The following is a 55,947-nucleotide window of genomic DNA, read 5'->3' on the forward strand; positions in this document are numbered from 1 at the left end:
GTGGACGGCCGTCCACCGCGCGAGGCCGCTCCCGGTCGTCCGGCCCGTCCCGCCCCCCGGTCCCCCGATCGGCTCCACCTCAAGACGGTCCCGTGGACCGATCGTGACGGGCGGCGGGGGTTCCTAGCATGAGCGGCCGTCACGATCCGTACAGAGAGAAGAAGACCACCGTGCGTGCTGCCATCGCAGAGTCCTACGGGAACATCGAGGACGTCGTCAGGGTGTCCGTCGTCGACGAGCCGGTCATCGGGCCCACCGACCTGTACGTGGAGATGCGCGCCGCCAGCGTGAACCCCATCGACTGGCTGATCGTCACCGGGCGCGTGCGGATCCTGTCCGAGACCGCCTTCCCGCTCAGGCTGGGCAGCGACGGCGCCGGTGTGGTGCGCGCGGTCGGCTCCGAGGTCGCCGACTTCGAGGTCGGCGACGAGGTGTACTTCCGGGTGGCCCCCGACCGCCCCGGGACGTTCGCCGAGTTCGTGGCGGTCGACGCCGCACTGGCCGCGCGCAAGCCCGCCTCCGCGACCTTCGTCGACGCCGCCGGGATACCCCTGGTCGCGCTGACGGCCTGGCAGGGCCTGGTCGAGCAGGCAGGGGCGAGTGCCGGGCAGCGGCTGCTCGTCCACGGCGGGGCCGGCGCCGTGGGCGCCGCGGTGGTCCAACTGGCCCGGGACCTGGGCCTGCACGTCACCGCCACGGCCTCCGCACAGGACACGGCCTGGGTCGGCTCGCTGGGAGCGGACCGGGTCCTCGACTACCGCACGCAGGCCTTCGACGCCGGGCCCGACTCCTACGACATCGTGTTCGACACGGTGGGCGGCGAGACCCAGACCAGGTCGTACGCCGTGCTCGCGCACGGCGGGACGCTGGTCTCCACGGTCGCCGCGCCGGCCGCCGACGTGCACGCGCACCTGTACGGCGTACAGGTGAAGCCCTTCCTCATGCGCCCCGACGGCGACCAGCTGGCCCGGATCGCCGACCTCTTCGACGCCGGCGCCCTGCGGTCCCGGATCGACAGCGTCTTCTCCCTGGCGGACGTCGGCGAGGCCCTCGGCCGCAGCGCCTCGGGCCACGCCAAGGGCAAGGTCGTCGTCGTCGTCGCGACGTGAGCGCCGTGCCGGGACGGTGTCAGGCCGGGGTGCCGAAGGCCTGGGTCCACCAGGGGCCGCCGGCCGTGTTGAGGCCGACGCCGATCTCGGTGAAGGCGCAGTTGAGGATGTTCTCGCGGTGGCCGGGGCTCTTCATCCAGGAGTCCATCACCTGGGCCGCGTCCGGCTGGCCCATCGCGATGTTCTCGCCGGTGCGGGACCACTTGTAGCCGGCCGCACTGACGCGTTCCGAGGGCTGCGAGCCGTCCGTGCCCGTGTGGGAGAAGTTCCGGGTGGCGGCCATGCTGTCGCTGTAGGACTGGGCCGCCTTGGTCAGGGCGGGGTCGGTCTTCAGGGCCGGGCACCCGGCGGCCGCGCGCTCGGCGTTGACCAGGCGGACCACTTCCAGGGCCTGGCTGCTCGCGACCGTCCCGCCGGAGGTGGTCGCCGGCGCCTTCCGGGCGGCCGGGGGCCGGCTCGGGGCGGGCGCCGGTTTCTCGCTGCGCGGCGGCGCGGGGGTCTTCGACACCTTGGGGGTGCTGGGCGCCGGGGCCTTGGCGGGCGGCGGGGCCGGCGCGGGGGGCGGCGTCGCGGAGGCGGTGGGGCGGGGGGCCGGCGGCGGTGGGACCGCCACGGCCGGCGTCTCGGCGGCGCCGGCGGACGGCCCGCCCGGGCGGGCCGTGACCTCCCGCTCGCCGCCCGGGCGCAGCAGGTCGGTCCCCGCCACGCAGGCGGCCCCGAGCACCAGGGTGCCCAGACCGGCCACCGCCGCCTTGACGCGCAGCGGCACGGGCGCGCGGGATCCGCGGCGGCGGCCGGTGGCGCGGGGACTCATCGGGGCGGTACCTCAGGACGGGGGACGGTGCGGGGCGGCGGTCGGCGACCGCCGCCTGCTGCGGATCGTAGGCGGCGCGGCAGCGGGGAGACAGGGAATCGGCGGCACGCACAGGAGCCCTTAGGGCGCCCTTCGGGCTCCGGAAACCTCCCTGCGGCCGCCGCCGGGCGCGGGCCCGGTCAGCCCCGCTCCCACCGGACGACGTCGGCCCACCGGGGGCCCTGCCGGCGGCGCATCGGCGGCGGCTGCACGGCGGCGGGGCGGCCGAGGCAGACGATCAGCTCGGGGCTGACCGGCTCGGGGAGGCCGAGCAGCGTGGCGACCGCCGCTCTGCTGAAGGAGGTGACCGGTCCGGCGCCCAGGCCGAGGGCGTGTGCGGCCAGCAGCATGGTCGCGGCGGCGGTGCCCACGTCCACGTACGGCCCCCGGTTGGTCGCCGGGAAGCCGTGGTCGTCCACCCGGGCCCGGTCGATGCAGATCACGATCGCCGCGGTGGGACGCTGCAGCATCCCGGGCGAGACGGCGCGCAGCGCGCGCAGGAGCGGGGGCCGGGTCACCGCGACGTACCGGTGCAGACGGCGGTTGCCGGCGTGCGGGGCGTAGCGGGCGCTGTCGAGGACCTTGTCCAGGTCCTCCGGCGCGACGGGTTGTGCGGTCAGGGCGCGGACCACCCGGCGGGTCCGGATCGCCCGCAGGACCTCGTCGCCGGGGCGGTCGTTCACGTCGCGGCGCCCGTCTCCCAGCGCGTCGCCAGGTGGGTGGCCAGCAGCCGGCACAGCGCGTCGATCCCCGCGACGTAGCCGTCCGGGTCGCCGGCGCGTACGGACGTCACGCCGATCCCCGCCCGGATCCCGTCGAGCAGGGGCCGCAGCCCGGTACCGGCCTGCGGCCCCATCGCCTCCGCCAGCCGGTCGGCCGCAGTGAGCAGCCGCAGCGGGGCGTACTCCGCCGCCTCGTCCAATTGGGTGCGGGCGGACGTGACCAGGTAGGCCAGGAGCTCGACCGCGTCGTCCTCGGAGAGCAGGAGGGGCGTCGGCGTACCGGAGCCGCGGGGCGCCGCCGAAGCGGCGGGGATCGGGTCCACGCCCACCAGCATCCCAGCCGGCCGGCACCCCCGGCATCCGGATCATCCGCGGGCGGGGGCCCGGCCGGCGCGGTTCAGGCGAGCTCGAAGCCGGCGTAGACCGTCTTGCCGCACGCCCCGTCGGCACCGGTCCCGGCCTCGTGCCGGGGGCGGACGCCCCAGTGGTCGGCGAGCGCGGTCACCAGCTGGCAGCCGTAGCCGCCGGTCTCGCCCTTGGCCTCGTCCGCCGGTTCCCGGGGCACCACGTCGGATGCGTCCTCGACCTCCACGAACAGTTCTCCGCCCTGCCACCGCACCCGCACCTCGTCGGCCCCGCCGGCGTGCCGGCAGGCGTTGGTGACCAGTTCGGAGACCACCAGCAGGACGTCGTCGGCCCTGTTGCCGGCCGCCTCGCACCCCGCGCGGCGGCAGTCGTCGAGCACGTCGGCGACCATCCTGCGCGCCGTGCGGACCGCCTGTTCACCGGTCTCCGGGAGAAGGGCGACCGGTGCTTCCTGAGGGGTGAGCTCGCTCATGGTGGTTCGTCCCGACCTGTCCGAGTGGAGGTTATGTGAGAAATGCCTGTTTTGCCGGCTCCTCCATGGCACCCGGGAAGGACCACCCCGGGCATCGGCCATCAGGCCCCACGGGAGGGCGACGCCACTCCTGCCATCGGTGGGCCGGCGCTCCCCCGAACGACCCCCTCCACCGGCTGCGGCGGCGCCCGCACCGCAGGGCCTCCCCCGAGGCCGCCGCCGCGTCCCGCGCGCCCGCACGTGCACCGGACCTGCCCCGACGGCTACCCCGGCGCCGGCTCCGCCGGGCCCGCCGGTGGCGCATCGTGCTGCGTACCCGCCCGGGACCGTCCGGGCCGGGCCGACCCCGACCGCACCAGGAACCGACATGCCGCACCCGCCGTCCTCCAGGGCCCGCCGCCCGGCCCGCCCCACCGGCCGCCGCGCGGCGCCCCGCCGGCAGCGGCCGGAGCCGGAGGTCCTCGGTCCGCGCCGGCAGGCCCGTCGGGCCGCCGCGAACCGTCCCCACCAGGCCGGCCGCCGCGGCGCCCGCCGAAACGGCCCCGGTGGCGGCCGCCGCACCCGCCCCCGCCGGGGCGCCTCGCCGGCGGGGAAGATCGGCATCCTCCTGTGCGTCCTGGGCCTGCTCCTCGGCCTCTACACCGCGTACTCGGTCTGGGGGACGGACTACTTCGCGAACCGGGCCGCCCAGAGCGCGTCCGAAGGGGTGCGCAAGGACTGGCAGGAGCAGCGTTCGACCGGGACCGCCCGGCGCAAACCGCTCCCGGGGGAGTCCATCGGCTTCCTGTACGCCCCCCGCATGAGCACGTCGCCGATCCTGATCGAGCCCGGGACCGCCAAGAGCGTCCTGGACAAGGGCGTGGCGGGGGCGTACAAGAACGCCGCGATGCCCTGGGACAAGACCGGCAACTTCGCACTGGCCGCCCACCGCGACGGCCACGGGGCGAAGTTCCACAACATGGACAAGCTGCGGCGGGGCGACGTGGTGGCGGTCGAGACGCGCGACACCTGGTACGTCTACAAGCTCGACAAGACGCTGCCCAAGACGTCCATCAACAACACCGGCATCATCGAGCCGGTCCCCAAGGGCTCCGGGTACACCAAGCCCGGCCGCTACATCACCCTGACCACCTGCACCCCGAAGTACACCTCGGACTACCGCATGGCCGTGTGGGGCACGCTGGTGCGCACCGTGCCGGTGGACGCCGCCGGCACGCTCCCCGCGGAGCTGCGGTGACTTCCCCTGCGACCCGCCCGAGGAGCGAGCTGCGATGACGACGAACACGAGGATCGACCTGGCCGTGGGCCAGGCCCGGGCCGCCGAACTGGTCGGGCTGTACCGGGACCGGCTGACGGAGCAGGACCGGCTCCCGGCCGACCGGGCGCTGCGCCTGGCGTGCCAGGCGTACGCCGACGGCTACGTGTACGTCACCGCCGCGCCGGGTCAGGTCTGGGAGCGGAAGGAGAAGCAGGGCACAGGAGCGGACCTGCTGCTGCTCCTCTCCTTCGACCAGGCCTGGGAGGGGCGCGCGGCCCTGTGCGAGTTCGAGGACGGCGAGCACGAGGAGCTGCTCCTGGAAGAGCTGCGCGAGCGCTACGCCCTCCGCTGCTGGCCCGCCGCCGACGCGGACGGCGCGCCGTCCTGGCCCTGCTCCGGCGAGCACTGACGCACCCGGTGGGCGGGTTTCTCCCCCGGCCGGTCCCATGACCGGGGGATCGGCCCGTCGGCACCGGCCTCCCAGACTTGAGGGACCGGCCTCACGGGCCGGTCCCTACCCCGTGACCTGCCCCTTCGGGCAGAACGCGCGGGGCCAGGCGCCACTGCGGCCCCCAGGAGTCACGATGTCCTCCACCCTGACGCGCCCCCCGGCTGCGCCCTCGCCCCTGGGCTCGGGTTTCCGGGGGCACCCACGGGGCCTGGCCACCCTCTTCATGACGGAGATGTGGGAGCGGTTCAGCTACTACGGCATGCGGGCCCTGCTCGTCTTCTACCTGATCTCCGGCGGTCCCGACGGTCTCAAGGCACACCTGCCGGGCGGCGGCCTGGGCATGACCCTGGCCACCGCGACCGCCGTCTACTCGGTCTACCTCGCCGTCGTGTACCTGATGACGATGCCCGGCGGCTGGTTCGCCGACCGGATGTGGGGCGCGCGCAGGACCGTCGCGGTGGGCGGCCTCGTGGTCATCGCCGGGCACTTCGTCCTGGCCGCGCCCGGCATCACCCCCTTCCTGATCGGCCTGGCCCTGGTGGCCATCGGATCGGGTCTGATCAAGGCCAACATCTCCGCCATGGTCGGGCACCTCTACAACCCCGACGACCCCCGCCGCGACGGCGGCTTCACCCTCTTCTACGTCGGCATCAACGTCGGCGGACTGATCGCCCCCTTCGTCATCGGCACGGTGGGCGAGACGGTCAGCTGGTCGCTGGCCTTCGTCCTGTCCGGCGTGGGCATGGCCTTCGGCCTGGTCCAGTACCTGCGCGGCACCCGGCACCTCGCCGAGGCCAGCGACCACGTGCCGCACCCCCTGAGCACGTCCGAGCGGCGCACCCTGACGCGGCGCACCCTGGCCGTGCTCGCCGTCGTGGTGGCCTTCTACGGCGTGGTCGCCGCCACCGGCCACTACACGCTCACCTGGGCGCTGCTCCCGCTGACGCTGATCGGGCTGGCCGTGCCCGTGACGGTCCTGGTGCGGATCAGGCGGGACCGCAGCCTGACCGCCGACGAACAGCGCAAGATGCGTGGCTACACCTGGCTCTTCGCCGCCGCGGCCGTGTTCTGGATGATCTACGACCAGGCGGGCTCCACGCTGCTGGACTTCGCCAAGACCAGTGCGGCGGCGACCATCGGCTCCTTCACCGTCCCGGGGTCGTGGTACCAGTCCCTCAACCCGATCTTCATCGTCATCCTCGCGCCGCTGTTCGTGTGGCTGTGGCTGCACCTGGCGCGGCACCGCCGGGCCGCCTCCAACGCCGGCAAGTTCGGTGCCGGCCTGCTCCTGATCGGCGTCTCGTTCCTCGTCTTCCTGATCCCCATGGCGCTGTCCTCCGGTGGAGCGCGGGTCAGCCCCCTGTGGCTCGTGGTGATCTTCCTGGTGCAGACCCTCGGTGAACTGGCCCTGTCCCCCGTCGGGCTGTCGGCCACCACCCGGCTGGCACCGCGGAAGTACTGCAGCCAGATGCTCGGCGTGTGGTTCCTGGCCATCACCGCGGGCGACTCCGTCACCGCCCTGCTGTCCATGGCGCACGTGAACCTGGACGCCGCGCCCGCGGTGGCCATCGAGGGCGCCGTGGCCACCCTGGCCGGCCTGGCCGTCTACCTGTCCCGCCGCGCCATCAGCCGGCTGATGGGCTCGGCGGCGTGATCCGCCGCCCCGCCCCGCACCGCACCCCTGCTCCCCCGTGCACTCCGAAAGGCCTCGCAGGATGACCCCCGACCTCCGGCTCGCCCGCGCCCGCCACGCGACGATGACCACGTTCGGCCTGGTGGGAGCCATCAGCGCGGTGTGGGTGGTGCGGATCCCCGCGCTGCGGGACAAGTTCTCGCTGACCGAACTCCAGGTGGGGCTGGAAGTCCTCGCCTGGGGCCTGGGGGCACTCGTGGCGATGCAGGCCGCCGGCCGGCTCGTCACCCGTCAGGGCAGCCACCGCGTCCTGCGGTGGACCGTGCCCGCCGCCGTGGCCGGCCTGCTGCTGCTGGCCTTCGCCCCCGGTTACCCCTGGCTGCTCGCGGGCGGCCTCCTCTTCGGCGGCCTCTTCGGGCTGGTGGACGTCGCCGCCAACGCCCAGGCCTCCCGTCTGGAGCGGGTCGGCGGCAAGCCCCTGATGGGCCGGATGCACGCCGGCTGGAGCCTGGGGGCGGTGATCGGCGGGCTGCTGGGCGCCGGACTCGCCGCCGCCGGCCTGGGCTTCACCGCGTCGGTGGCGACGGCGGCCCTCGTGGCCCTCGCGCCGGCCGGATACACGATGTCCCGTTTCCTGCCCGACACCGCACCCGGTGCGGCCACGGGAACGGCCCGGCCCCCGAGGCTGCCGCGGATCGTCCTGCTGCTGGGTGCGGTGATGTTCTGCGCCTTCCTCGCCGAGGGGGCGGTCGCCGACTGGAGCGGCCTGCACCTGCACGACGGGCTGGGCGCCTCGGAAGCGGTCGCCGCCCTGGGCTACCCCGCCTTCGAACTGGCCATGCTCGCCGGCCGGCTGGTGTGCGACCGGGTCACCCAGCGCTGCGGGGCCCGCCTGCTGCTGACCGGGGCGGGCCTGGCCGGGGCGGCCGGCTTCGCCGTCTTCGTGATCACCCCGTCCGCCCCGGTGGCGATCGCGGGACTGGTCCTGGTCGGCGCGGCGGTGTGCGTCGTGGTGCCGCTGACCTTCTCACTGGCCGGTCTGGTGGGCGGGGAGCGGTCGGTGGCCGCGATCGCCCGGGCCGGCCTCTTCGGCTACTGCGGACTCCTGCTGGGGCCCGTCGCCATCGGCCTGGTCGCGGAGCACTCCTCCCTGCGGGCCGGCTTCCTCTGCCTCGTCCCCGTCTGCCTCCTGGTCACGGCAGGTGCCTGGGCCCTTCCGGACCTGCGGGTCACCGGTCACGCGGCGGCCACCGCCACCACGACCGCTACCGACCCGACCGACCGCCCGCTCCCCGCTGAAAGGTGACTCCGATGCCCGACCTGTACCTGATGGCCCACGGATCAGCCGCCTCCTCGGACACGAAGGCCCTCGTCCCCCCGGAGCGGGGCCTGCTGACGTACGCACCACCGGGCGACGCCCTGACGACCGCCGGGATCCGGCTGGTCGTCTCGGGTGCGGCCGACGCACCCGGACCGCGGCTCCACACGGGCGCCGTCGTACCGAACACCCAGCTGTTCCCGGTGACCGGTACCGAACTGGCGACCGTCCAGGCGGAGTTCGACCCGGAGCGGGGTGAGCTCGCCACCGTGCCGCAGCCGATGTGGCTGTGCGCGAGCCCGACGCTGTGCACCGCCGCCCGGCACGTGTGCGCCGGGGTGCTCGGCCCCGCCTTCGACGCCTACGACCGGATCCACGTCCTGGCCTGCCGCGGCGGCGCCGCGCCCGACGACGCCGTCACCGAGTCCCTGGCCGGCGAGACGGACGCCTTCCTCGCGGGCACCTATCCGCAGACCCGCGCGCAGTGGGGCCGCCTCGACCAGGTGCACCGGTCGCGCTACCTGGCGTTCGAGGGGGTCGCCCTCTGGTACCAGGTCCACAGCTGCCACCTGCGCGCGGCGGGGGACCCGGGCGAGTTCCACCAGCTGCACGAGTTCGAGACGGTCCTGCCCAGGGCGTCCCGCGCCGTGCTCGACGCCTGCGCCGACGGCGACGAGTGGCCCTGGGCCGCCGAGTTCATGGCGCAGGTACGGGCCGAGGAGGAGGCGCTGACCCTCCTCGAACGGGACTTCTCCCCGACCGCCTGGGCCGGCCTCAGCGAGGCCGGCCAACTGCGCGCCCTGGCGGTCTACCGGTCCTGGGGCACCCACTACCTCGACTCCGTCGAGGACTCCGTCGCCGCGGCCGGGCTCCTCGCACCGGGCCGTCTCACCCACCCCCGCTGACGCCTTTTGCCAGGACAGGACCATGGAGCACAATCCCTTCACCTACGAGAACCACCAGTTCCTCATGCGGATGGACCCTCCGTCGATCGTGGGGCTCGCGACCTACGCGTCCGCCGACCAGCGGTACTGGCCGCTCTTCCAGCTCTGTCTGGAATGGCACCTCAAGAACACCGGCACCCTCACCCCGGACAAGCAGCAGGAGTTCCTGCTGCTGCTCGGCGAACACACCACGTTCACGGTCCAGTACGAGACGTCGCTCAAGACGCTGACGGATTCCGTCCTGTGCAACAACAGCGACGGCTACCGGCAGTTCCTCGACGCCTTCTACTACGAGGCGAACACGTACGTGGACATGGGGAAGGAGCAGAAGCTGGCGGAAGAGCGCCGGCGGCATGCCGAGAAGGAAATGATCAGGCGGGTGGAGGACGCCGCCCGGAAGGACGCGCAGCGCAACCTGGCCGTGCGCCTGGCGGCGCAGGAGAAGCAGGACAAGGAGCGGTCCAAGAGCCTGGCCCCCGGCGAGCTGTCCGCCTACTGGCTCAAGAGGCTCAGGGAGCTGGGAGCCACCGACGACCAGCAGCGCGTCCTCGCCGACCTGCTCAAGGTCCCGACCCGCGCGCAGGTCGTGCTCCACATCATCAAGATGCAGCCGGCCATGACCGGGGCTGAGTTCTTCGCCATGCTCAAGCAGCCCTCCAGCGCACTCACCGGCTGGCAGGTCCAGTGCAAGAAGCTGGCGAAGGACCAGGGGGACTTCACAGCGATCAGCAAGGCGCTCGCCGAGCCCGAGGTCATGCTCCTGGTCCGTCACATGGCGGGGGCGGTCAAGCACCTCCCGGACATCTCCGCCGGCATTCCGCCCCGGGCACCCCGGGGGGAGGCCCCCGCACGGCCCGCCGCCCCCGGCAGGAGCCGCCCCGCGCTGTACACCAGCGAGCGGCACGACCTGTCGTCCTACCCGATGCAGAACGGCTTCGCCGGCTTCTGGAGGGCCTGGCAGGAAGGGCAGGGCGACTACCTGGCGAGCTTCCTGGACTACTGGCTGCGCGGCGCCACCGGGATGTTCGCGCAGGCGGGCTTCACCGGGGACGAACTTGGGATCGCGGCGTACCGGGCCGCCTCCGAGCGGCGGACCAGGCCGGCCGGTGAACGCATCCTGGCCCTCCTGCACGAGGACGGGACCCCGCTGGCCGCGCTCCCGGACGCCGCGACGGTGCAGGACTCGTTCGAAGCGACGTACGACACCTGGCGCGCCGTCCTCGTGGAGCGGAACCAGGAGCGGATGAAGAAGGAGGGGTACCGGCTCGGGGAGCATGCGGCCGAGGTGATCGCGAAGGGCCGCAACCGCCAGTACACGATGTACCAGAAGGCGATGTGGGAGGCGATCGACGGCGGCCTGCCCCGCGTCGTCGCCGGGCTCAAGAAGGGCTGGCCCGCCCTCAAGGACGTTCCGCTCAAGCCGTTCCTCCCGGTCGACCACTGCCCCGACGAGGAGTCCGGCCGCAAGTACAACGAGTTCGCCGTGAAGCACCAGCTGGAGTACCTGGACAAGGTGGACATGCGCCTGCGGTCGGCCCAGGAGGCGGTGCTGAGGTCGCCTTCGGGGAAGGGAGCGCTCGACCAGGTGACCGAACAGCTGCTCCAGGACAACCTGGACCTGCCCGGACGGACCACGTACGCCGTCAAGTCGGTTCCCTCGCTCCTGTCGAAGATGCTCGGGGACGCCGGCGAAGCCCGCTTCGCGAACCTGATCGCCCCGTACGGCAAGCTGGCCGGCAACGCCCGCGACTCCATGCGCTGCACCCTCACCGTCGAGACCCCCGCGATGCTCGCCACCGCCGTGAACGAGCTGGTCGACCACCTCCTCGACGTCGGCTGGAAGTGCGTGCAGTTCAAGAACTGCATCGTCGATCCCCTGAGCGGCGGGTACCGGGGCGTCAATTCGCAGTGGTCCAGGATCTTCGGGGAAGACGAGACAGACGCCCTGTTCACCCCCGCCGAGCAGACCGCGCTGGGCGGCAGGGAGGCGATCGTCAACCGGAAGATCTACTTCGAGCTGCAGTTCCACACCCCCGACTCCTTCTTCGCCAAGGACGCCGCGACCCACCACGCCTACGAGCAGCACCGCACCCTGACCCGCCAGCTCTCGGCCCTCACCCGCGAGCTCTCGGAGCTCGAGGAAGCCGGGGCTGCCGAGACCGAGCGTCTGACGGAACTGCAGCGGCGGGTCGAGGTGTCGACCACCGCCATCAAGGCGCTGAACGTCTCCCTGATGGAGCTGACCCTCCCCAGGGAGGTCGGAGAGAAGATCCGTTCGATTCCCGGGGCCGCAGTCGACACGTCCTTCTTCACCGGGATCGAGCGGTAGGGCCCTGTCCCGCACAGAGAAAGCAGATCGTCATGGCCGAACGACCGACCTCCCCCACCACCACCGAGGACGACACCCCCGAGGCGTTCTACGCCGTGGCCGCCGCACTCCGGGAGAAGCAGCACACCAAGGCCGCCGCCGCGCACGCCGCCACCGGCGCCCTCCTCGCGATCGCGGCCGCCCGGGACCCCGAGACCGGCGACGTGCGGTGCGAGGACGCCGGGGCGGTGGAGGCCACCAGGCAGCTGGACCTCCACGACGCCTGGCCGGTGTTCACCGAACTCCTGAAGAAGTTCACCGACGGGGCGCCCGTGGCCGACGACGAGAAGGTGGCGTGGATCGGGACGCTGGAGCAGGACCTCGTGGCAGGGGGCGCCGCCCAGACCGGCTGACCGAGGGAGCCCCGGGCGGGTCCGGTGCACTGCGCCGGACCGCCCCGAGCCCTACTCCGGACCCGCCAGCGCGGCGGCCGCGGCCGCCGGCCCGATGTACCGTACGACGCGTCGCTACGGCGCGCAGACCGCCAGCGCCGTGAAGGTCACGGGGGTCGGGCTCGCCGCGACGGTGACCGTCCAGCCGTTGGCGTCGTCCCGTTCCGAGGAACGCACCGTGCCCACTCCCGACTCGAACCGGTAGCCCCCGCCGGTGACCGTGCTGCCCGGCGGGCAGGTGGCGGTGGAGACGGAGTCGCCCTCCGTGTTCGTCGCCGTCGCACCGAGGAGGGGGCCGACCTCGTGGGTGGACACCGGCCCCGCGGGGCCGGGAACACCCTGCGGCCCCTGGGGGCCGACGGGCCCGGGCGCGCCCTGGGGTCCCGGGACACCGGGCAGGCCCTGCTGGCCGGGCGGACCGGGCAGCCCCTGCGGGCCGGACGGACCGGCCTGGCCGGCCGGCCCCTGGGGCCCGGCGGGACCCTGCGGGCCGGGCGGTCCCTGGGGTCCGGGAGGGCCGGCCTGGCCGCAGTGCTTGCCGCCCGGCTCGCCGGCCTGCCAGACGCCGCCGGAATCGCACCCGCCGCCCCCGGCCGTCACCGACGGCACCGACGGCACCGACGGCACCGGGTCGCCGGTACGGGCCAGGGCCGCCGCGGGACAGGCCGCGCCGAGCAGCAGGGCGGCCGAAGCCAACGCCCCCGCCACGCCCCAGGACGCCGGCCGCCTCCGCACGGCTGTGACGAGTTCGCGTGAAGCGGGCATGGGTGCGGCCTCCGTCGTTCGGTCCGGGCACGGATCAGGGGGGATCCATTGCCCGCCGCAGCGCCCGGCTCACGCCGGAACCGGGCACCCGCCCAGATGGACCACACACCTCACCCGCCGGCAGGCACGTCCGTCCGTCCGCAGGGGGCCGGAGGCCGGGTGGGCGGTCCCTCCCCAGGGCCCCGGGCGGTCGACGGGCCGGCGTGCCACCGCCTCGGACGGTTGGGGTCCCCGGCGGTGCGGACGGCAGGTCAGGAGCGGGGGGCCGGGCAGAGGTGGGCGAGGGCCCGGTCGAGGCCCTCGCGGTGGACGGCGTCCAGCCCGAGGTCGGCGGCCGTCTGCGTCTTCGCCCGGTCCAGGGCCGCACCGCACCCGGGGTCGCCCAGCAGGGGCTCCGCGCGCCGGATGGCCACCAGCAGGTCGCCGTCGATGCGGTCGAGCACCGGGCGCACCTGCGTGGTGAGGTCGGGCCGGCTGGTGGGCCGGAGGGCCGGGGCGCCCTTCCACTCGGCGTACAGGGCGCGCTGGACGGTCTTGTTCGCCGCGATCTGGTCCTCGAAGACCCGACGGACGGTGTCCGCCGGGATGCCCAGCTTCGCGCCCTGCGCGGTCGCGCCGTCGATGACGGTCTTCTCCCGGGCCGGGTCGTCGATGGGCTGGGAGGTCCCCCACTTCGCCGCGGCCACCGTGTCCGCGGTCATCATCCGCCGGCCGGCGAGCCCCACGAGCGTTCCCAGGGCGCTTTGGGCCCTCGCGGTCCCGGTCGGTGACGGGCCCCCGCCGGCCCCGTCCGAGGAGGCGCACGCCGTGAGGGCGACGGCTCCCACGGTCAGGAGGACGAGCAGGGCGATCATGTGCCTGACGGTGCTGGTCATGGTCCCCACGGTCCGCCCGGGACCCCTGCGGCGTGCTCCCCCGATCGGACCCTGCGGCGGGTGGTGGACCCGGACCCCGCTCCCGTGCCGGGGGTCCTCCCCCGGCTGGAGGGGTCCCCCGTCCTCCCCAAGCCGGGCTGATCGGCCCAGTCGGCGGCCGCATCACCGCCCGTACAGTCCCGATATGGACGACAGGTCTCCCCTCGACGCGGCCGACCAGGCCGAATTCTCCCTGCTCTGGCTCGACCACGCCCACGCCCACGAGGACTGCGTGGAGAAGGGCCGGGCCCTGCTGAGCATCGCCCAGTGCATGGCGGAGATGGGTGATCCCCAGACCGCGGCCGAGCTGCGGACCCTGGCGGCACGCCACTGCGGTCACGCCCCGGGAGCACGGGGCGGCCTGCACGTCCCGCGCCAGACGCGCGGTCCGCATCCGTGCTGACCTCGCCCGCCGACCGGCCCGACCGCGGCGCCGGATCCGCCGCGCCGACCCTCCAGGAGGAACCACGATGCGCATACGCGTCCCCACCCGCCCGTCGAAGGCCGTCCCCGGCCGGGGCGTCACCGTGACGTCGGAGCCGGGGGACACGGTGCACGCGCTCGAGCTCCGGACGGTGTTCTGCGAGTCCCTCTTCCGCTTCATGGACCTCGCCCACGGGTTCACCGCGGACAACCTCCGTCTCGAGGAGCTGGTCCTGCACTGCCGGACGGACGGCCAGGAGGCCCCCGCGCCCACCTTCAACACCCCCGAGAGCACGCTCGGACACGACGAGAGCCGGCGGGTGAAGTTCCTGCTCCTGGACATCGTGTACGGCGAACCGACCTCGGCCGTCATCCGCATCCCCGCCGACCTGACCGGGGACCGGGGGCGGCTGCGGGCGGCCTGGGAGCTCGCGCTCGGCATCCGCGACGGTGCGCCGACACCGGCCGGCGCCACCGACCTCGCACAGCGGGCGGTGGCGGAGTACGCGGTCGAGGTCTTCCGCCCCAATCTGGCCAGGTGCCGTGCCCTGTGGAACGGGCTGCCCGCCCCGGAGCGGGCCCTGCTCTCGTCGGACGTCACCGACGTCATGGCCGAGGTCACCGCGCGCCTCAACGCGCTGGAGTCGGCCTTCTCCGCCGTCGACCACGGCTGCTGGGCCCTGCAGACCGCGGACCACCGCGCCCGGGCCTGAGGCGGTCGGGCCCTGAGGTGGTCGGGCCCCAGACGGTCGGGCCCCGAGACGGTCGGCCCGCCTCACCCGCGTCTTCTGTGCAGGACCGGTCCGTCCCGGCCCCGGTCCGACGGGGCGGAGCCGCCGGGCACGCCCGGCTCGGCCGGGTCGGCGGGCGGCTGCCATTCCGTGTGCATCGCCTTCCAGAAGTCCGTCCAGGCGGCGCTCTCGGTCGGCCCGTGCCCCTCGATCCCGGCCGGTCCCTCGCACGAGACGACATAGCCGTCCGGTGTGAGGCGGACCGTGAAGGGAACGGCCATGTACACCTTCCAGGGCTGTGGTTCGAGTAGCCACAGTCTCCTCCGGGGCCCGCCGCCCCGCACCCCCGGCCGCTGACCGCAGTGGTACCCGGGCCCGGGCAGCGGGCCCGTCCCCGCGCGCGCGACGGGCCGTCCGCCGGTGCGGCGGACGGCCCGGTGCCGGGTGCTCCGGGCTCACACGGCCTCGGAGCGCTCCCCCAGCACCACCGTGGCGGTGTGCGGCCGACCGTCGCGGAGGTACCGGAGCTCCACCTTCTCGTGCGGGCGGTGCGACCAGACGGCGCTCATCAGTGCGGGGCCGTTGGTCACGACCTGCCCGTCGAGCCCCGTGACCACGTCACCGGGCTGCAGTCCCGCCTCGGCGGCGGGCCCGCCGGCGGTGAGGACCGGGGTGCCGTCCTTCGGCGGCTTCGGCCTGATCTGGACGCCCTTGCCGTCGAAGTCCTCGTTCACGAGGAAGCCGAGCTGGGCGTAGGGGGCCGTGCCGTGGGCGACGAGTTCGTCCGCGACCCACTTGGCCTGGTCGACCGGGATCGCGAAGCCGAGCCCCACGCTGCCGGTGGGGCCTCCACCCGGTTCGGCGGCGGCGCTGATGGCCGAGTTCATCCCGATGACCCGGCCCGACTCGTCCAGCAGCGGGCCGCCGGAGTTGCCCGGGTTGATCGGGGCGTCGGTCTGCAGGGCGTTGAGGTAGGTCACCGACGGGCCGTTCTGGGTGGTCACGGGCCGGTCGACGGCGCTGAGGATGCCGGAGGTGACCGTTCCCTCCAGGTCGAAGGGGGCGCCGGCGGCGATCACCGGCTGGCCGATCCGCACCCGGTTCGAGTCGCCCAGCGCCAGCGGCCGGGGCGTGCGGTGGTGGCCGTCGATCTTGATCACGGCGATGTCGTAGCCCTTGGCCACCCCGACCGTCGTGGCCGGCGCCGTGGTCCCGTCGGAGAAGGTCACCGTGAGCGTGGCCGGCTTGCCGTCGGGATCGACGACATGGGCGTTCGTCAGGATGCGGCCGGCCGAGTCGAAGAAGAAGCCGGTGCCCACCGAGTGGGTACCGGGGCGGGTCGCCTCGATCGTGACGGTGCTGCGCAGCGCCTCGGCCGCGACGCCGGGTACCGGGTCCGCCGCGTGCGGGGCCCCGAAGCTGAGGGAGCCCAGCGGCAGGCTCGCCTGCACGCCCTGGCTCCAGGAGCCGGCCAGGCCGCCCACGGCGCCGGCGCACAGGGCGATCCCGGCACCGGCGGCCGCCAGGTGACGGATGCGGAACTCCCGCTTGACCGCGGGCCGGTGCGGCGGCGCCGCAGGCACCGCCGCACCGGCAGCCGTCCCCTCCCGGTCGCCCCACCCGGGAGCGGTCTCCTGCGGCGCGGTCGGCCCGGAAGCGGTCTCCTCCGAGGCGGTCGACCCGACCGGGGCCGACTCGGAAGCGGTCTCCTCGGGAGCGCTCTCCTGCGGACCTGCCGGCCCGGAAGCGGGCTCCTCGGAAACGGTCGACCCGGCCGAGGCCGGCTCGGTGCCCTCGGAGTCCGGGCGGGGTGCGGCCGCGGGGGGCCGCACCCCCGTCGCGGGTTCCTCGGACGTTCCCGGGCTCTGCTTGTCTTCGGACGTGCTCACCGGGACCTGCCTTCCTCGGCCCGGGGGCGGGCGCGCGGTGTAGTGGTGGCCCCAGCATGGGCCGGCGGCAGGACCCGCCCGCTCCCCCGACCGGAGGACCCGTACGGCGGAACTTCCCCTCCCCCCACGGGCGTCGGGCACCGCGCCCCTCACACCGGCCCGGCCGCTCCGGAGGCGCAGAACACGGTGACGGTCGCCATGAGCGTGCCCGCCCGGTCGCGGCGGAGCAGGCGCCGGCGCCACGGCTCCAGACCTGCCCGGCCGCTGCCCGGCGCACCGCTGCGGCCGATCCGCTCCAGGGTCGCGGACAGGTCGAAGACCCGGTCGATCTCGGCCCGGCCGCGGGCGACCAGCAGGTGGCCGGTCAAGACGGTGTCCCGCACCCCGGCCGCGGCGAGCAGGGCGGGCAGCTCGCGGCCGATCCAGCCGTTGCGGAACCCGGCGCACCAGGCGTGCGCGACCGCGCGCGTGGTGGCACGGTCCTCGTCGGTGATCGTGAAGGTCTCCCAGTCCGGTTCTGCGCACCCGATCCGGCCGCCGGGCCGCAGCACCCGCGCCATCTCGCGCACCACCCGCTCCGGGTCGCGCACGTGCTGCAGCGCCCGGTCGACCCGGACGGCGTCCAGCGAACCGGAGGCCAGCGGCAGCCGGTGGGCGTCGCCGACGGCGTACCGGACCTGGGGCAGCCCGGCGGGTGCCGTCCCCCGGGCCAGGGCCAGCAGTTCGGTGCTCGCGTCGACGCCGAGGGCCAGTCCGCGCGGGCCGACCCGCTCCGCCAGCCGTACGACGTCGTAGCCCAGACCGCACCCGACGTCCAGGACCCGGTCCCCGGCCACCGGCGCGAGCCGCCGCTCGAGTTCCGTCTTGTAGGCCGCGAAACAGTCCATCTCCTCCAGCGCACGCAGGCACGAGGAGAGCGATGACACGTCCGCGGCGTCGACTTCGCGAAAGGCGCTCGCCAGCGAGTCGCCGTCCCGCGACCGGTGGGCGCCGGTGTCCGCGGCAGGCCCTTCATGGCTGGTCGGCATGGGTCCCACTGTGCCCGGGCGGCGGGCCCGGCGCCGCCCGGGAGCGCCCTGCGGACCCGGACCGCGGCAGCGCCGGGCGCGGCCGGGGCGCACCGCGGGCCGGCCGGACTCCGGACGGGGCGCCCTAGCCTGGCGTCGCAGGGAGCCGGCCCCGTGGCCGGACCCTTGCCCCGCCCCCGTAGCTCAGCGGACAGAGCAGGCGCCTTCTAAGCGCTTGGCCGCAGGTTCGAGTCCTGCCGGGGGCACGGTGGCGGGCGGGGATGGGGGCCGCCGGGCCGGCCGTGCCACGACGCCGCGGTCCGGGACGTCCCGGTCCGGGACGGCCGCCGCTTCCGCGGCTCAGCGCCGGGCGCCTCGGGTGTCCACCGTGATCAGGTGTTCCAGGTACCGGTCCAGGTCCTGGTCGCGCCGGGCCGCGGCCTTCACCGCCGTGCGCAGCACGGCGCGTTCCAGCCGTACCTGGATCCGCAGCCGGTCCACGCCTTCGGGTGTGGCGAGCAGGACGCCCGCACGGCCGGCCGGACCGGGCGGCTCGCCCGCCCGTACCCGCCGCTGGTACCCGGTCGCGCAGGCGTGCGAGCACAGCACCCGCAGCAGCAGCGGATCGTCGTTGCGGACGACCGGCTGCCCGCACAGTCCGCAGGGCGCGGCGGGCAGCCGCCGGCCCCGGCCGCTGACCGCGATCCACGTGAACGGCAGCCGTTGGTGGTCCTGGTTGCCGCGCCCCCTGCGCGCGACGAAGCACGCGGCGCACAGCAGCAGGCGGCGCGACATCCACCGATGATCGCGCCAGACCGCTCCGGTGACCAGGTAGCCGGCCCTCCCCCCGAAGGGGGCCCCGCAGAGGTCGCAAGATCGTGCAGACATGATCGCAAACTAGGCAGGGCCCCGGCGGCGGCGAATCCCCCAACGGCCTCCGCTTGGGGCCAGACCGTGCACGGTGACCGGAGTCACCCGGTGGTCCGCCGGTCAACCGCCGCGGGGGCCGATCGGCCGAGGCCGCGCGGCCCCTTGCGAGGCCAGGCTCGGAGACGACGTCCCGTCCGAATCCCGAGCAGGGAGTGCGCATGCCCCCGAAGAACCGAATGCGGTACCTCGCCCCGGCCGCCGCGGCGACGGCCGTACTCGCCCTGAGCGCGACGGCCTGCAGCGCCAGTGCCTCAGCGGCCCCGGCGAAGCCGTCGGCCCCGGAGCACGCCGCGATGGTGCAGGACGTCGCCCGCCCGGGCACCCCGCAGGTACCGGCGGAACCCGGCAGCCCCGCGGCACCGGGCACCCCCGCGGCGCCGGGCACGGTCCCCGACGGCTTCGCCACGACCTCCGAAGGCGGCCCGCACACGGTCGACATCACGATCGACGACGGCCCCAGCCCCCTCTGGACGCCGAAGGTCCTCAAGGTTCTCGCCCAGAACGACGTCCACGCCACCTTCTGCATGATCGGCAAGAACGCGGCCCGCTACCCGGCGCTGGTGAAGCAGGTGGCCGCCGCCGGCAACCGGCTGTGCGACCACTCCGTGGACCACGACATGACGATGGACAAGAAGTCCGCCGCCTATCAGAAGGCGGAGATCCTCGGCGGCCAGGCCATGATCGACCGGGCGGCCGGCGGGCCGGCGGCCGAGTACTACCGCGCACCCGGCGGTGCGTTCACCCCCACCAGCCGGGCCATCGCCGCCGCGCACGGCCTGCGCCCGCTCGGCTGGCAGGTCGACCCCAAGGACTGGAGCCGCCCGGGCACGGCGAGCATCGTCGGGACGGTCGAGAAGCAGGTGGCGGAGAAGAACGGGCCGGTCATCCTCTTCCACGACGGCGGCGGGGACCGTTCCCAGACCGTCGCGGCCCTCACGCAGCTGCTGCCGTGGCTCAAGGCACAGGGCTACGGGTTCTCCTTCCCCGCCCGGTCGAGCTGACCGGCCGCCCGCGGGCCCGGAGGACTACTCCTCCGGGCCCGCGGGCATCCGTCCTTTCACGGTCCGCTCGGCTGCTCCGGCGCCCGGTCGGCGCGCCCTACGGTGCGGGGGTCGGCCGTTACCCCACGGTCGGCTGCTCCCGGTACCGGACACCTGCCGGGGGCGTGACGGCCGGCGGATCCTTGCCCCGACCACGCCGGCCGTCCACGGGTGCCCGGCGCCGGGCACGGCGCCGGGCCGGAGGCCCGCCCCGACCGGGGGCGGCACCTCGGGCCCGCAGGACGGAGCAGGGCACAGGCATGCTCCTGCCGGTGCGCCGTACCGGACCATCCGTCCGGTACCGGTCCCCGGGCCGACCCGCCGCTGCGCCTCCGCCGATCCGGGCGGAGGCGCAGCCGCGAACGGGGCCGCGGGGCGGCCACCCCCTCCCTGTCCGCCGGCCGCCCCGTGGCTCCTCCCCCCGTCGAAGGACCCCCGCACCCACCGTCGCAGGGGCCGACCGGACGACTCGTACGAACGCACGATGCGGACACGATGGGCAGCGCAGTGCGCCCCGTCCCCCCAGAGAGAACGCCGGAGTCCGCAGATGAAGAAGCCCTCGGCCAGGACGCTCGGCTGCACGGCGGTGGCGGTGTGCGCCGTGGCGGCGGCCGTGCCCTTCTTCCTCCCCGACGCCACCGGCACCCTCGCCGACGCCCCCGGCCATGCCCACGTGCCGCCGGCACGGATATCGTTCAGCCTCCCCGACGGGAGCAGCGGCATCCGCCCCTCGCAGACACCCGTGGTGTCGGTGACCGGCGGGCACCTGGTCTCGGTGACGATGGAGCCGCGGTCCGGCGCCGGCGCCGCGGGCACGCTGTCCCCCGACCGCGCCGAGTGGACCGCCTCCGGTCCGCTGGCCCTGGGCACCGACTACACGCTGCACGCGGTGGCGGAGGGCGCCGGGGGCGCGCCGGTCAGCCGGGACGCGTCGTTCGCCACGCTCCCGGCCTCGCAGGCCCTGCGCGCCACCGTCACCCCCGCGGCCTCGGCCACCGTCGGGGTCGGCATGCCGGTGTCGGTGCAGTTCGACAAGCCCGTCCGCAACGAGCGGGCCGTCGAGGAGGCGGTCGAGGTGACCGCCTCCTCCGGGCAGCAGGTGACCGGCCACTGGTTCGGTCCGCGCCGCCTGGACTTCCGCCCGCAGACGTTCTGGAAGCCCCGGACGACCGTCCGGGTGCGCCTGGCCCTCGACGGCGTCACCGCCGCCCCCGGCGCGGTGGGCGTGCAGGACCGGTCCGTCGGCTTCACCGTGGGCCGCTCCCAGATCTCCACCGTCGACGCCGCCACCTCGACGATGACCGTGGTCCGGTCCGGCAGGACGCTCAAGGAACTTCCGGTGACCACGGGTGACGCGGAGCACGCCACCTACAACGGCACGATGGTCATCTCCTCGAAGAGCCTGCGGGCCCGCATGAACGGGGCCACCGTCGGCCTCCTCGGCCCCGACGGCGAGCCCGCCTACGACATCCCCGACGTGCCGCACGCGATGCGCCTGACCACCTCGGGCACCTTCGTCCACGGCAACTACTGGGCCGCCCCTTCGGTCTTCGGCACGTCGAACACCAGCCACGGCTGCATCGGGCTCCGGGACGTCAAGGGCGGCGCGGACCCGAAGACCCCCGCCGCCTGGTTCTACGACAACTCCCTGGTGGGCGACGTCCTGGTGGTGAAGAACTCGGCAGGGGGCGGCACCGTCAAGGCGTCCAACGGGCTGAGCGACTGGAACCTGTCCTGGTCGCAGTGGAAGGCCGGCTCGGCCCTGGTCTGACGCGCGGGCGGCCCGACCACAGCGACGAGGAGACCCCGCACGGGTCCGGCCCCGCCTCCTTCAGGAGGCGGGGCCGGGTGGCGGGGCGACGCCCCGGGCGGTCAGGCCCGGCGGCGGCGGGCCGCGATCAGCAGGGCGGCACCGACGCCGACCGCGCCGAGGGCGCCGGCTCCCAGCCACAGGGCGTTGCTACCGGTGGCGGCCAGGGCCTGGTCGAGGGCCGACTTCTCTTCGGCGCCCCCGGCGAGCCCGTCGGACTCACCACCGGAGCCGCCGCCCGCGCCGTCACCGGAGTCACCGGGGGCCGCGGGCGCTTCGCCGCTCTTGCTGATCTTGGCGATCGCACTCGCGCACACGTCCACGCACGCGTTGGGGTCCTCGGCGGCCGAGGCGAGCGCCAGGACCGAGAAGGTGCTCTCCTGCTCCGTGTCGGAGGAGAAGGTCAGGGTCAGCGACTTCTCGTCGCCCACCTTCAGGTCACCGACCTTCCAGGTGCCGCTCTGCGCGTCGAAGGTCCCCTTGCCGTCGTCCGTGATCCCGGTCAGGTTGTCCGGCAGCGACAGCTCCGCGGTGGTGCCCTTCGCGAGGGAGGGGCCCGCGTTGGACACGGTGACCGTCACGGTGCCCTTCTCCCCCGGCTTGAGGCCGCTCGCGGCCGGCGTGAGCGTCACGTCCAGGTCCGCCTGCTGGATGGCCTTCAGCGAGTTGACCGCCTTGTGCTGGGGTACCTCCCCGATGGCCCCACGAATGTCGGGGGTGGCGGACCTGGCGACCGAGGACGTGAAGTCGAGCGTGTCCCGGTCCGCGGGTACGGTACCGGTGACCGTGAGCGTCGCGGTGTCACCCGGCGCGAGGTCGGCCGGCTTCCACACGTTCCCCTCGAGCGCGACGTCCTTGCCGTCCTCGTCCTTGGCGGAGGTCAGGGTGACCCCCTCAGGCAGCTTGTTGGCTATCTCCACGCCCTTGGCGATCGACGGCCCGGCGTTCGACGCGGTGACGTTCCAGGTGACTTCCTCACCGGGCCGGGCCTCGGCCTTCGGCTTCGTCCGCGCGACCGCGACGTTGATCTCCGCCTGCTGGGTGACCTCGGACGTCTGGGACACCCGGTGGCTCTCCACCTCACCGTACGCGCCCCGGCTGTCGGGGATGGAGGCCTCTTCGATCTTCGCCTCGTACGTGAGCGACGAGTGGTCGGGCAGAACCCGTCCCTTCAGGGTGAGTTCGACGGTCTGACCGGCCGGGATCGAGTCGACGGTCCACTTGTTCTGCTCGCTGTCGTAGCTGAGCCCCTTCTGGAGTACCGGCATTCCCGAGGCGAACCCCTCGGGAAGGGACTGTGAGACGACCACGTTCTGTGCGGTGGACGGACCGCTGTTCTTGATCTTCACCGTGTACCCGACGGGCGTGTTCGGCACCAAGGGGCCGTCCGTTTTCGCGCCACCGCGGTCCACGGACACCGATGCCTCCAGCTGCGCACTGCGATTGACCTCGACCTTGGCTTCGGCGTCCTTGTGCTCCGACCTGTCCTGACCCGTCGCCGAGGTGCGCAGTACGGAATAGAAGAACTCGGGAAGATCGGCAGGGGCGGTGGCCGTGAACTTCATCTCCCGGCTCTGCTGGGAATCCAGCGTACCGACATCCCACTTTGCGGGTATCGGCTGATCGGACGCCAGACCCTTGGGCAGCACGAGCTTGTAGGAGAGACCTCCGACGGCGTCCGGGCCGGAGTTCGTCACCTTGGCCTCGAAGGTGAGCTTCTCCCCCGGCTCCACGGTCTTCGCCACGTCGCCGTTCGCATGACGGACAACAGTCGTCAGGTCCAGTTTGAAGTAGTTGTCGATCTGACCGGTGTACGTCTGCTCTCTCGGTGACATCTGCCGACTGTCGGCCGTTACGGTCGCCTTTGCCTGCAGGACGCCGGAGCCTGTGACACGCCCCTTCACTTCGATCGTCTTCTTGGCGTCGGGAGCGAGGTCGCCGACAGAGCATTCGACCGCCCCTCCCGCCACCTTGACACAATCGTCATTGGCATCGAAGGCGGCGATCCCGTTCTTGGGCTCGACCTTGACCTTGACACCCTTCGCATCGTGTTCCCCGAGGTTCTTCACAGGAATCTGGAGCACCGCGTCCTTGTTCTTCTCGTACACCCCCGCGAACCCGCCCTCGACCAGCTGCGCATCGGACTTGGCCACCTGGAAGTCGACGGGCGTGACGTCCATCTGCTGGTCGAACGAATCAGCACTGGCCCATTTGTGGAACAAAGTGGGCTTGAGGCTGAATTTGTCATCCACCTCGCCGCCTATCCGCACTTTGTACTTCACCACGTACGTGCCCGCGGTCACGTCGCCACCACCCGCGCCGGGCTTGATTTCCAGCCGCCGGGCCCCGTCCGTCTTCTCCACGGCGGGAACGTTGACCGGCTGCCCGTCGTTCAGCGTCACCGTGGCGTCACCGGCCCGCCCTTCGTAACTCACTCCGCGGGGAAGGGGCACGGAGAGCAGGGCCTCATGGAGGGCACCGCCCCCCTCGTGATGGATGGTCGTAGTCACTTCCACCTCGGACCCGATCTGCACCGGCTGCGACGGTTGAACGGATTCGACCCTGACGCTCGGCAGGTACTCGACAACAAAATTGTCGACCAGAATCGGCTCATTGTCATGCTCGACATGCGAACCTATCTTGAGCCGCAGGTTGTTCTTGACGTCGCTGTCATTGACGGGGGGAAGGTCGCCCGGCATCGAGAAGATCCCGCTGGCGGTCTGCCATTTCTTGACCTGCGTGTCCGTGACGAAGGACAGGTATTCGTAGTACTGGGCCTTGTTGTTCGATGCGGTGATGCGATAACCCGCAGCCTTCGCGTAGGCCCGGTAGTCCAAGCGGAATCTGAGCTTACTGCCAGGCCGGACCGTGACGTCCTGAGAGGTCACGCCGTTCATCTTCATGTAGCGGCCGCCCTGTGAGGCGCTCACCGAGCTGTCACTCGGAAGCGACTGGCCGCCACCGGGCCAGAAGTACCAACTCCTGAGGTTCTGGTCCTCGAAGCTCGGGTCCTTCAGCTCGATGGCTTCCGGAAGCGTGTCCGGCGACGCGCTCGCCTGTGGGAGCACGGCGAAGGAGATCGCCGCCATCGCGGCCCCCGCCCCGATGTAGACACCCTTGCGCGAGCTGCGGTGCTTCCTTTTCCCCATGCTGCCCATGGCTCCTTCGTCGTTCACAACCTGACCCGGCGCCAGATGCTTCATCGGCAGTCAATCGGCCCGGGGCGGCCCGGGCAGGCAGCAGAGGGACAGTCCTTCGGGCAGCCCCCGGGGCGCCCGGCGGCGGTACGTGCCGACGGCCCGCCCGGGGCGTGGGGCCCCGGGCGGGCCGAAGGAGCGGGTGCGGGCGTCAGCAGGCCTCGGTCTCCTCCGCGAGGTGGCGCAGCACGTCCGTCGCGCGTCCGCGGCGTGCGAAGACGGCCCGCTGGCGGGCCGCGGCCGACCCCTCGCGGAGCATGTCCGTCAGGGTCCGGGAGACGTGTCCGTAGTCCCCGGCCGCCTCCAGCTCGGGTCCGAGCAGGTCCACGAGCTGCCAGGCGAGCGTGGCCGCGGGCACCTCGGCGCCCGTGAACGGGTCGATCCCGGTGCCTTCGAGCCCGTCGCGGGCGGCGCGCCAACGGGCCAGCCGCAGCGTCCGGTCGGAGGTGAAGGGCGAGCCGGACAGGTCCGGCTCCTCGGCGAGGATGTGGGCCGTCAGCGCGCGGGCCAGGGCCGCCTGGAGCAGCGCCCCGTCCAGCCGGGGCGACATGTCCGGGGCCCGGAGTTCGAGGGTGGGCCAGTTCTCGCTCGGCCGCAGGTCCCAGTAGACCATCCCGGTGTCCAGGGCCGCGCCGGAGTGGATCAGGCCCCGGACGGCGCCGTCGTAGGCGGCCGTGGAGGCGAAGTGCGGCGGCAGGCCGGCCGAGGGCCACGAGGACCAGGTGACGGTGCGCCAGCTCGCGTGGCCGGTGTCCTTGCCGTGCCAGATCGGGGAGCCCGCCGCGAGGGCGACGAAGGTCGGGACCCACGGGCGCATCCGGTTGGAGACCCGGACGGCGGACGGCTTGTCGACCGTGCCCACGTGCACGTGCCGGCCGCAGCTGACGAGGTTGTCGGTGAGGGTGCCGAAGAGGGTCCGCCGGGTGCGCCGGCGTTCCTTGTCGAGGTTCAGCGCCAGCGGGGCGGGCGGGGTGAGCACCGGGGAGGCGGCCGCGATCAGGCGGTACCCGCGGGCCCGGGCGGCGGCGCCCAGGACGCGGCGGGCGCCGGTCAGGCTCTCCCGCAGGCCGTCGAGGGTGTGGTGCACGGGGGTGGCCGTCTCGACCTGGTGCAGGGTGCCCTCGCCGTGGAAGGCGTGGTCCGCCTGCGCCACGTCCGCGAGGATCTCCGGGGCGGCCGGGACCAGGTGCCAGGTCCGGGCGTCGACGAGCAGGTACTCCTCCTCCACGCCGAGGGAGAGGGTGGCCGGCCGGCCGGCGGCGGGACGCGGCACGGCGAGGGGGAGCGGCGGCGGGGACACCAGTGTGCCGGCACCGGACAGAGGGGAGAGGATCCTGGCGTTCAAGGCGGTCTCGCCAATCGGTCGGGCCGGGAGGGCACGGGCTTTCGACTGCTCCCGGGGCGGTCGCCACGGAGCACGTCGCGGCAGTGGTGGCCCGGACGTGCCGTGGTGGCCCGCGGCACGGCCGGGAGTGCCTTCCATGCTGGTCCGGCGGGGGCTGACGGTCCTCCACCGATCAGGGGGCCGGTCAGGGGGACGCGGCCTACACCGTGCGCCAGTGCGCGGTGGGCCAGGCCACCGCGAAGGCCCCTCCGATCACGGAGTCCTCCGGTATCGATCCTTCGTGGCCGTCGTCGAGGTGGAAGCGGGAATCGGCCGAGTTGCCGCGGTTGTCGCCGAGCACGAACAGCCGGCCGGCGGGCACGGTGACGCGGAACGGCTTGCCCGGACGGACCGCTGCCGCCGCCGGCCCGGGCGGCCGGTCGAGCACGCCGTTGACGCGGACGTCCCCCTCGGCGTCCCCCGCCACGACGTCGCCCCCCACCGCGACCACGCGTTTGATCATCGTCCTGCCGTCGTCCACCGGCGCCAGTCCCAGCGCGGTGAGCAGTCCTTCTCCCGGGAACCCCGGCTTCGTGCCCGCAGTCGTCCGCTGCGGTGGTGTCCAGCCTTCGGGCGCGTGGAACACGACCACCTCGCCGCGTTCCGGGGTGGCGCCGAACCACCGGGTGAACGTGTCCGTCAGCACCCGGTCGCCGACGCGCAGGGTGGGTTCCATCGACCGGGAGGGGATGACGAAGGCCTGCACGGCGAACGTCTTGACCAGCAGGGTCAGAACGACGGCCGCGCACAGGACGGCGGCGGTGCGGCGGGGTCCCCGGCCCGACCGGCGCCGCCGGGCACGGCGGGCCAGCCGCCGGCGCTCGGCCCGGCCGCGCCGGGGCGGCTCCGCGGTGCGTTGCGGCGCGTGCTCCTGCGGGGCACGGCGCCGGCGGCCGGTGGGGGCGATGAGTCGCATGGGCACGCCAACCTGCCGGAGGACCCGGCGTGCATCGGGGTGGACACGGGGACTTCCACCCTGCCCGGCGCCGGGTTGACGCAGGGCTGTCCCCGCCTTGCCGGCAGCGGTACGGGCACCGCGTCCCGGTGCCGCCGCCGCGCTCTCACGCCGTGGCGGTCACGGTGCCGGCCGTTCTCACGGGCGGCGCCCGCGGGCCCCCCGGCGCCGGCGGACGGGCACCGCCAGGTCGTCCCGGGAGCGGCCGTCGCCCGGTTCGGCAGGAGGCAGCGTGATGGTGACCGTGGTTCCCCCCGACCCCGAGACGATCGCCATCGCACCACCGACGGCCTCGATCCGGATGCGCATCGAGGCGAGCCCGATGTGCCCGTTGAGCAGCTTGCTGCGGGGCTCGTCCGGGGCGATGCCACGGCCGTCGTCGGACACCTCCAGCCGCCACACCCCGTCCCGGTCCGTCAGCGCGACGTCGAACCGGGTGGCCTGCGCGTGCAGGACGACGTTGTTGAGGAGCTCGCGGGCGGCGGTGAACACCAGTCCCTCGCGCGGGTCGGGGTGCGCGGTGTCGTGGTGCACGCTGATCTCGCATCCGCCCTCCAGGCCGGCCCGCTCCGCGGTGGTGTTGGCCAGCAGGCTGAGGATGTGCCCGATGCCCTTGGCCTCCAGCATGAGCGGGTGCAGTTCGGCGGTCAGGTCGCGCAGCTGCCGGGAGATGTCCAGGAGCCTGACCCGGGCGGTGGCGACCCGGTCCGGCCCCGAGAGCCGCTGGGCGGTGCCCAGTTCCAGCCGTACGGCCAGGACGGACTGGAGCGGACCGTCGTGCAGCAGCTCCGCCAGGGCCGCCCGCTCCCGCTCCTCGACGCACATCACCTCGGCCAGGAGCTGCCCCCGCTCCCGGGTGAGCTCGTGGACCCGTTCGGCCCGCTCCTGGTACTGACGGGCCACCACCAGGCAGGCCAGACAGGTCAGGACGAGGAAGGCGAGGACGGCCAGGGTGTCCCCGTCGCCGGTGCGCTCCCGCAGCCGCGTGTCCCCCGCCAACAGCAGCAGGTACGCGGCGAAGCACACCCCGGCGAGCACCGCGGTGCGCCGCACCGGGATCTGGAAGCCGGCGAACATCGGCACCAGGAACAGCGCGAGGGCCAGGGCCGGAGCTCCGTCCGAGACCAGGGCGAGCACGACCACCACGACGATGTCGCCCCACAACTGGGCGGTGGCGACGCGGTGCAGCGGGCGCAGTGCCGGCAGCCGCCGCCGGCCGACGGCCACGGCCGCCGAGAGCAGGCCGTAGCCGGCCAGCACCGCCGCCTCGGGCGCGGGCAGCCGGGAGCCGCCCGCGCCCTCGAGGCACGAGGCGAGGGCGAGGACGGTCAGGAAGGCCAGGCGCAGCCATCCGGAGGTGCGGATCACGTCCGCGCGGTAGGAGGTGAGGACGTCCGCCAGACCGACTGCGGAGCTGCGCTGGAGAACGGCCGGGGCCCATCCGCGGGCTTCGGCGGGAGTGGCGTGCTTCACAGGGGAATCCCGGATGTGGGGGACCTCGACCGGCAGGCGGCGGGCCCGGGGGGACACTGCACCGGCGGGTCGGTCGGCGGGGGGACTCCCGGGGGCCACCAGGACGGCGGACCCGGGGGCGCCCGGGCCCCCGCTAATCGAGGATCCCCCGGCGCATGGCCTCGGCCACGATGGCGGCACGGCCGGAGACCCCCAGCTTGTCGCAGACGTGCTGGATGTGGGTCTTGACGGTGGAAGGCGCCAGGTACACCGCCCGGGCTATCTCCGGGGTGGACATCCCGGACGCCAGCATTCTGAGGATCTCCATCTCCCGCTGGGTCAGGTGCGGGTCGCGGATCTCGGTGCGGGTGCGGATCTCGGAGATCAGGCCGGCGGTGAGGCGCGGCGGCAGGACGGGGTCGCCCTTGTGGCACGCCTTGATCGCCTGGACGATCTCCTGCGGTTCGGCCTCCTTGGTGAGGTAGCCCCAGGCCCCGTCCCGCAGGGCCTGGTAGACCGTGGCGTTCTCCGTGAACGCGGACAGGATCAGCATCCTGGTGGCCGAGCCGGACTCCGTCGCGGTACGGGCGACCTGGGCACCGTCGAGACCGGGCATGCGGTGGTCGAGGACGGCGACGTCCGGCTCGACCTCCATGATCGCGGACAGCGCCTCCTTGCCGTCCTGGCAGACGCGGACGACATCGAGGTTGTCGTCGGCCTCCAGTTCCCGGTGTACCCCGTGGCGGTAGACGGGGTGGTCATCCGCGATCAGTACGCGGATGCGCGGCCGGGACGTGCTGTTCATGGGGGGAGCCTCCATCAGGGTGTGCAAGGAGCAATCCTGTCCGGCGGCGCCCGGTTGCGGACGGGGCGTACGGGCAGTGATTAGGCCGATGCGGCTAGAACCTTTCGGGGGATTGACAAAACACCCGGCCATCCGATTCGAGCTGGAGCCGCCCTCCGTGCCGGCCGTCGTCGGCACTGCCGCCGGACCCTGCCCGGCCACGCCCGGCCCGACGGTGGATCGCCGGACGGCGTGCGCGGCGTCGTCGGGACGTCCCCCACCCGCCCGCCGGATCTGCGCGACCGGGTACCCGAAAGGCCCCTGCGTGCGCGGCGGGCGGGGCCGAAGGTTCCTTCCCGGGGCCACTCACCCAGGAGGCCGGCGCAGGCAGAGGGAGCACGGGAACATGGGCAGGACGCGGCGCCTCCCGTCGCACGGGAGCGCGCTCGCCGGTGCAGGTCTGGCCGCACTTCTGATGGCCGCGGGCGTCACGCAGTCCGCGGCCGCGGACGTCGGGTGGACACCGCCCGGTGCGGCGTCGGGGCCGGCGGACGACGCCCGGGCCACCGGCCGCCCCGAGCGGCCCGGCCCCCTGGGTGCAACCCCCTCCGGCACGCAATGGACGGGGAGGCCGACCGGCCACCCCGGCGGGGGCACCGATGCCCCCGGGGGCATCGGCAGCGGGCCGTCGGACGCCCGGTGTCCCCGGGGGACGGGAAGCGGCCGGGGCAGCGCCCTCCTCCGGCCCGCCGCCGGGGGCCCGACCGGGAGCCGTTTCGGCGTACGCCCCCGCCCGCCGGTGGGCACGGACCCGGGCGGGTACGACGGCGTCGGGGTCCGGTCCGCCGCCGACGGCGGTCCTGACGAGCCGGACGACGGGTCGGAGCCGGCCGAGGACGCCCCGGACGGCGCACCGCGGCCGGCCGCGGTGACCGGCGGGGGCGACGGGGACGGGGACAGTGACGGGGACGAGGACGGCGGCGGAGCGCACGCGGACCGGTGATGCGGGTGGCCGAGGGAGACCTGGCCGCCCGGCGGCCGGCGCGCCGCCTATCCCCCCAGCGCCCGCAGGACCCAGCTCACCCCGGCCCACGGGCTCATGAGCACCCTGACCGGAGCGGGGGCGGCGGGCAGCCGCTGCGCCGTCACGAGGGCGACGCTCGGGGTGCCCGCGGCCGCACCGGCGGCTCCGTCCGTCCTGCCCGCGGGCGCGCCGCCCGCCGGGTGCAGGCCCGTCAGGGCGACCCGTCCGGCCGTGACACCCGCCGGGGCGCCGCCGGCCAGCGGGTCTCCCGGGTCGACCGCCAGGGTGACGAGGGAGCCCGGGGACGCGGCGACCTTCAGATCGTGCGCGGCGTGCAGGGCGACGCTGCGGCCCCAGCCGTCGCGGACGTGGGCCAGGACCTCCCCGGCCCGGACCACCGCGGTGGTGGCGAGGGACCGGTCGCTGTCGGTGATCAGCTGCCGGGCCGTGCCGGTCAGCGTGGCCGGGCTCGGCTGGCCGAGCACGGCCCCGACCACGATCCGGGGGTGGCCGTCGATCTCGCGGCGGGCGGCGAAGACCAGATTGCGGCCGGCCTGCCGGGTGGTGCCGGTCTTCCCCGCGAACACTCCGTCGTGACCCAGCATGGGGTTGGTGTTGGCGTGGCGGTGTCCCAGCACGTCGGTGTACGAGGTGCCGGCCAGGGCGGCGAAGTCCGGCAGGCGCAGGGCCGCCCGCAGCAGCCGGACCTGGTCCGCGGCCGTGCTGACGGTGGTCGCCTCGAGGCCGCTGGGACCGGTGTAGTGGGTCCGTTCCATGCCGAGGTCGTGCGCGGTGCGGTTCATCGCGGCGACGAAGCCGCCGGGATCCGGGCCGTACCAGCGGGCCAGCTCGTCGGCGACGTTGTTCGCCGAGGCCGCGAGCAGCGCCTGCAGGGCCTGCCGCTCGGTGAGCCGCTGCCCGGCCCGCAACGGCACGAGCGACTGCGACGCTGCGGAGCGGTCGCCGTAGCGGGCGGCCTCCGCGGCGGACACGGTGTACGAGGGCCCGGACCGGCCCGGCTCCAGCGGGTGCCGGGCCAGGAACACGTACGCCGTCATGAGCTTGGCCGTGCTGGCCACCGGTACGGGGCTCTGGTCCGGAGAGGCGAGGTGGCCCCCGCCGTCCACCGCGAACGCCGCCTGCCCGGCCGTCGGCCAGGCCGGGGCCACCGGGGTCCCGGGCAACCGCTGCGCCAGGACGGCGGCGGCCGGCGGGCGGGCGAACAGCACCAGACCGAGGGCGACGGCGGCCGTGCAGAGCACGGCGGTCAGGGCGGGCCCGACGGCCAGGACGCGCTGCCGCAGCGGTGCCTCCCGCAGACGGGGCGGCAGCAGGTTCGGTACACGGCGCATACGGGGGCTCCCGGGGTCGACGTCCGGCAGGGTGCGGGCCTGCCACCACCACCTTCCGCGGCCCCGGGGGCCCCGGGATCCCCTGGTCGGCGGAGCCGGGGCGGGGAGGGCGCCGCACCCGTCCGGGCGGCTCCGGCCCCCTCCACCGGGCAGGACCACCGATCGGCGGAGCCCGTGCGCCGGGCCCCTTCTTACGGTGAGGACACCGGCGCAGCACACCGCGCAGGGTCCCGACCGTCCCCCGGACACGACCGAAAGGGTGAGCCCGTTGTCCCCGTACAAGCCCCGGGCCCAGATGACCCCGGACCAGCTCGCCCTCGCCCGGCGCGAGGCCAAGCGGCGCAGGTACCTGGCCCAGCGCGGTACGCCCTCCCGCAACAAGGACATCTCCGACATCCAGTGCCACCTGCGCCGGATCTACCGGGGCGGGATGACGTCCCAGGCCATGGCGGCCCGAAGCGGCGTCAGCCGCGACACGATCATGCACGTGATCAAGGGGTACCGGACCCTGCGCGGCCGGGAGGTACCGGTCACCTGCCTGCTCCGGTCCACGATCGACAAGCTCTGGACGATCGAGCTGGAGCTGCCCCCGGACGAGTGCCGGGCCGGCGCCCACCTCCCGCCCCTCGGCACCCGCCGCCGCCTCCAGGCCCTCAGCGCCCTGGGCTACGACGGGGTGTGGATCGCCGAGCAGCTGGGGGTCTCCGCGAGCAACCTCAGCGCGGTGATCCACGGCCAGCGCAGCCGCAACTTCGTCTACGCCGCCACGGCCCACCGGGTCGCCGCCCTCTACGCCGCGTACCAGCACACGGACCCCACCGAAGCGGGCCGCAGCGCCTGGCAGGTGAGCATCGCGAAGTCCCGGGCCGCGAAGAAGGGCTACGCCCCGCCGTCGTGCTGGGACGACGACGCGATCGACTCCCCCGGGGCCGAGCCGGAGTGGACGGGAGCCTGCGGGACGCCCGAGGGGTACGCCATCCACCGGCGCGAGCACATACCGATGTGCACCCCCTGCCGCCGGGCCCGGCGGGCCCGGCTCACGAGCATGGCCACGGAGCTCGCGGCGCCGGCGGACTCCCCCGCGAAGATCGTCCGGCTGCACCCGCGGCCGACCGGGCGCACCGTGCCCCGGAGCGCCACCCCGGCCCTGCGCCGCCCGGTGGCGGCCTGAGCCGTCGGCTCGACCACAGACCCCACTCAGGAAGGCGTGAGGAACGTGATGCACGAAGGTTACCGACGGGTCGTCGTGGGCGTCAGCGGCTCCATGGGCAGCATCGCCGCCCTCCACCGGGCCGTGACCGAGGCCCGTCGCTTCGACGCCGAGGTGCTGGCCGTGATGGCGACCACGCCCAACGTCCACAGCGCCGAACACATCGTGGTGGAGCGGACCATGGCGGAGCGCGCGCTGGCCGAGGTCCTCGAGTCCGCCTTCGGGGCGGGCGGCCGCCCGCCGGGCGTGCGCTTCTCGGCCGTCGCCGCCCTGGGCGGCGCCGGACCGGTCCTCGCCCAGGCCGCCGACCGGGACGGCGACCTCCTCGTCGTCGGCGCCCGGCGCCGCCGCCTGCTGCCCGGCTTCTCCACCGCGCGGTACTGCACCGCCCACGCGACGTGCCCGGTGCTCGTCGTGCCCCTGCCGACCCTGCGGCCGCAGGCGCAGCTCACCGCGTTCGACGCCGCCGAGTTCTGACACCGCACCCGCCGACCACCCGACCCACCCTACGAGGCAGCCGTGACATCTCTCTCCCTCCAGGCAGAGGACTACGACGTCGCACGTCTGGAACGGCACTGCGGCGGACCGCTGTGGGCCGTGGCGCCCGAGCGGGCGGCGCTGCTCGTGCACGATCTCCAGCCGCACTACCTGCGCACGCTCTCCGGGACGGGCCGCCGTCACCTCCTCGACCGCGTGGTGGAGGTGCTGAACTGGGCCGACGGCCACGGCGTGCCCGTGCTCGCCAGCGGCCCCAGGCCGGCCGACGACCTGGCGCAGCGGGGGCTGCTGGGCTCCTGCTGGGGCATGGGCCTGTCGGCGAGACAGGCCGACCGGGTGGCCCTCCCCCGGCTCGCCGCACCCGACGTCACCCGCATCGCCAAACGCGCCTACAGCGCCTTCTACGCCAGCGACCTGGAGGCCGAACTGCGCCGGCGCGGTTGCGACCAGCTGGTCGTCGTCGGGGTCTTCGCCAGCCACGGCATCCTCGCCACGAGCGTGGACGCCATCAGCCGCGACATCCAGGTGTTCGTCCCCTTCGACGCCACCGGCGACTACACCGCCCACCGGCACGCCGCGGCCCTGGATCTGATGGGCACCATGAGCGCCCGCGTCCTGTCCGTCGCCGACCTGCCGCGGGACCCGGACGACTGCTGAGGGCTGCGCCCCCGCGGTACTTCCGCCCGGCGCCTACCGCGCCGGGCCCGACACGTCGGAGTCCTGCGGCCAGTGGGCGAGCGCGTACCCGCTCCCGAGGTCCTCCAGAGGGAGCTTGCGGATGATGCCGCACGGCTCGCGGCAGACCGCGAAGTGGCCGGACTCGCTGTTCTCGACCTCCATGACCAGCAGTTCCTCGGCCTCGGGGCCGTCACCGAGACCGGCCCCGGCCCCGTCCTCGGCGGCGGGCCGTACCCAGGTCTGGCCCGGGGCCGCCAGCACGTGCACGCACCCCGAGGCGTAGGCGTAGCAGGCCACGTTGAGCGCTGCCTGCTCGGACAGGTGGTCCAGCCGCTCCAGGCGCTCCCGATAGGCGTTGACGAGCTCCGCGGCCCGCGTCCCGCCCACGACCAGATCGATCCTCGAATTCATTTCGGCCCCAACTCCACTGCGTACGAAAGTCATGTGATCCCACGTCACCGATACGGAGCGAGCGCCTGCGGCCTCGCCGGCCCGTGGGGTCCGCACATCCTCCGGGGCCGGTCCCCTGCGGCCGATCCCCTCGGGGCAGGCGTACGGGCAGTCGTTCCGCCGCCGCCCGTGCCCGGGGCCGCCGGGCCGGCGACGGCCGGTGTCCTGGCCCGAGGGGTGCCCCAACGGGATGGCCGCGGGAGCGGTGCCCGGCGTGGAATCCCCCCGGGGACGGCGCCGTTCGACCGCACCCCCGACCGGGCTCCGCTCCCCTTCCCCTCGCGCAAAGGCACACACCATGCACGTCAGCATCCGGCGCCCCGTGCCGGCCGTCACGGCCATCGACGTCGACGCCCTGGCAGGAGAGACCCTCCGCGTCCAGGCGGCGGCCCTGGGGCTACCGTCCCACGCACTCGACCACCGGCTGCCCGAGCGCCACGCCCGCGGCCGCCACGGCCTGACCGCGATCGGCGCGTTCCACGACGGCCGGCTCGTCGGCTTCGCGTACGGGGTACCGGCCCGCGAGCACTACCCGTGGCGGGCCCCCGTCCACCACCGGCTCCTGGCGGCCGGCCGCTCCTCCTGGACCGAGGACGCCTTCTACCTGTGCGAGTTGCACGTCCTTCCGGAGTTCCAGGGCCGGGGACTGGGCACCCGGCTGCTGACCGCGCTGTGCGCCCGCGCCGGCGACGCACGCCGGGTGATCCTGACGACCCCGGCGCAGCAGGCGCCGGCCCGCCGGCTCTATCACCGGCACGGCTTCGCCGACCTGACCGACCTCGCCGCGGAGGGCCCCGACCAGTACGCGGTCATGGGAGCGGTACTGCCGCTCCTGCCGAAGACGTTCCGCGCCCGCGCGGCCTGAGCACCGGCCGCCCCGCGACGGGCGACCACGCCCGCCGGACGGACCGGCCCTCCCCCGCCGCCCTGCCCGATCAGGGCTCCTCCCGGGCAGCCGGGCGGCGACGCTGGGACCTGCGACACGCCATGAATCCCGGCCTTCGGTCCCTTCGGTCCCTTGCGCCCTGTGCGCGTCGACTCCTCTCGACGCGGTGGGCCCAGGGGGTTCCTCGGTACCCGGGGCCGCTGAACCGGGACACCTCCGTCGCACAGCACCTGTGCAGGGCGTCGCACAGCACCTGTGCAGGGCATGGAGATCGTCACCGGCCCCTGGGCACGGCCGGCACCCGCAGCCGGGCCCGCCGGTCCTCATCCTGACCGCAACCGGCAGCTAGGGATGCCGCAAGGTCCCGGAACCCAGGATGGGAAGAGCCCCCGGCGCCGGATCGCCGCGCCACCGACCACCACGAGAAGGACCTGCCCGACATGCTGGACGCCCCCGTCGACAACACTCCCGCGGCCCTCTCCCTGCTCCCGTCGGCCGCGCTGGCCCCCTCGGTGGCCCGGCGCGCCTTCTACCGTCTGCGTCAGGAGACGTGGCACCTGGCCACGACCGGGTGGTCCCGCCGGAAGACGGCCCAGCGGTGAGCCGGGCGCGGCACTCGGCGGCCGGGCAGCCCGGCACGGCCCCGCCGAGGCCGCGCTCGCGCTCCCGGCAGGGCGCCCGTGCCCGCAACCGCACCGGGAACCGTCGTCGCAGCCTGTTCAAGGCCGGGATCATCGGCGCGCTGGTGCTCACCGTGGGCGGCGGCTCCCTCGCCTACGCCTTCTACTCGAAGCTCGACGGCAACATCGCCACGGCCGACATCACGTCCTCGCTGGGCGACGAGCGACCGGCGAAGTCCCCGCCCGGGGCCATGAACATCGCCCTGATCGGCTCGGACAGCCGCGACGGCGCCAACGGCCGCTACGGCAAGGGACTGATCACGCACAACTCGGACACGCTGATGGTCCTCCACCTCTCCGCGGACCATGAGCGGGCCACGGTGGTCTCCCTGCCCCGGGACTCCTGGGTCGACGTACCCAGCTGCGACCTCGGCGGCGGCAAGACCTCCCGCCCCACCAAGGCCAAGATAAACAGCGCGTTCGCGGTGGGCAGTTCGCACGGGGGCGGGGTCGCCGGCGGTGCGGCGTGCACCATCAAGACCGTCGAGCTCAACACGGGCCTGCACATCGACCACTTCATGGAGATCGACTTCTCCGGCTTCAAGCACATGGTGAACGCCCTCGGCGGCGTACAGATGTGCCTGCCCAAGGCCGTCAAGGACAAGAAGGCCTCCCTCGACCTGTCTGCGGGCTGCCAGAAGCTGGACGGCGAGCAGGCCCTCGGCTTCGCCCGGGCCCGCTACTCCCTCGGCGACGGCAGCGACATCGGGCGCATCGGCCGCCAGCAGGAGCTGCTGAACACCATCTTCGCGACCGTCCAGCAGAAGAAGCTCGACGCCCCGGCCATGTACCGGCTCGCCGATGCGGCGACCAAGTCCCTCACCGTGGACAGCAAGCTCGGCGGGCTGTCCGCGCTGCTCGGCCTCGCCCAGGACTTCCAGGGCATGTCCAAGGACCAGCTCACCTTCCTGACGGTCCCCAACTACCCGCGCTCCCTGGACGTGCCCTCCGACAAGGCGAACGTGGTCTGGAAGTCCTCGGCCAAGGAACTCTTCGCCGCGCTCCGGGACGACAAGCCCGTCGACGAGGAGGGGCGGCCGCTGACCGCGCCCGGTACGGAGCGGGGTTCCGCCGGCGCCACCGCTCCCGAGCGGTCGGCCATCACGGTCACCGTCCTGAACGCCAGCGGCGTGACCGGCAAGGCCGCCGAGACCGCCGGACGGCTGACCGCGGCCGGCTTCCACGCCGCGCCCCCGGGCAACGCGGCCGGCGCGCGCGAGACGGTCATCCGCTACGGACCGGGCGGCAAGCCCGCGGCCCAGGCCGTGGCCACCGCACTCGGCCTCGGCGCCGGGGTCCTGCGCGAACAGCCCACCGGCACCGCGTCCGCCATCACCCTCGTCCTCGGCACGGACCACTCCTCCCTGGGCCTGTGACCCCTTCGGCGCACGGCTGTCCCGCCCGCCACTGGCCGAAGGGCTAGCCGAGAAGACCTTCCGGGTCCGGGTCCGCACAACCACCCTTTCCCTACACGACACAACCCGCCGGAACGGTATACGGGAACGCACGTCGCGGCATTCCGGGACACCGATCGGCACGCACCGAAAACGGAGACATCATGGAATATCAGGCATTCGCGGACTGGGCGCGGGCCCTGGTGGAGGCACGGGCCAACAGCACGGCAGACACGTGGACCGGATTCAAGACTTCCTTCTCGGCACACTGCACGGAGAAGAACTACATCACGAGCTTTGCGGGAACCGATTACGAGAATCTGCTCTGGGAATCTTGGTCCACCACCTACGGCCAGCTCCCGGATCAGCTTGCCTTCGTGGTCCTCGTGAAGAACTACGCCTGCAACTCCGGCATCCCGGACCCGCTCCCCGAGTGGTCGCACGTCACGACCGACAGGAGTGTCGCATCGGGCGTGCCGAGCTTCTGGAATGCGGAATCCCACGCGTGGATCCCGGTCGGCGTAAACACGCAGGGAAGTGGGGGCTGGTCGGTGGAGGGCGCCTACAAGTACATCCTCGAGACGGTCCCCGCGGCCGCGAGCATGACCGAGGCCGAAATCTATTCGATCATGGCCAGGACCCTGGCCGCGATCGAATCCTCCCACAATTCCTGATAACAACCGCAAGAGGAGACGAATATGGAAACCACGAAGGAAGCAGCCGAGAACGCGCGCAAGCAGCGTGATGCGGAGGCGAAGAAGGCCCTTGAGGCTGCAGTGACCAGGGCATCCCTCGATTACTTCAGGAAGATCGGAAAGGAAGATCTCAGAACGACCTCACAGCAGCTCGAGACGGCAGCGGGGAAGATCGGGGCCGTCACCCCGCAGATCGCGAAGCAGACCGACATCGCCTCCCTTCACGCGCGTCAAGCGAAGCTCGAGGGCCAGCAGACGCTGGCGAACCAGGTGATCGCCCTCCTCAACAGTGATCACAAGATCCCGCACTGGGACGATGTGATGGAAATCGCCAAGATCTTCGCGGACGGGACCATCCAGTTCATCGGGACCGGAAAGCACGACTGGAAGCTGGCCGACGTAGAAAAGAAGATCGCCACAGCACTGAAGGACGTGAGTGATTACGAAACCAAGCTCGCCTTCTACAAGTACATCGCAAAGGATCTCGTATCCCGCACCAAGACTTCATCCACCGCATATGACGCCGGCGAGAAGAGCCAGGCGGCCATCAAGAAGGCGGCGGACGACAAGCAGGCAGCGATAGATCAGCAGGCCGCCGCTGCCGCAAAGCTCAGAAGGAAGCAGGACAAGCTACGGGACGGAACGTACGCGACCGCCCTGACCACCGCAGCCAGGGGAGGGGACCAGATAGGCAGCACCCGATGCTTCATCGACCTCAACGGGGGCGCGCGGATCACCGGAAACTCCAGGGACCACATCGGCAACTTCGGCGCCCTCAAGGCTGCGCTGACCGGGCTCAGGCAGGGAGCTGCCGCCACCGGCGGCGGCGGAGGCACCGACATCGGAGCCTGCACCGAGCCGAAGGTGCTTGCAGGTCACCTCGCAGGGCTCGGCGTCCGGAACCTCAACCCGAACAACGGCAACCCCGGGATCATCCAGAATTACCTGCAGGGCAATCTCGCCAACCTCACCTGCCACTCGTTCAACCGGAACAAGCTGCAGAACAACGACAGTTCGGATTACGGCTACATCCCGCCGTGCCCCAACTGCGGCCCCTGGATGCAGGCACTCGGCTGGCGTTCCATCTATTCCTGACCCGCGGGTCCGCGGAGCGGCGGCCGATCGGTCGGCCCGTGCTGCGAGCACCGGCGCCACCTCACGAGGGCGGCCCCGGACCGCCGGTTCCTCCGTCCTGCGGTCAGGCATGACGGGGTCCCCCTCGTCGGCCGGGGCCGGCGAGGGGGCGGGCAGCTCAGTTCAGCTTGCTGGCCCGCGCCGGACCCAGACCCGCCGAAAGGTCCTGCTCTGCTTCCTCTTGGATCTGCCGCTTCACCTTGTCCTCCACGTCTTCGTCGGAGCCCGAGCTGTCGTACAGGCTCCCCCCTGAACTCGACAGGCTGCCGGAGGAGGGGACCGGAATGTCCACGCCGGCCTGGTCCGCGGAATCGATCTCCTCTTTCTTCAGGACTGTCCTCACATCCAGTAGCGAGAATTCGTCGGCCCACTCCTCCACGAACTGCCGCAGCAGATTGTCGTCCATGCGCGTCACGTCGTCGAGCGCCTTCGCGGCGGCCGAGGCGAACTTCGTGTGTCCCACGCACTTCATCCACGTCACATGGGCTTCTTCCCGGTTTCCGACGCTCTCGCCCATTTCTCTGACAGTGCGCAGCACGTCCTTCATCTTCTGCTCGACGTAGGCCTCGGCCGGATCGGCCGTCGCTGCCGGCAGACCAGCCAACTCGGTGGCGAACTTCGCCTTCTCGTCCGGCGTGAGAACCAGGCGGACATCCATCCAGCTCTCCGCGCTCTCACCGGAGACCCACGACTCAACGAACTTCACGGAGACCGGCGCGGCCTTCTCCAGTTGCTTGCCGAAGCGTTCCTTGAGCCCCCGGCGCCCCTGCACGGCGTACACGTAGCAGGTCTTGTAGGCGCGTACTCGGTCCGTGCGGCTCGTCGCCGGGCTCCGCACCGCTGCGATCGCCTCGATGAGGGCGTTCACGTCGGCCCCCCGGCCCGCGGCCTGTTCCACCACCTGGGCGCGGTCCATCAGCATGGCGGGGCTGAGGGGAGCACCGGACATCTCGACCGCCTGCTTCACCTGCCCGGCCCTGAGCGGAACGTCTTCGTAGGTGGGTTTGGTCTTTCGCCCGCCGTCCATCTTGCTCCGCTTGTCGAGCAGTCTCACCCCGGCGGCGCTAAGGACGATCTTGTCCTGCACGAGGCGGCGGACGGCGTTCTCAAGATTCTCCACCAGAGTTCGGTAGTGGCCGCTGTTGTCGTCCAGGAGGTCAAGCGCCACGGTCGTCGCGAAGAGCTCCTCGCACTCCCGCATCCTGATGCTTCCGGAAGACTCTATTTCGGGCCGGGAGAAGGTCTTGTCCTCACCGCTCTGCCCGTCGTGCCACAGGTAGAGCTCGTTCTCCTTCTCATCCATGGCTGCGATCCGCACGCCCTGGCGGACCTGACACATCCCGGCCCCCAGCACCGGGCGGCCTCCGCCGATCGAGCTGTGCCGCAGACCCACCTCCAGGTCACCCGAGAAATTGGACTCGAGCCGGGCGATGATTTCTCCGATGTTTCCGTAGGCCACCCCGTCCTGGAACTCAGTGAGATCCACCCCCTTCCAGTACTCGGGGAGGTTCCCGAAATTCACCACCCTCTCACCCTGGATCTCAAGCACTATGGACAGGTCGATGTCATCCGGAAAGATGCAGAATTTGCCGTCCGGGAGGAGAACCCAGCCGTACTCTCCGGCTGCCACAGGCGTACCGTTCCCATGGCACAGGGCGAAGTGAGAAGGGTTGTCGCCGACAGCACCCACCCACTTGCGCGTCACCTGCAGGAGGTCCGTGTCCTTCGGCTCGAAGTAGAGGACGGCCGGGAGCTTGCCGAACGGGTCGGTGTCCTGTTCCTTGTACGACTCCACCATGGGCCGCAGCGAATCCGGCCGCTCCTCGGTGCCGTACTCGTGATTCGTCCGCTTGGCGTAGTCCTGCGCCGCACGGAATTTCCCACCGGCTTCGGCCCGGAATTTCTTGTACGCGACCGCGCCTTCCCTCATCTGCTCTTCGGTGAAATCGGGCCCGGTGGAGAATTGCCGAGCCGGCCTCTTCTCGCTCTTGACCTTCTTCCACTCCTCGCCGTCCTGCACCCACGTGAATTCGCCTGCGGAGGGATCTTCTTGCACGCCTTCCCCAGGGCCGACCTCCCTGACCCAAAGACCTTCCTTCAGCTGCCGCGGGCGCCCGGCTACCGAGCGGCGGCGCTCTTCGCCCGACTGCTTGGCGAGCTCGTGCTCGACATCCCAGACCTGGCGTAGCGTGGCCATCAGCGCAGCCAGGCCCTTACGCCACTCACTGGCGTGCTGCATGGTGAGGTTGACATAATTGTTTGCAAGTTCATGGCCATAATTCGAAATTTCTGCGACCGCTTCGGCAAAACCGAGCTGCACCTCGCCTGCCACGATGGGGGCGTTTTCGAGCGCCCGCTTCACCTCGGAAAAGTTATTCATATATCTGGACCATGCCGTGCATTCCGCGGCGCGGTCCCAGCCCGCAACGACCCCGTCCCCCATTCTGATCATCGGGGCATGCTCGAAGTCCATCAATTCCGGATACTCGGCGCAATCGGCCCAGACGACGTGGTGCGACACAAAACCCTGAGTGAGGGCCCGGAGCCGCACATCCACTATATGACTGAAATTATCCTCGGCCTGGAGCGAAAGCAGCTGCATATAGGTGTCGAGCATCCCCTTCCTGATTCGATCGAGGGACGTTTGATATCCTTGCATCACTTCATCACGATTGGGCATGAGTATCCTTGGCTCGATAGGTTCCGCATCACGAGGTAAGCGGACTCGCTGATGCGTGAGGAATGTGAGGCAGGGGGCGGCCCCCGTCAGTTCGTCGCCACCGACCGCTCGACCGGCGGCGGCAGGTAGCGCGCGCTCTGCGGGAGGTTCGGGTAGAGGTCCTTGTTGACGGCCTCCGCCACCTGCTGGATCTTCGCGACCGCGGGCCGGAAGCCGTAGAAGGGGGCTTCCCCCTTGGGGACCCGGTTGTCCTGGGTCAGCACCACCAGGTTCGACGCGTACCGGTCCTCGCCCTGGCCGCCGCTGACCGCGCTCATGCTGTTGACCTTCCAGTCGAGGCGGTCGAAGTCGTTGGTGGGTCCGTTCTGCGAACGCTGGAGCCAGCCGTTCTTGACCGCCGTCTGCGCCGCCGCGGGGACGTCGGCGGTGGCTCCCCACCGCTGGTCCGGACGCACCTGGCGCATGAGGCCGAGCTCGTAGTCACGCTCCTGGGAGTTGAGGACCGTGTTGTCCCTGCCGGTCAGGATGTCCAGCAGCTTGAGCTGGTCGGCCGCGGTGGTCCGGGTGAGCCCCCAGGAGGTCGAGTCGCCGTCCGGGACGGTGCCGGTCATCCCCGCCGTGGCGAGGAAGGAGCGGAACACCGTGGTGTTGGGCGTGGCCGGGTCCGCCATGTCGGACAGGTCCTTCCACAGCGCGGCGGCGGAGTCGTTGTCCGAGTCGATGATCATCTTGCTGGCCAGCGCCTTCTGCCGGTCGGTCAGCCTCCCGTGCTCGGCGTGCAGCAGCGCGGCCAGGATGGTCGGCTTGACCAGGCTCGCGGTGTCGTTCCGGCTGTCCGGGCGGTAGGTGCAGCGCACCCCCCACGGCTGGGCGTCGAGGGCGACCGAGAGGTAGTCCTTCGTCCCGATGGCCCGGGAGACGTCCCGGCCGAGCCGGTCGGCGAGCTTCACCGAAGCCGGGTTCTGCGACGAGGTGCACGCGACCCGCGCGTCCCCCTCCGCCGGGCCCTGGTCCGCGAAGGCCGGCGCGGCGACGGCCACCGTCGCCGTCACTGCGATGGCGGCGGTGAGCACCCGCGAGGTCGTCTTCTGCACCTGGTTCTCCCTGAGTCGGCTGGTCCGTTGCGCGGCCGGACGCGAGCGGTCCGGAGCCTTCCTCACGCTAGGCAGCGGCCTGCGCACGGTCGTCCGACGACCAGCCCGCTCCGCGTCCCGCCGCCGGTCCGCCGATCGGGGGACCGGCGCTCAACCGCGTCGGCGGACGTTGCTGGCCCAGGGACCCAGCGGCCCGACGTGGACCTCGTACTCGACCGCGTCGCCGCCGGCCAGTGGCGCCTGCGAGGGGTCGGACGCCATGTCGGAGCGGTGGACGAACAGGTCGGGCTCGCCGGGCGCGTCCGGGACGATGTAACCGAACTCGCCGCACGGGGTGCGCCACAGCACCGCCCCGGACGCGGCTCGCTTCGTATCCGGCATGCCCGGCTCCCCTTCCTCTCGGGTACGTCGTTGACGGATTCCAATCCACCACCGGCGCGGACCCGCGAGTAGAGCGGGAGGGACAACTGTTCGGGCAGGGCGGTGCTCCGGACGCGGCTGCCCGCGTCCGGAGCCCGGTGCCGCCGACCGTCCGCGTTACCGGCCCCTCCGCAGGTGGCGGTGGCCGGCGGCCGCCACCACCGCGCCGCCGGCCGCGACGGCCACGTCCATGCCGGCCGGGCCCCCGGCCGGCGGCTTCCCGGCCCCGGCGGCCGACGCCCCCGCGTGGTCGGGCCCGTCGGCCGCCAGGGCCCGGTTCACGGCCTTCGCGACGCCTTCGACGGTGGCGACGCCGTAGGCGTAGCCCTCGCGGGCCGGGTGCCCGGGCACCCGGTTGTTCTCGGTCAGGACCACCAGGTCGTAGTCGCGGTCGGCGCTGGTCACCGCGGCCATGCTGTTGATCTTCCAGTCGCCCCGGTCGTCCACGTCGTCGGCCTGCCGGCTCCGCTGCAGCCAGCCGTTCTTGACGTGCACCTCGGCGCCTTCGGGTGCCCCGGCCGGTGCTCCCCAGCGCTGGTCGGCCCGTACGTCGGCCATCAGACCCAGCGCGTAGGCGCGGGAGGGCGCGTCCAGCAGCCCGGCTCCGCCCCGGTAGACCTGGAGCAACCGCAGCAGGTCCGGGGCGGTGACCCGGGTCAGGCCGAAGGTGGTGCCCCGGCTCGGCACGGTGTGGTCCATATGAGCGGCCGTCAGGAACCCCTGCACCGCCGTGGGTACGGAGGGACCGGACGCGGCGGCGGTCGACAGGTCCTTCCAGAGCCGCTCGGTCGCGGCGTTGTCGGAGTCCACGATCATCTTCCTGGCCAGGGTCTTCTCCTGCGGCGACAGCACGCCGTGCCTGCTCCACAGCAGCGTCCCGAGGACGACCGGCTTGACCACGCTGGCCGCGTCGAAGGTGCGCTGGGGCCCGAGCACGCAGGTGGCCCCCGTGCGGTGCTCCGCCCAGGCGAGGGAGACCCGGCTCCTGCGGTCGCGCAGGGCGCCGGCGACGTCGTGCGCCAGCCGCCCGGCCAGCCCGTCCCGGGCGGTGCAGGCGACCGTTCCGTCGGCCGGACCCGCGAAGGCCGTCTCGGTGACGGCGGCCGCGGGTCCCCGGGGCGCGGCGTGCGCGGGCAGGGCGGCCCCCAGGGAGCACGCCAGGGCCATCGCACCGGCAGCCGCCAGCGGTGACCTCGTGCGGGTCCTGTTCATCGGGGCACGCCTTCCTCGGACCGTCCGGCCCCGCGGGGCCGTCCTTGCTCTCGGAGCCCCTTCATGCTCGGCGTCACCCGGCGGCCGGCCCACCACCGATCGGCGGGCGGGCCGGAGGACCCGGACCGACGGTGGGGGGAGCGGCGCCCCCGGATGACCCGCTGCCCGGTCTCCGCCCGGCCGGTGGAGACGGGAGCAGGAGACAGGAGGAGGAGACGGAAGGGGGAGGCGGGTTCCGGCGGGGACCGCGCCCGAAGGGCGATGGCAGGACCGCCGGAGCCTCGGAGGATCGGATGAGGATCCTGAAAGGAAAACAACGTTGAGAATCAACAGAGCGGTCGTCACGCTGACCGCCGCCACGTTCGCCGCCGTGGGCGCCGCCTCGTGGGGCACGGGTGCCTTCGCCAGTGGCGTCTCCGCACCGAAGCCCACGATCGTCCTGGTGCACGGCGCCTTCGCCGACGCCTCGGGGTGGCGCGACGTCGTCCAGGGCCTCCAGGCACGCGGCTACAAGGTGGTGGCCGCGGCGAACCCGCTGCGCGGTCTCGCCTCCGACTCGGCCTACGTGTCCGAGGTCCTCAAGGGCATCACCGGGCCGGTCGTGCTGGCCGGCCACTCCTACGGGGGCGAGGTCATCACCGACGCCGCCGCGGGCAACCCGCAGGTCAAGGCGCTCGTCTACATCGCCGCCATCGCCCCGGACAAGGGCGAGAGCGCCAACGACGTCCTCGGCGCGTTCCCCGGCAGCCGGCTGCCGGAGTCGCTGAACACGCTGCCCTACACCCGCGCCGACGGATCGGCGGGCACCGACCTGTCCATCAAGCCGGACAAGTTCCGCCAGGCCTTCGCAGGTGACGTCCCGGCCTGGAAGGCGTCCGTCATGGCGGCCACCCAGCGCCCGATCGAGGCGTCGAGCCTGGCGGACCGGGGCGTGAACGCCACCTGGCGTTCGGTGCCGTCCTGGTTCCTGGTGGCCACCCAGGACCAGGCGATCCCGCCCGCCGCCCAGCGCTTCATGGCCGAGCGGGCCCACGCGCACACCGTCGAGGTGGACTCCTCCCACGCGGCCGTCGTCTCGCACCCCGCTGCCGTGCGCGACATCATCCTGGACGCCGCGCACAGCGTGGAGTAGGCAGGGAATCCGTGCGGGCCGGCCGTCGTCGACGGCCGGCCCGCACGAGGGTGCCGGCCCGGCCCCGAGGTTCAGCCGGCGCTCGCCGCCGCGGCGGTGCGGTGCAGCCATCCCGTCGCGTCGGCGGGCGCCATCGCGGGCGACACGAGCCAGCCCTGGATCACGGGTACCCCCATGCCCTCCAGCATCCGCAGGTCCGCCTCCGTCTCCACGCCCTCGGCCACCACGTCCAGCCCGAGGGAGCACGCCAGGCCCACGGCGCACCGGACCACCGCCGCGTCCCGGGAGTCCTCGGCCATCCCGGCCACGAAGGACCGGTCGATCTTCAACTCGTCGACGGGCAGCTCCCGCAGGCGGGCGATCGAGGAGTGGCCCGTGCCGAAGTCGTCCAGGGAGATCCGCACGCCGTGGCGCCGCAGCTCGTCCAGGGCGGCCGCCAGGTCCGCGCCGTCGGGGACCGCGGCGTTCTCGGTCACCTCGACGGTCAGGGCCCGGCCCGGCAGGCCGTGCCGGCGCAGACAGGCCGCGACCTGTGCGGTGAAGCCCGGCACCAGGGCGTCGTTCGGGGAGATGTTGACCGACACCGGGACCGCCAGTCCCTCCCGCTGCCAGCGCGCCGCCTGCTCGACCGCGGTGTCGAGCACGTACCGGGTCAGGCGCGGCATCAGACCGCTGCGCTCGGCCCGCTCGATCAGCGCGACGGCGGACTCGGGCCGGCCGCCGGGCCGGCGGCGGCGCAGCAACGCCTCCATGCCCGTGACCTCGCCGGCCGGGGTCACCTGGGGCTGGTAGTGCAGTTCCAGGCAGGCACCGCCCAGCGCCTGCTCCAGATCGGACCCGCCGGCCGGGCCGGCGCTGCGGCCCGGCCCGCAGACGACAGCCCGGACGAGCAGCAGGAGCACGCACACCACGCCGATGAACGCGGCCGCGTCGACGTCGCGCAGGTGTCCCACCACGCCGAGCAGGCCGAGCAGCGCGGCCAGGGCCAGTACGGCCAGGGCCGCGGCGTCCGCGGTGCCCCGCGAGGGCGTCCGTGCGGACGGCGGCCGTGCACCCGGCCGGTCGTGTGGCCGAAGGGCCCGGCGTTGCGCTCCCACTCTCGTGCCCTGCCTTCTTCCTTCGCGCGCTGTCGTACCGGACACGTTCACCGCCGGCGCAGGGGATGGCCAGCCTTCAGGGGCACTCGTACGGGCACGCACCGGGGCGGCGCCACGCCGACACGGCGGGGCCTGCCGATCACCTCAACCCTGCACCAGGCACGGGTCGCGCACCATGGTGCGTTCGGCCTCCCCCGATCGGTGCCGATTCGCCGGCCCTCCGGCTCCGCCGCCCCGCGATCGCGCAGCGGTTCCCGGTCGCCACGGCGTCTGCGCCACGTCCGCCAACTCGGCCTGGCCGGGCCCCGGCTGTGTCGGCGGTCCGGGCAGGTGCCGCCTGCCCGGGGCAGCTCGTGGCGGTGGCGCGCCCGGGACCGCACCCCGGCCGACGGGGCGTCAGGGAGGCCCGGGCGTCGTCCGGACCGCCCCGGCGCCCCGGACATCCGGGGGAGACCCAAGGGACCGAAGGGACCGAAAAAGCGGAACGACTGGCTCAAGGCGCCGGTTCTGGCACTACCTCTGAGTTAGGCTCAGGCCGCGTGGATACCAGTCCCTTCAGTCCCTTCAGCCCCCCGGAATCCCTCCCGAGCCGGCGCCGCGGGCGGCCCTCCTCGTGAGGGAGGCGACCACAGCCGAGTGCCTAGTAGCCGAGGAAGATAACCGTGCCGCCCCGCGCCGAGAGTCCCTCTTCAAGCACCGCAGCACCGCGCACCCACCTCGACGTGGCGCGGTGGTTCGCCGCTGCGGGCACGGCCGTCCACCCGCTCGCGCCCGGCACGAAGGTGCCCGCCCCCAACTGCAGCGGATGCCGCACTGAGCGCCACCCGGCGGCGTCCTGTTCCTGCCTGCCCGCCGGAGGCTGGTGCCACGGCTTCCACGCCGCCACCACCGACCGCGCGCTCGTGGAGCGGTGGTGGGGCCGGGAGCCCGCCTTCGGCGTGGGTGTGGCCTGCGGACCGTCCCGGCTGGTCGTCATCGACGTGGACGTGCACCCGGCGGCCGTACCGGCCCGCGACCTGCTCCTGCCCGGCATCCCCGTCGACCCGCGGGTGGACCTGACCGGCCTGGCCTCCGGCTTCGACACGCTGGCGCTGCTCGCCGCACTCCGCGGTCAGCCGCATCCCGCCGACGACGACGCCACGCTCCGGGTGGCCACGCCCTCCGGCGGCCTGCACATCTGGTACGCGCTGCCACCCGACGGCCCGCGGCTGCGCTCCTCCAGCGGCTCGTCGGCCGGGGCGGCGCTCGCCTGGCAGGTGGACGTACGCGCGGACGGGGGCTACGTCGTCGCGCCCGGAACCCGCACGTCCCACGGCGTCTACACCCTGCGACCCGGCGCCCGCCGGCCCGCCCCGCTGCCTTCCTGGCTCGAGGCGGAACTGCTGCGCACCGGCCACGGGGAGGCACCGGTCCCCGCGGCCGCCGCCCGGCCCCCCGCGGAACGGCCCCGGCAGCGGGCGGCCCGACGCGGCCGGCGATCGGCGGACCATGCGACCCGGCTGCTCGACTCCCTCCTGGCCCAGGTGCTCGGATGCGCGACGGCCCCTTCCGGGACGGGCTTCACCGAGAAGCTCAACCGGGCCGCGTACACCGCCGCCGGCCTGGCCGCGGCCGGGCACCTCCCGGAGGCCCGGTGCCGCGCGCTCCTGGCGGCCGCCGCCGACCGGGCCCGCCCCCACCAGCAGCGCCGCAACCGGTCGATCATCGAATCGGCGTACGCAGCGGGCAGCACCCGTCCCATCCACCCCAAGGGATGTCCATGAGCAGCGCCACCACCGGTGCCTTCGACGCGAAGGCCGCAGCGGAGCAGATGACGGCCTTCGACGCCGCGCTCCCGGGCACCGCTGCGCGTACCACCGCCCGGCCCGAGCCCGCCGCGCGCACCGGGGACGGCGGTCCGGCGGAGCGGAAGGCGGCCGGCCACCCCCTCGACCCCGCCTTGCTGACGAGTCTCACCGACCGCGGCAACGCCCTGCTCTTCTCCCATCTCCAGCACGACCGCTTCCGGCACGTCGAAGGGCTCGGCTGGTACGTGTGGGACTCCTACCGGTGGAAGCGCACCGGCGGGGAGAAGGCCGCCATCTGGGCCGCGGGCGACATGGCCGAGGCACTGCCCGAGCACGACCCCGGCGGCGCCTTCACCGACCGGGAACTGCAGCAGCACCGCAGGCGCGCCATGTCCACCTCGGGCGTCAAGGCCATGCTCGCCCAGGCCAAGGCGGCCCCGGGACTGGCCCTGGACCCGGACGTCCTGGACGGGGACAAGTTCGCCCTGTGCACCCCCGGAGGCGTGGTGGACCTGCGCACCGGTGAGTTGAGGTCACCGGACCCCGCGCGCGACCTCCACTCCCGGGCGACGTTCGTCGCGCCCGAAGCCGTCCCGACACCGCGGTTCACCCGGTTCCTGGCCGAGACCTTCGGGGACGACGACAAGGGCAGGGAGATGATCGGCTTCCTGCACCTCCTGCTGGGGTACTCCATCACCGGCGACGTAGGCGGGCAGGTGCTGCCCTTCCTCTACGGCATCGGCGCGAACGGCAAGTCCGCGCTCATGGACGTCGTCATCAAGCTGCTCGGCGACTACGCGGACGTCGCTCCTCCCGGTTTCCTGATGGAGCGCGGCAAGTTCAACGAACACTCCACCGAGCTGACCGAACTGCACGGCCGGCGCCTGTTCGTCTGCAGCGAGCTCAAGCCGCACGACAAGTTCGACGAGGCCCGCGTCAAGCTGCTCACCGGCGGTGACCGCCTCAAGGCCCGCCGCATGCGCCAGGACTTCTTCAGCTTCGAGCCCACCCACAAGCTCTGGCTGCTCGGCAACCACCGCCCCGAGGTGGGCACCGGCGGGCACGCCTTCTGGCGCCGTATCCGCCTCATCCCCTTCGACCGGGTCGTCCCGGCCGAGCGGAAGATCGACAACCTGGCGGAGGAACTCGTCCGCGACGAGGGCCCCGGCATCCTCCACTGGATGGTCCAGGGCGCCCGGGCCTACCTCGCCACCAAACCCTCCCTGGTCGGCCCCAACATCGTGCGCACCGCCACCCAGGCCTACGCGAACACCGAGGACCACATCGGCCGCTTCCTGACGGAGTGCTGCACCACCGCCGCCGTGGACGGGGGCGACTACCGGGAGCTCAAGGTCGAGCAGGGCCTGCTCTACCGCGCCTACGGAACCTGGTGCAGTGAGGGAGAGGGCCTGCGGCCCGCCACCGTCCGGGCCTTCGCCACCCGCATCCGGGCGGAGGTCGGCATCGCCTCGCCCAACGAGATGCTCCGGTCGAACGGTCAGAAGTTCTACCCCGGCCTGGCCCTGCTCGCCGATCAGGAAGAACAACCCGCCACCCCGGGGAGCACCGGGGCCTGAGGTTCACGAACGTACTGTCGGCCGACCGTCCGACGATCTACCATGGAGCAGACCATGACGATGGGCGAGGAACCGGGCACGCGACCCACCGGTGGGCGTCAGCGACCACTCCCACGGGCATCAGGCACAGAACGCCGGCACGCGGCGGGCACGAGAGGGGAGCAAGGCCCATGAGTTCGCTTCTGAGCGCCAGCGATCTCTTCCACGAGGACAAAGTGGTGTGGCTGGAAGACCCGGAGTCGCTTGACTACGTCCGCCAGGCGCTCGACAAGACGCCCCGGCGCCGGGGCAAGCCGCGCTACTTCCGCGACGGACGGATGGTCGGCTTCGCCGAACTCGACGACCGCGCCGAGGCGGACCCCGACACCGGTCTGCAGAAGCGGCGGGTCTTCTACCTGCTCCCCCACGACCGGGATGCGGAACCGGACGGCCTCTACCAGGAGGGCGCTCCCGGCGAGGCGGTCGATCCGCGCACCGTCGAGCCGCGCAAGGTCGGGCTCAAGACACCGCGCTCCCAGCGCACCCTGTCGGCGCCCGGGGCCGCCGGGGTCGCCTGACCCCTCGCGCTCGCCGGCGGGGCGCACTCACTGACAGGTGAGCAGACCCACCTGCTGCTTGGCGTTCAGGATCCGCTTCACGCTCTCGCCCACCGTGCTCCTGAAGCCCTGGTCGGCGGCCATCTGCTGCCGTACCGCCCTGGTCATGGCCGGAACCGCGTTCGCGTTGACCGTCAGGACCATGTCCCCGCCCGCCGCCAGGAAGGCCACGGCGCGGTCGCCCGGTGCCAGGTCCTGCACCTGCTTGGCGTTGCCGAGGTCGTCCGAGACCACCACGCCCTTGAAGCCGAGCTGCGTGCGCAGCAGTTGCCGCATCACCTGTGCCGAGAAGACGGCCCGGTGCTGCGGATCGATGCCGGCGTACGTGGCCAGCGAGACCATGACGAAGGGCGCGCCCGCCTTGATCCCCTCGGCGAAGGGCGCAAGGCTCGTACTCTGCTGCGTCGTCACCGAGTCCACCACGCCGGCGGTCACGTCGGTGTTGCCCGTGACCGCTCCCAGGCCCGGGAAGTGCTTGAGGGTGGCCAGCACCCCGGCCTGCTGGAAGCCCGCCAGGAAGGCCGTGCTGTGCGTGGCCACCACACCACTGGTGGAGCCGAACTCGCGGTCGAACGCCCCGATCGGGGCGTTGGCCTTCCCCAGGCCCGCGGGGACGACGTCGGCGACCGGAGCGAAGTTCAGGTCCACGCCGGCGGCCTTGAGTTCCTGCGCCCAGGTCTTCGCGGCGGCCGTCAGCGTCCCGGCCTGCCAGCCGCCCTGTACGAGTGCGCTCGGCATGGCGGTGAACCCGGGTCCGGACAGCACCTGCACCTGGCCGCCCTCCTGGTCGGTGGCCATCAACAGACCGGCCGGCTGGCCGGCGGCGGCCTTCTCAAGTCCGGCGACCACTCGTGCGGTCGCCTGCGTGCCGGCCGCGCTGCGTCCCGCCAGGAAGACCGTTCCGACCTGGTTGCCGGTCAGGAGCAGCACCTGGCGCGGGTCGGGCTGGGCTGCGGAGAGGCCTCCCGCGAAGAGCTGGCCGACCCGCTGCCGGTCCGTCATCGCGTCGAAGACCGTGTCGACGCAGCTGGCGGCCGCCTTCGGTGGTTGTGGCGCTGTCGCGGCACACGCCGGCGAGGCGGCGCACACGCACAGGGCCGCCAGCGCGACCGTCAGGACGGGGACGTGTCGCGTTGCCGCCCGCGCGCCGGCGCGGGACACCCGCTGCGATGTCATGCCGAGCCCCTTCCGGGACGCTCATCCTGAGATCCGGGCGGCTCCTGACCGATCCGGCCGCCCGGCCGGTCCACCCAACGTAACCCCGTCGACCAGGCGCCGCCTCACCGGCCGTGCGTGCTCCCGGGGTGGCGCCTCCGGCCCGGAGGGGGACCGAGCGCCAGCGTCGGCGTTCGGTCCCTGGTCCTTCGGTCACTGCATAAACCTGCTGGTGGGGGCGGTACCGGCAGCCTTCCAGGGACCGAAGGGACTCAGTTTTCCAGTTATGAGCCACCTGGACTCCATGGCATGGTCTCGCGCGCCCGTACATACACACACGCACGTGAGGATTCGAAGTGGGAAAACTGAGTCCCTTCGGTCCCTCGACTAGCCCATTCATGCCATCTGACCTGCGGTTTTCTATGAGGGACTGAATACCCCAGGGTCCGAAGCCAGGGACCGGGGCCCTCGCAGGCGGCTGTGGTCCCCGACCGCGGGCCAGGGACCACAGCCGGAACCGCTGCGCCGACCGGGATCAGCGGGTTCCCGCCGCCACCCGGTGCAGTCCCTTGCGGTCGTAGAAGGCCGTGACGGCCCACCCGAGCACCAGGGCCGCCACCAGACCCGTTCCCGTCATCGCCCATGCCCGCGTCAACCCCGCGTCACCCCGGGCTCCGAAGTAGAGGATCGACCGGACCCCGTCGGCGACCTGCCGCATCGGCTCGAACTCCGCGAGGAAGCGGTAGGCGCCGGGGACCGCCTGGATCGGTACCGTGCCGCCCGAGGACGGCAGGGCCAAGGCGATGAAGACCAGCATGGCCACCGGCTGTCCCAGGGCACCCAGTGCGGAGGTGAGGGCCTGCGCCCCGATCCCCACGGCGGAGGTCACGCACACCGAGAACACCCACAGCAGCGGCAGGTGTCCGGCGTCCATGTCCAGGAAGCCCACGGTGACCGCCATCAGGATCGAGGAGGTCACCAGGGAGAGCGCCGCGGTGAAGGCGCTGTTGGCCGCGAACGCCTGGCGCCGGCTGACGGCCACCAGCGGGCGGTGGGTCCGCAGGGGCCCGAGGTCGCTGGCGGCGTACCCCAGTCCGATGTCGGTGCCGTTGCTGACGATGCCCGCGCACAGGAAGCCGATCAGCACCAGCAGGAGCGCGTAGTAGAAGGCGGACAGGCCCAGACCGCTGCGCGTCCCGATGGGGTGCCCCACGGAGACGGTGACCTCCACCGGGTCGGACAGCAGAAGTCGCGTAGGGGCCGCGGGGTTTGTCTTCCCGGTCCCGGCGTGTTCGCCCAGGAGGTCGGCGCCGAGCCGGGCGGAGGCCGCGTGGGCGGCCTGCTGCATCGTGGTGCTGGCCAGCGAGGAGCCGAGGCTGCCCGCGCCGGGGTTGGTGAGCACCTCGATCCGCGGCCGTGCCGTCGCGGGCCCGGAGAGCGCCACCACCCGTGCGGTGAAGTCAGGGGGGATCACCAGGGCGCCGAAGAGCTTGTCGGACGCCAGCTGGCTGCGGGCCTCGGACAGGCTCAGGGGCTTCCAGTCGACGTGCTGTTCCGGGTCGGCGGTGCGGATGGCCGCCGTGATGCCCTGCCCGAAGGGTTCGGGTACCCCCGGGGCGCCGCGGTCCTCGGTGACCAGGCCGATGGGGAGGTGCTTCATGTTGCCGCGCGGGTCGAGGATGCCGCCCATGTAGATCAGCGAGAGCAGCAGGGCCAGGATGGTCACGAGGCCGGCCGGCACGGCCCAGAGGGAGGGGCTGGTGAATGTTCTGAGCAGGGGGTGCTTTGTCCCTCGATGCGTGGACGTCATGGAGCCTTCCCGGAAACGGTGGAACCGGATGCCCCGGCGGGCCGCCCGCCCGCCGAGCACCCCGGCCCGGCCGGTGATCTTCCCGGCCGACCAGCGCATGGTCGCGCACGGCCCGACGGCCCGGATCCCCCGTCCGCAGCTCGGGCAGGACTAGGACGACCCGAGGAACGACCTGGGAAACGAGTCCCTTCGGTCCCTTGGGTCCTCCCCGGCCGGCGGCGGTCCGTGCGGAGCCGGCGGCCGGCCGTCCGCCGCCCCGGCGGTGTGCAGCAGCGCCTCCTCCAGGTCCAGCCGCAGCACGAGGAGCCGCATGGTCTCCTCGTCCAGCTGACGGCTGTCCCGCAGCTGCACCAGGACGCGCCGCTCCTCGGCCAGCAGCGCGGCGGACATCTGACGGTACGTCGTGTAGGCGTGCGGACCGGAGACCGGGCCCGGGCCCGCGGCCCGCTCCGCGACGGTGCGCAGCCGGCGTCCGGGTACGCCGCGCAGCCGCTCCTCCAGGTCCGGCGGCAGCGCGTCCGGCGCGTCGCCGAGGAGTTCCTCGAGGCGTGCCGACGCCGCGCGGGACGCGGCTTCCTGCGCCTGTGTGGCGGCCCGGGCCGCCACACAGGCGTCCCTCCTGGGCAGCTTCAGCAGCCGGACGAGCGGGGCCAGTGTGAGGCCCTGGACGAGCAGCGTGGCGATGACGGTGGTGAACGTCAGGAAGAGGACCAAGGAGCGTGCCGGGAAGGCCCCTTCCCCGGCGGCTCCCTGCGCCGTCACCGGGATCGAGAAGGCCACCGCGAGCGAGACGACCCCGCGCATCCCGGACCAGCCCACGGTCAGGACCGACCTCCACGTGGTGTCGGGGTCCCGGGTGCGGACCCGGGCGCTGAGCAGCCGCGGGAGGAAGGTGGCGGGGAAGATCCACACCAGGCGGGCCAGGACGACCAGGAGGAAGACCGTGCCGGCGTAGCGGGCGAGCGATGTGGCGTCGTAGGACTCCAGTCCCTCCAGTACCTGTGGCAGCTGGAGCCCGATGAGGGCGAACACCACGGATTCGAGCGTGAAGACGACCATCCGCCAGACGGCTGCCTCCTGGAGCCGGGTGGCGAAGTCGACCTCCCAGGACCGGTGTCCCAGGTACAGCGCGATCACCACCACGGCCAGCACGCCCGAGGTGCCCAACCGCTCGGCGAAGGCGTAGGCCGCGAACGGCACCAGCAGGGAGAGCGTGTTGTGGAGTACCGGCTCCCGCAGGGAGCGGCGCACCCAGTGGATCGGCAGCATCAGCACCAGGCCCACGGCGACCCCGCCGATCGCGGAGACCAGGAACTCCGCGACCCCGCCCATCCAGCCTGCCCCCTCCCCCACCGCGACCGCGAGCATCACCTTGAAGACGGTGATCGCGGTCGCGTCGTTGGCCAGGGACTCCCCCTCCAGGATGGCTGTGATCCGGGGGGAGAGCCGCAGCCGGCGGGCGATGGCCGTCGCCGCCACCGCATCGGGCGGTGCCAGGACGGCCCCCAGCACCAGGGCCGAGGTCAGGGGCAGGGCCGGCACGAGCAGGTGCACGGCGTAGCCCACGGCCAGGGAGCCGAAGAGGACGTAACCGATCGCCAGCCACAGCACCGGCCGGATCGCGGCGACCAGATCGGGGTACGAGCTGTCCGCCGCGGCGCCGTAGAGCAACGGGGGCAACAGCACGGGCAGCACGATCGCCGGGTCCAGCACGTAGACGGGCACCCCGGGCAGCACGGTCGCGACCAGCCCGGCCACCACCAGGACCAACGGCGCCGGCACCGGGCCGCGCCGGGCCGCGGCACCGACCACCGTGCTGCCGGCGATGAGCGCGACTACCTCCAGAACTGCCATGCCTGCTTTCCGAGCGCGGTACGAGGAGCGACAAGGCGCCGAGCATACGGAGAGCCCTGCTGCGCCCCCATCGCCCATCGGGCAGGACTGCGGGTGGAGTCGGACCGGATGAAGGGCCTACGCCTCCCGTCCGGGAGGGGCCGGCCGCTGCGCCGGTCGGCCGGGCGACGTCCGGCGACGTCGCCCGGCCGATGGTGCTGCGGATGGGCCGGATCAGCCCTGGTGGGCCGGCCCGTCGCCGGTCGGCTCGTCGCCGGTCGACTCCTGGGCGGCTGCCGCCTCTGCGGCCCGCTGGCGACGCCGGCCGTAGTACACGGCACCCGCGCCGCCTCCGAGGAGGACGACCGCGCCGCCGGCCAGGACGA

52 protein-coding genes and 1 tRNA gene (1 of these 53 only partly in view) are annotated in these 55,947 nt (G+C 73.1%); 27 read left to right on the plus strand and 26 right to left on the minus strand.

Annotated features, from left to right (window positions below):
• Positions 1–170 precede the first annotated feature (170 nt).
• On the plus strand, positions 171–1,109 hold the full coding sequence (locus AB0O40_RS17600; protein ID WP_365041790.1) for an NADP-dependent oxidoreductase: 939 nt from the start codon (positions 171–173) through the stop codon (positions 1,107–1,109).
• Between the two features lie 19 nt (positions 1,110–1,128).
• Here AB0O40_RS17600 and AB0O40_RS17605 read toward each other — a convergent pair whose 3' ends face one another.
• The 4 genes from AB0O40_RS17605 to AB0O40_RS17620 all read right to left on the minus strand — a co-directional run bounded on the left by AB0O40_RS17605 (position 1,129) and on the right by AB0O40_RS17620 (position 3,522).
• A complete protein-coding gene (locus AB0O40_RS17605; protein WP_365041793.1) occupies positions 1,129–1,923 on the minus strand; it encodes a CAP domain-containing protein in 795 nt (264 codons plus the stop codon).
• Positions 1,924–2,102: 179 nt separating this feature from the next.
• A complete protein-coding gene (locus AB0O40_RS17610) occupies positions 2,103–2,645 on the minus strand; it encodes a nitroreductase family protein (RefSeq protein WP_365041796.1) in 543 nt (180 codons plus the stop codon).
• Positions 2,642–3,007 (minus strand): DUF6092 family protein, encoded by a 366-nt coding sequence (locus tag AB0O40_RS17615; protein WP_365041799.1) that lies wholly within the window; start codon positions 3,005–3,007, stop codon positions 2,642–2,644. The genes AB0O40_RS17610 and AB0O40_RS17615 overlap by 4 nt, the downstream gene beginning before the upstream one ends.
• Positions 3,008–3,081: 74 nt before the next feature.
• A complete protein-coding gene (locus tag AB0O40_RS17620; protein WP_365041802.1) occupies positions 3,082–3,522 on the minus strand; it encodes an ATP-binding protein in 441 nt (146 codons plus the stop codon).
• A gap of 367 nt (positions 3,523–3,889) precedes the next feature.
• On the opposite strand from AB0O40_RS17620, the gene AB0O40_RS17625 reads away from it, so the two are divergent.
• The 7 genes from AB0O40_RS17625 to AB0O40_RS17655 all read left to right on the plus strand — a co-directional run bounded on the left by AB0O40_RS17625 (position 3,890) and on the right by AB0O40_RS17655 (position 11,847).
• Positions 3,890–4,759, plus strand: a complete 870-nt coding sequence (locus AB0O40_RS17625) for a class E sortase (protein ID WP_365041804.1) — start codon at positions 3,890–3,892, stop codon at positions 4,757–4,759.
• Between the two features lie 34 nt (positions 4,760–4,793).
• Positions 4,794–5,189, plus strand: coding sequence for a hypothetical protein (locus AB0O40_RS17630; RefSeq protein WP_365041807.1), 396 nt, complete (start codon positions 4,794–4,796; stop codon positions 5,187–5,189).
• A gap of 175 nt (positions 5,190–5,364) precedes the next feature.
• Complete coding sequence (locus tag AB0O40_RS17635; RefSeq protein WP_365041810.1) at positions 5,365–6,885, plus strand: oligopeptide:H+ symporter; 1,521 nt, start codon at positions 5,365–5,367, stop codon at positions 6,883–6,885.
• A gap of 61 nt (positions 6,886–6,946) precedes the next feature.
• The gene (locus tag AB0O40_RS17640) at positions 6,947–8,170 is read left to right on the plus strand and encodes an MFS transporter (RefSeq protein ID WP_365041812.1); all 1,224 of its coding nucleotides are present in this window, start codon (positions 6,947–6,949) and stop codon (positions 8,168–8,170) included.
• Positions 8,171–8,175: 5 nt separating this feature from the next.
• Entirely contained in the window at positions 8,176–9,087 is a 912-nt protein-coding gene (locus tag AB0O40_RS17645; protein WP_365041815.1) for a putative adhesin, read from the plus strand.
• 22 nt (positions 9,088–9,109) lie between these two features.
• Positions 9,110–11,455: a hypothetical protein gene (locus AB0O40_RS17650; RefSeq protein ID WP_365041817.1), complete on the plus strand. Its 2,346-nt coding sequence runs from the start codon at positions 9,110–9,112 to the stop codon at positions 11,453–11,455.
• A gap of 32 nt (positions 11,456–11,487) precedes the next feature.
• Positions 11,488–11,847, plus strand: coding sequence for a hypothetical protein (locus tag AB0O40_RS17655; RefSeq protein WP_365041820.1), 360 nt, complete (start codon positions 11,488–11,490; stop codon positions 11,845–11,847).
• 114 nt (positions 11,848–11,961) lie between these two features.
• Here AB0O40_RS17655 and AB0O40_RS17660 read toward each other — a convergent pair whose 3' ends face one another.
• Positions 11,962–12,651 carry a hypothetical protein gene (locus AB0O40_RS17660; RefSeq protein ID WP_365041823.1) on the minus strand — a complete coding sequence of 230 codons (690 nt, stop codon included), beginning with the start codon at positions 12,649–12,651 and terminating at the stop codon, positions 11,962–11,964.
• A 251-nt stretch (positions 12,652–12,902) separates the two neighbouring features.
• A complete protein-coding gene (locus AB0O40_RS17665) occupies positions 12,903–13,526 on the minus strand; it encodes a chorismate mutase (protein ID WP_365041826.1) in 624 nt (207 codons plus the stop codon).
• 184 nt (positions 13,527–13,710) lie between these two features.
• Here AB0O40_RS17665 and AB0O40_RS17670 point away from each other — a divergent pair, with 184 nt between their 5' ends.
• Together AB0O40_RS17670 and AB0O40_RS17675 are read left to right on the plus strand one after the other, a co-directional pair.
• Positions 13,711–13,968: a hypothetical protein gene (locus AB0O40_RS17670; protein WP_365041829.1), complete on the plus strand. Its 258-nt coding sequence runs from the start codon at positions 13,711–13,713 to the stop codon at positions 13,966–13,968.
• Positions 13,969–14,035: 67 nt separating this feature from the next.
• Positions 14,036–14,701, plus strand: coding sequence for a hypothetical protein (locus AB0O40_RS17675; RefSeq protein ID WP_365041832.1), 666 nt, complete (start codon positions 14,036–14,038; stop codon positions 14,699–14,701).
• Positions 14,702–14,763: 62 nt separating this feature from the next.
• Here AB0O40_RS17675 and AB0O40_RS17680 read toward each other — a convergent pair whose 3' ends face one another.
• The 3 genes from AB0O40_RS17680 to AB0O40_RS17690 form a co-directional block, all read right to left on the minus strand.
• Positions 14,764–15,000 (minus strand): hypothetical protein, encoded by a 237-nt coding sequence (locus AB0O40_RS17680; protein WP_365041835.1) that lies wholly within the window; start codon positions 14,998–15,000, stop codon positions 14,764–14,766.
• 174 nt (positions 15,001–15,174) lie between these two features.
• Positions 15,175–16,608: a trypsin-like peptidase domain-containing protein gene (locus AB0O40_RS17685; RefSeq protein WP_365041838.1), complete on the minus strand. Its 1,434-nt coding sequence runs from the start codon at positions 16,606–16,608 to the stop codon at positions 15,175–15,177.
• A gap of 149 nt (positions 16,609–16,757) precedes the next feature.
• The gene (locus AB0O40_RS17690) at positions 16,758–17,636 is read right to left on the minus strand and encodes a methyltransferase domain-containing protein (protein WP_365041841.1); all 879 of its coding nucleotides are present in this window, start codon (positions 17,634–17,636) and stop codon (positions 16,758–16,760) included.
• A gap of 172 nt (positions 17,637–17,808) precedes the next feature.
• On the opposite strand from AB0O40_RS17690, the gene AB0O40_RS17695 reads away from it, so the two are divergent.
• Positions 17,809–17,881 (plus strand) — tRNA-Arg (locus AB0O40_RS17695).
• A 94-nt stretch (positions 17,882–17,975) separates the two neighbouring features.
• Here AB0O40_RS17695 and AB0O40_RS17700 read toward each other — a convergent pair.
• Positions 17,976–18,410, minus strand: a complete 435-nt coding sequence (locus AB0O40_RS17700; protein ID WP_365041844.1) for a hypothetical protein — start codon at positions 18,408–18,410, stop codon at positions 17,976–17,978.
• Positions 18,411–18,703: 293 nt separating this feature from the next.
• Between AB0O40_RS17700 and AB0O40_RS17705 the strand changes: the two genes are divergently transcribed.
• Positions 18,704–19,546, plus strand: coding sequence for a polysaccharide deacetylase family protein (locus tag AB0O40_RS17705; protein ID WP_365041847.1), 843 nt, complete (start codon positions 18,704–18,706; stop codon positions 19,544–19,546).
• Between the two features lie 586 nt (positions 19,547–20,132).
• Positions 20,133–21,356 carry an Ig-like domain-containing protein gene (locus tag AB0O40_RS17710; RefSeq protein ID WP_365041850.1) on the plus strand — a complete coding sequence of 408 codons (1,224 nt, stop codon included), beginning with the start codon at positions 20,133–20,135 and terminating at the stop codon, positions 21,354–21,356.
• A 101-nt stretch (positions 21,357–21,457) separates the two neighbouring features.
• Here the strand turns inward: AB0O40_RS17710 and AB0O40_RS17715 are convergent, their stop codons facing one another.
• The 5 genes from AB0O40_RS17715 to AB0O40_RS17735 all read right to left on the minus strand — a co-directional run bounded on the left by AB0O40_RS17715 (position 21,458) and on the right by AB0O40_RS17735 (position 29,188).
• Complete coding sequence (locus tag AB0O40_RS17715) at positions 21,458–24,598, minus strand: CARDB domain-containing protein (protein ID WP_365041853.1); 3,141 nt, start codon at positions 24,596–24,598, stop codon at positions 21,458–21,460.
• Between the two features lie 145 nt (positions 24,599–24,743).
• Positions 24,744–25,937, minus strand: coding sequence for a glutamate--cysteine ligase (locus tag AB0O40_RS17720; RefSeq protein ID WP_365041856.1), 1,194 nt, complete (start codon positions 25,935–25,937; stop codon positions 24,744–24,746).
• Positions 25,938–26,136: 199 nt separating this feature from the next.
• On the minus strand, positions 26,137–26,892 hold the full coding sequence (gene lepB, locus AB0O40_RS17725) for a signal peptidase I (RefSeq protein ID WP_365041859.1): 756 nt from the start codon (positions 26,890–26,892) through the stop codon (positions 26,137–26,139).
• Between the two features lie 177 nt (positions 26,893–27,069).
• Positions 27,070–28,404, minus strand: coding sequence for an ATP-binding protein (locus tag AB0O40_RS17730; protein ID WP_365041862.1), 1,335 nt, complete (start codon positions 28,402–28,404; stop codon positions 27,070–27,072).
• Positions 28,405–28,537: 133 nt separating this feature from the next.
• Complete coding sequence (locus tag AB0O40_RS17735; RefSeq protein ID WP_365041865.1) at positions 28,538–29,188, minus strand: response regulator transcription factor; 651 nt, start codon at positions 29,186–29,188, stop codon at positions 28,538–28,540.
• Between the two features lie 778 nt (positions 29,189–29,966).
• Here AB0O40_RS17735 and AB0O40_RS17740 point away from each other — a divergent pair.
• Entirely contained in the window at positions 29,967–30,170 is a 204-nt protein-coding gene (locus tag AB0O40_RS17740) for a hypothetical protein (protein WP_365041868.1), read from the plus strand.
• Between the two features lie 47 nt (positions 30,171–30,217).
• Here the strand turns inward: AB0O40_RS17740 and AB0O40_RS17745 are convergent, their stop codons facing one another.
• On the minus strand, positions 30,218–31,543 hold the full coding sequence (locus tag AB0O40_RS17745) for a serine hydrolase (RefSeq protein WP_365041871.1): 1,326 nt from the start codon (positions 31,541–31,543) through the stop codon (positions 30,218–30,220).
• A 268-nt stretch (positions 31,544–31,811) separates the two neighbouring features.
• Between AB0O40_RS17745 and AB0O40_RS17750 the strand changes: the two genes are divergently transcribed.
• Genes AB0O40_RS17750 through AB0O40_RS17760 form a run of 3 tightly spaced genes read left to right on the plus strand, consistent with a single transcriptional unit; the run spans position 31,812 to position 33,908 of the window.
• Positions 31,812–32,714: a hypothetical protein gene (locus tag AB0O40_RS17750; protein ID WP_365041874.1), complete on the plus strand. Its 903-nt coding sequence runs from the start codon at positions 31,812–31,814 to the stop codon at positions 32,712–32,714.
• Between the two features lie 48 nt (positions 32,715–32,762).
• On the plus strand, positions 32,763–33,230 hold the full coding sequence (locus tag AB0O40_RS17755) for a universal stress protein (RefSeq protein ID WP_365041877.1): 468 nt from the start codon (positions 32,763–32,765) through the stop codon (positions 33,228–33,230).
• A 42-nt stretch (positions 33,231–33,272) separates the two neighbouring features.
• Positions 33,273–33,908, plus strand: coding sequence for an isochorismatase family protein (locus AB0O40_RS17760; protein ID WP_365041880.1), 636 nt, complete (start codon positions 33,273–33,275; stop codon positions 33,906–33,908).
• 33 nt (positions 33,909–33,941) lie between these two features.
• Here AB0O40_RS17760 and AB0O40_RS17765 read toward each other — a convergent pair whose 3' ends face one another.
• The gene (locus AB0O40_RS17765) at positions 33,942–34,340 is read right to left on the minus strand and encodes a hypothetical protein (protein ID WP_365041883.1); all 399 of its coding nucleotides are present in this window, start codon (positions 34,338–34,340) and stop codon (positions 33,942–33,944) included.
• Positions 34,341–34,677: 337 nt separating this feature from the next.
• Between AB0O40_RS17765 and AB0O40_RS17770 the strand changes: the two genes are divergently transcribed.
• The 5 genes from AB0O40_RS17770 to AB0O40_RS17790 all read left to right on the plus strand — a co-directional run bounded on the left by AB0O40_RS17770 (position 34,678) and on the right by AB0O40_RS17790 (position 39,129).
• Positions 34,678–35,244 (plus strand): GNAT family N-acetyltransferase, encoded by a 567-nt coding sequence (locus tag AB0O40_RS17770; RefSeq protein WP_365041886.1) that lies wholly within the window; start codon positions 34,678–34,680, stop codon positions 35,242–35,244.
• Positions 35,245–35,705: 461 nt separating this feature from the next.
• Positions 35,706–35,867 carry a hypothetical protein gene (locus AB0O40_RS17775; RefSeq protein ID WP_365041889.1) on the plus strand — a complete coding sequence of 54 codons (162 nt, stop codon included), beginning with the start codon at positions 35,706–35,708 and terminating at the stop codon, positions 35,865–35,867.
• Positions 35,864–37,321, plus strand: a complete 1,458-nt coding sequence (locus tag AB0O40_RS17780) for an LCP family protein (protein WP_365041892.1) — start codon at positions 35,864–35,866, stop codon at positions 37,319–37,321. The genes AB0O40_RS17775 and AB0O40_RS17780 overlap by 4 nt, the downstream gene beginning before the upstream one ends.
• 182 nt (positions 37,322–37,503) lie before the next feature.
• Positions 37,504–38,013 carry a hypothetical protein gene (locus tag AB0O40_RS17785; protein WP_365041895.1) on the plus strand — a complete coding sequence of 170 codons (510 nt, stop codon included), beginning with the start codon at positions 37,504–37,506 and terminating at the stop codon, positions 38,011–38,013.
• A 24-nt stretch (positions 38,014–38,037) separates the two neighbouring features.
• Positions 38,038–39,129 carry a hypothetical protein gene (locus AB0O40_RS17790; RefSeq protein ID WP_365041898.1) on the plus strand — a complete coding sequence of 364 codons (1,092 nt, stop codon included), beginning with the start codon at positions 38,038–38,040 and terminating at the stop codon, positions 39,127–39,129.
• A 157-nt stretch (positions 39,130–39,286) separates the two neighbouring features.
• On the opposite strand, the gene AB0O40_RS17795 is transcribed toward AB0O40_RS17790, so the two are convergent.
• From AB0O40_RS17795 to AB0O40_RS17810, 4 genes are all read right to left on the minus strand, one after another.
• Positions 39,287–41,848 carry a hypothetical protein gene (locus AB0O40_RS17795; RefSeq protein ID WP_365041901.1) on the minus strand — a complete coding sequence of 854 codons (2,562 nt, stop codon included), beginning with the start codon at positions 41,846–41,848 and terminating at the stop codon, positions 39,287–39,289.
• An 86-nt stretch (positions 41,849–41,934) separates the two neighbouring features.
• Positions 41,935–42,942 carry a hypothetical protein gene (locus AB0O40_RS17800; protein ID WP_365041904.1) on the minus strand — a complete coding sequence of 336 codons (1,008 nt, stop codon included), beginning with the start codon at positions 42,940–42,942 and terminating at the stop codon, positions 41,935–41,937.
• A 150-nt stretch (positions 42,943–43,092) separates the two neighbouring features.
• The gene (locus AB0O40_RS17805) at positions 43,093–43,323 is read right to left on the minus strand and encodes a cold shock domain-containing protein (RefSeq protein WP_365041907.1); all 231 of its coding nucleotides are present in this window, start codon (positions 43,321–43,323) and stop codon (positions 43,093–43,095) included.
• 156 nt (positions 43,324–43,479) lie between these two features.
• A complete protein-coding gene (locus AB0O40_RS17810) occupies positions 43,480–44,574 on the minus strand; it encodes a serine hydrolase (protein WP_365041910.1) in 1,095 nt (364 codons plus the stop codon).
• 319 nt (positions 44,575–44,893) lie between these two features.
• Between AB0O40_RS17810 and AB0O40_RS17815 the strand changes: the two genes are divergently transcribed.
• Positions 44,894–45,706 carry an alpha/beta hydrolase gene (locus AB0O40_RS17815; RefSeq protein ID WP_365041913.1) on the plus strand — a complete coding sequence of 271 codons (813 nt, stop codon included), beginning with the start codon at positions 44,894–44,896 and terminating at the stop codon, positions 45,704–45,706.
• A 71-nt stretch (positions 45,707–45,777) separates the two neighbouring features.
• Here the strand turns inward: AB0O40_RS17815 and AB0O40_RS17820 are convergent, their stop codons facing one another.
• Positions 45,778–46,803, minus strand: coding sequence for an EAL domain-containing protein (locus AB0O40_RS17820; protein WP_365041916.1), 1,026 nt, complete (start codon positions 46,801–46,803; stop codon positions 45,778–45,780).
• 722 nt (positions 46,804–47,525) lie between these two features.
• Here AB0O40_RS17820 and AB0O40_RS17825 point away from each other — a divergent pair.
• From AB0O40_RS17825 to AB0O40_RS17835, 3 genes are all read left to right on the plus strand, one after another.
• Positions 47,526–48,566: a bifunctional DNA primase/polymerase gene (locus tag AB0O40_RS17825; protein ID WP_365041965.1), complete on the plus strand. Its 1,041-nt coding sequence runs from the start codon at positions 47,526–47,528 to the stop codon at positions 48,564–48,566.
• Entirely contained in the window at positions 48,563–50,167 is a 1,605-nt protein-coding gene (locus tag AB0O40_RS17830; RefSeq protein WP_365041919.1) for a phage/plasmid primase, P4 family, read from the plus strand. The genes AB0O40_RS17825 and AB0O40_RS17830 overlap by 4 nt, the downstream gene beginning before the upstream one ends.
• A gap of 170 nt (positions 50,168–50,337) precedes the next feature.
• The gene (locus tag AB0O40_RS17835; protein WP_365041922.1) at positions 50,338–50,724 is read left to right on the plus strand and encodes a DUF6009 family protein; all 387 of its coding nucleotides are present in this window, start codon (positions 50,338–50,340) and stop codon (positions 50,722–50,724) included.
• 27 nt (positions 50,725–50,751) lie between these two features.
• Here AB0O40_RS17835 and AB0O40_RS17840 read toward each other — a convergent pair whose 3' ends face one another.
• Both AB0O40_RS17840 and AB0O40_RS17845 read right to left on the minus strand, forming a co-directional pair.
• Positions 50,752–51,939 (minus strand): glycoside hydrolase family 3 N-terminal domain-containing protein, encoded by a 1,188-nt coding sequence (locus AB0O40_RS17840; RefSeq protein ID WP_365041924.1) that lies wholly within the window; start codon positions 51,937–51,939, stop codon positions 50,752–50,754.
• Positions 51,940–52,453: 514 nt separating this feature from the next.
• Positions 52,454–53,728: a DUF3533 domain-containing protein gene (locus AB0O40_RS17845; RefSeq protein ID WP_365041927.1), complete on the minus strand. Its 1,275-nt coding sequence runs from the start codon at positions 53,726–53,728 to the stop codon at positions 52,454–52,456.
• A 28-nt stretch (positions 53,729–53,756) separates the two neighbouring features.
• Here AB0O40_RS17845 and AB0O40_RS17850 point away from each other — a divergent pair, with 28 nt between their 5' ends.
• Positions 53,757–53,882, plus strand: a complete 126-nt coding sequence (locus tag AB0O40_RS17850) for a hypothetical protein (RefSeq protein WP_365041930.1) — start codon at positions 53,757–53,759, stop codon at positions 53,880–53,882.
• On the opposite strand, the gene AB0O40_RS17855 is transcribed toward AB0O40_RS17850, so the two are convergent.
• A complete protein-coding gene (locus tag AB0O40_RS17855) occupies positions 53,879–55,582 on the minus strand; it encodes a Na+/H+ antiporter (RefSeq protein ID WP_365041933.1) in 1,704 nt (567 codons plus the stop codon). The two genes, AB0O40_RS17850 and AB0O40_RS17855, sit on opposite strands and share 4 nt — an antisense overlap.
• Before the next feature lie 213 nt (positions 55,583–55,795).
• On the minus strand, positions 55,796–55,947 hold the final stretch of the coding sequence (locus AB0O40_RS17860) for a hypothetical protein (RefSeq protein WP_365041936.1). It continues 1,210 nt past the right edge of the window; 152 of the gene's 1,362 nt are visible here — the last part of the coding sequence; its start codon lies off the right edge, out of view; its stop codon occupies positions 55,796–55,798.

It is taken from the genome of Streptomyces sp. NPDC089919, from assembly GCF_040684615.1.
In the GTDB taxonomy this organism is placed as follows: Bacteria; Actinomycetota; Actinomycetes; order Streptomycetales; family Streptomycetaceae; genus Streptomyces.

Bases quoted from the DNA above. Each gene is read 5' to 3' on its own strand.
- AB0O40_RS17680 (WP_365041835.1), bottom strand. From the start codon at position 15,000: ATGGCCGTTCCCTTCACGGTCCGCCTCACACCGGACGGCTATGTCGTC.
- AB0O40_RS17705 (WP_365041847.1), top strand. From the start codon at position 18,704: ATGCCCCCGAAGAACCGAATGCGGTACCTCGCCCCGGCCGCCGCGGCG.
- AB0O40_RS17605 (WP_365041793.1), bottom strand. From the start codon at position 1,923: ATGAGTCCCCGCGCCACCGGCCGCCGCCGCGGATCCCGCGCGCCCGTG.
- AB0O40_RS17785 (WP_365041895.1), top strand. From the start codon at position 37,504: ATGGAATATCAGGCATTCGCGGACTGGGCGCGGGCCCTGGTGGAGGCA.
- AB0O40_RS17630 (WP_365041807.1), top strand. From the start codon at position 4,794: ATGACGACGAACACGAGGATCGACCTGGCCGTGGGCCAGGCCCGGGCC.
- AB0O40_RS17770 (WP_365041886.1), top strand. From the start codon at position 34,678: ATGCACGTCAGCATCCGGCGCCCCGTGCCGGCCGTCACGGCCATCGAC.
- AB0O40_RS17855 (WP_365041933.1), bottom strand. From the start codon at position 55,582: ATGGCAGTTCTGGAGGTAGTCGCGCTCATCGCCGGCAGCACGGTGGTC.
- AB0O40_RS17790 (WP_365041898.1), top strand. From the start codon at position 38,038: ATGGAAACCACGAAGGAAGCAGCCGAGAACGCGCGCAAGCAGCGTGAT.
- lepB (WP_365041859.1), bottom strand. From the start codon at position 26,892: ATGCGACTCATCGCCCCCACCGGCCGCCGGCGCCGTGCCCCGCAGGAG.
- AB0O40_RS17845 (WP_365041927.1), bottom strand. From the start codon at position 53,728: ATGACGTCCACGCATCGAGGGACAAAGCACCCCCTGCTCAGAACATTC.
- AB0O40_RS17675 (WP_365041832.1), top strand. From the start codon at position 14,036: ATGCGCATACGCGTCCCCACCCGCCCGTCGAAGGCCGTCCCCGGCCGG.
- AB0O40_RS17745 (WP_365041871.1), bottom strand. From the start codon at position 31,543: ATGCGCCGTGTACCGAACCTGCTGCCGCCCCGTCTGCGGGAGGCACCG.
- AB0O40_RS17840 (WP_365041924.1), bottom strand. From the start codon at position 51,939: ATGACATCGCAGCGGGTGTCCCGCGCCGGCGCGCGGGCGGCAACGCGA.
- AB0O40_RS17805 (WP_365041907.1), bottom strand. From the start codon at position 43,323: ATGCCGGATACGAAGCGAGCCGCGTCCGGGGCGGTGCTGTGGCGCACC.
- AB0O40_RS17665 (WP_365041826.1), bottom strand. From the start codon at position 13,526: ATGACCAGCACCGTCAGGCACATGATCGCCCTGCTCGTCCTCCTGACC.
- AB0O40_RS17635 (WP_365041810.1), top strand. From the start codon at position 5,365: ATGTCCTCCACCCTGACGCGCCCCCCGGCTGCGCCCTCGCCCCTGGGC.
- AB0O40_RS17645 (WP_365041815.1), top strand. From the start codon at position 8,176: ATGCCCGACCTGTACCTGATGGCCCACGGATCAGCCGCCTCCTCGGAC.
- AB0O40_RS17850 (WP_365041930.1), top strand. From the start codon at position 53,757: ATGCCCCGGCGGGCCGCCCGCCCGCCGAGCACCCCGGCCCGGCCGGTG.
- AB0O40_RS17830 (WP_365041919.1), top strand. From the start codon at position 48,563: ATGAGCAGCGCCACCACCGGTGCCTTCGACGCGAAGGCCGCAGCGGAG.
- AB0O40_RS17710 (WP_365041850.1), top strand. From the start codon at position 20,133: ATGAAGAAGCCCTCGGCCAGGACGCTCGGCTGCACGGCGGTGGCGGTG.
- AB0O40_RS17640 (WP_365041812.1), top strand. From the start codon at position 6,947: ATGACCCCCGACCTCCGGCTCGCCCGCGCCCGCCACGCGACGATGACC.
- AB0O40_RS17755 (WP_365041877.1), top strand. From the start codon at position 32,763: ATGCACGAAGGTTACCGACGGGTCGTCGTGGGCGTCAGCGGCTCCATG.
- AB0O40_RS17650 (WP_365041817.1), top strand. From the start codon at position 9,110: ATGGAGCACAATCCCTTCACCTACGAGAACCACCAGTTCCTCATGCGG.
- AB0O40_RS17810 (WP_365041910.1), bottom strand. From the start codon at position 44,574: ATGAACAGGACCCGCACGAGGTCACCGCTGGCGGCTGCCGGTGCGATG.
- AB0O40_RS17835 (WP_365041922.1), top strand. From the start codon at position 50,338: ATGAGTTCGCTTCTGAGCGCCAGCGATCTCTTCCACGAGGACAAAGTG.
- AB0O40_RS17620 (WP_365041802.1), bottom strand. From the start codon at position 3,522: ATGAGCGAGCTCACCCCTCAGGAAGCACCGGTCGCCCTTCTCCCGGAG.
- AB0O40_RS17715 (WP_365041853.1), bottom strand. From the start codon at position 24,598: ATGAAGCATCTGGCGCCGGGTCAGGTTGTGAACGACGAAGGAGCCATG.
- AB0O40_RS17795 (WP_365041901.1), bottom strand. From the start codon at position 41,848: ATGCCCAATCGTGATGAAGTGATGCAAGGATATCAAACGTCCCTCGAT.
- AB0O40_RS17700 (WP_365041844.1), bottom strand. From the start codon at position 18,410: ATGTCGCGCCGCCTGCTGCTGTGCGCCGCGTGCTTCGTCGCGCGCAGG.
- AB0O40_RS17655 (WP_365041820.1), top strand. From the start codon at position 11,488: ATGGCCGAACGACCGACCTCCCCCACCACCACCGAGGACGACACCCCC.
- AB0O40_RS17775 (WP_365041889.1), top strand. From the start codon at position 35,706: ATGCTGGACGCCCCCGTCGACAACACTCCCGCGGCCCTCTCCCTGCTC.
- AB0O40_RS17690 (WP_365041841.1), bottom strand. From the start codon at position 17,636: ATGCCGACCAGCCATGAAGGGCCTGCCGCGGACACCGGCGCCCACCGG.
- AB0O40_RS17735 (WP_365041865.1), bottom strand. From the start codon at position 29,188: ATGAACAGCACGTCCCGGCCGCGCATCCGCGTACTGATCGCGGATGAC.
- AB0O40_RS17670 (WP_365041829.1), top strand. From the start codon at position 13,711: ATGGACGACAGGTCTCCCCTCGACGCGGCCGACCAGGCCGAATTCTCC.
- AB0O40_RS17660 (WP_365041823.1), bottom strand. From the start codon at position 12,651: ATGCCCGCTTCACGCGAACTCGTCACAGCCGTGCGGAGGCGGCCGGCG.
- AB0O40_RS17625 (WP_365041804.1), top strand. From the start codon at position 3,890: ATGCCGCACCCGCCGTCCTCCAGGGCCCGCCGCCCGGCCCGCCCCACC.
- AB0O40_RS17765 (WP_365041883.1), bottom strand. From the start codon at position 34,340: ATGAATTCGAGGATCGATCTGGTCGTGGGCGGGACGCGGGCCGCGGAG.